Source organism: Paenibacillus sp. FSL K6-1230, from assembly GCF_038002385.1.
GTDB lineage: Bacteria > Bacillota > Bacilli > Paenibacillales > Paenibacillaceae > Paenibacillus > Paenibacillus massiliensis.
The window spans coordinates 361029-418699 of record NZ_JBBOCK010000001.1 but is presented as its reverse complement, the minus strand read 5'-3'; the positions used below and the strand labels follow the sequence as shown (position 1 = coordinate 418699).

The window sequence follows — 57671 nt, the reverse complement described above, 5'->3', positions numbered from 1 at the left end:
GCCCTTTACTAACCTCGGCTATTTTGATATTACCTGTCTTCCAATCCGCATCAGCAGTAACATCGACTCGATCTGTGCCTTTAATCGCGAACACTTTGAGCTGCTTCGTTTCCTGTGCACCCATGATAATTAATTGCGTCTCGGTCTCAAGCTTATCTACCAGACCTACCTCTACATTCATCGTGTACTTCTTGCTGTTGTAGGTAGCTGTAATAACTGCTTTACCCGAGGATTCACCCTTGACGAGACCCGCACCTGTGACCGAAGCGACTGTAGCTGAGCTAGTTGACCATTCCGCATCCGCAGTAACGTCCTCAGTTCTTCCATCGCCATAATCCGCAGTCAGCTTCGCTTGATAAGTTTCATTCAAATCAATGGTCAGCGTCTTCGTAGATAGTGTGACGTCACTCGGTACATCAACAGCTACCTTCACTGTAGCGTTCTTGCCACCGTAGGAGGCAGTAACTGTCGCCTCACCTGATTTGTAGCCTGTAACTTCGCCCTTGCTAACGAAGACTGTGTCACTGTTACTGGAGGTCCAGTTTGCTTTAGCCGTGATATCCTCTGTCTTACCGTCGATATAAGTTGCTTTCAAGGTAAGCTGTTTGCTTTCCTTCGCCTGCAGCGATACCTTCTCTTCGCTCAGATCTAGGTATCTGGCTGTCTCGACATCTACTTGAATGTTGACAGTCTTATCGCCATATTTCGCCGAAATAACAGCCGTACCTGCAGCATTGGCCATAATGTTCCCCTTGTTGACAGAGGCCACTGACGCGTTGCTGGAGGTCCATGTGCTATCATTTGTCACAACTGCTGTGCTGCCATCTGGATATACCGCTGTAATCTCAATCGCTTTTGTAGCATCCAGGTACATGAATACGTCAGATTCACTGGCCTTCAGCTTGCTTGTAGTGTCTACATCTACAGCAACTGTAGCCGACATTGTGCCGTATTTGGCTGTGATAGTAGCCTGTCCTGCGCTATAGGCAGTAATCTCACCCTTCAGTACATCCGCTACAGTCGGATTGCTGGAGCTCCACTCTGCCTCAGCCGTTACATCCTTCTCTGTACCATCAGGGAAGGTTGCCTTGACCGTCACTGACTCCTTATCCTTCAGCAGCAAGGAGAGTTGACTTTGGTCTACATCCAGACGCTTCACGACGTCTACCGATACGGGTACCGTGACCGTCTGCTTGCCATATACTGCTTTAATTGTAGCTGTACCTGCTCCTACGGCTGTTACTTTACCGTTCAGCACGGTAGCTACACCATCATTATCCGTCGTCCAGTCTGCCTTATTAGCTACCTCAGCAGTAGAATTGTCAGTGTAAGTAGCTGTTAGCGCGATATTAGCCGTCTGGCCAGAACGCAGCTCCAGCTTCTGCACATCCTTGGTTAACCCTTTTACCTTTTTGGTAACACTAACGGCTACCGTCTGATGAAGACCTTGATAGCTAGCACTAATCACAGAAGTCCCTTCAGCCTTGGCAGTGATGGTTCCGTTATATACGGTAGCTACTGCTGAGCTTTCGGTACTCCAATCCGTATCCACCGTTACATTCGTGGTCTTTCCTGTGTCATACACCGCTGTAGCTGTCAAAGAGGCGGTATCTCCCGTTTGTAATGTCACTTCATTGGTTGACAGCACCAGTTTTGTCAGAACCGGATCTGCAGCTGAAGCTACACCGGCAAAAGATCCAATACTCGTCATCAGCATCACTAACACCAAAAACGCAGACCATTTTCTTTTCAAAATAAGTGTCCTCCCAATTACGATAAATATCTCGTCTGTTCTTTTTTCGACGAAAGCACAGGAATTATTTAGGTTTTTAATCAAAAAGGACGACATTTTCATCCCTATGAACGCAAAATGATTCTTAGTACCTACGTTCCCGCAGACCCTAAGAACCATACAGAATGACGCCACCTTTGTAACAATATGTATTTTTTACAATAAAGAAGTTATTTTAACAGATCACTCACCGTCTCGGCCCAGCGCTCCACGACATCACCTGGCTCACGCAGCTTAATCTTGAAGCCGGACACCACCTCTGCATATGACGCTTTGTCCGCACGAACGGCTACCACTCTAGCTTCAAAGCGTTCACGCCTGTAGCGTACTCCCTGTAATTCCGGTAGCTGTGTTAGCATCATGCGGACATAGTATACGATTCCGTCTTTACTAATCACCAGCTTGGCTTTACCTGTGCGCAGGATATTGTTCGTAGTGCGTGTCCCGGGCCACAGCGATATCCGCAGTCGCTCCTGATCCAGCGCCACGACCTCACCCACACTAACCATGGAGGTATGAGGCCACTCGTCCGAGCTAATCGTCAGTAACTGGAAAGCCTCTTGCTGCTTGTCACCCAGATCGCGTCCATTCAATAGTTCTACCAACATAGGGGGTAGAGCCGACTCCTTCATGATTCACAACTCCTTTATACGGGGGATATATGCACTAATGGTATTCTCACCCTAGTCTACCACAATTAAATCCCTAGCCCCTAGCGGAGTTTGCTGCTAGCTCTGTACTCGGTAGGGGTCATACCACATTTGCGTCTAAACACCTGTGTGAAATGACGCATGTCGTGGTAGCCGATCTTCTCTGCAATATCTGCGAGCTTAAGCTGTGGTTGGAGCAAGAGGTTCTTCGCCTCCTCCATTCGTAAAGAGATCACATAGTCTTTATACCCCTGCCCTGTCTTCTGCTTGAACAGCTGGCTGAAATAGACCGGATTCAGGAATACGACTGAGGCCACCCGCTCCAATGACAAATCCTCTGTATAGTGAGCTCGGATATATTGCAACGCTACGTCAATGGTGTGAACGCTGTCCTTCAAGCATGCGTTACTGTCTGCCGCTTCCCTCTCCAGTGGTGTACTTCGCAGCTCCCCTACTACATCAGGAAGTCTGGTGAATTCTTCATGGGGACCGGAATGTGCCACCTGAAAGGAGATTTTCAGATAGCGACGCAAATGAGCCCGTAGCTGCTCAGCCACTCGTTGTCCTTCAGAGATATCGTCCAGTCTTGCGATCCCAAGCAAGCTATGTCGATCCAAGCTGACTACGAAGCCATGCCCTGCAGATTCCAGAAGCTCAGACAGGACATTCTCGATAATAAAATGCTCCAGATGAGTCTTGCGCTGAACGGCTTCCATACGAACCATGTAGAGGTGAAAATCAGGGTAATTCTCCACGAAAGGCTGAATATCAAGCTTTCCAGTATCAAGCCCCAGTGCATACCGTTGAAAGACAGCCTCACGGAGATAACCAAGGCTGCTCCGCAGGAGCTTGCCCTCTTTCATCCGAACAGATTCAGCCTGAGCTTCATCGGCCAGACTTTCCACACATTCCAGTAGCTTCTTCTTGCCAATCGGCTTCAGCAAATAATCCTTGGCTCCCAGGCGAACTGCTCGCTGTGCATACTGAAAATCAGAATGCGCCGAAATCACAACCCATTGCAGATGAGGATGCTTGCGCTTTGATATTCTCATGAATTCCAACCCATCCATGCCTGGCATTAGAATATCGGTAAGAACAATATCTACGGGATGCTCCGACAGAATCATCGCCGCCTCCTCCGTTGACGAGGCCGCATAGATTTGGCTAGACGGCCAGGCTTGGCTGAGCGTGCGTCCAATACCCTGTCGAATCATTTGCTCATCATCAGCGATCAAAATATTCATCTACATTCTCCTCCTCATGCGGAAGTGGAAGCTCTACAGTAACGGTAGTTCCTACTCCGGGTTGTCCGGATATCCGAATCCCGTAGTCCGAGCCGAACATATGATGTAGACGAAGCTGCAAATTCTGTAGCCCGATGCCAGCCCCGCCAGCATGGCTATCATATTTTCCAGGCTCCAGCAGCGCCCATCTCACCTGCTCCAGCCGCCTCTCATCCATCCCTACGCCATTGTCCATAATGGTCAGATACAAGCGCCCCTCCCGGCGACTGGCGATCAGCCTCAGCTCTCCTTGTACATTCTCTCCCTGCTGATTGGTATGAAGCGGCTCCAGGCCATGCTTAACGGCATTTTCAATCAGCGGCTGTAGCGTCATCTTGGGTACACGGATATTCAGCCACTGCTCATCAATATGCACCTTGACCCCCAATCGCCCTTGGAGGCGTGCCTTGATGATGGTCAGATAATGACTGATCTGTTCTACCTCCTCGCGCAGCGTCACATTCGCGCCCTCGTGCCAGTGACTGCTGTATCTGAACATATGCGACAGGGAAAGGACAAGCTCTCCTAATTGATCCTCATTCTTCTCATCCAGCATCCAATAAATCATATCCAGTGTGTTATACAGAAAATGCGGATTCACCTGCGTCTGCAGCGCATGAAGCTCGGCATTCTTCTCACTGACAGAGGATATCTTCACGATCTCGATCAACTCGGCTATGCGTCCAACCATATGATTGAAGGAGTCCACAAGCTGGTTCACCTCCTGATACGAGGTTACCTGCAGCGTACCCCTGAAGTTCCCCGTCTCCACTCGCTTCATCTCCCGGATCAGGCGCTTGAGCGGCAGTGAGATTCTTTTGGATATAATAGAAGCAATCAAAGCAGAGAGAATAATCAGTGCAGGTGCTACTATGAGGAGATAACGCTGTGTCTGTGCCAGCTCTACATTCAAGTCCTTGCTTGGCGTGACGCTAACGACGGACCAATCGACAAAAGGGAGCTGGGATGCAATCATAATCTGTTGATCTCTGCGCTCCACCACCACCGCATCTGCCCCTACAGCTTCTGGCCCCTGTATGACAGGTGGTGGTCGGGAGGTAGTGGCTGACACAATTCGGTTATCGTGTCCGATCAAATACACCTCGCTATTGGGACCAAGACGCAAATTATGCAATGCAGCCTGGATTGAACGTGGCTCGGCCTCGAATAATACGATACCAATCGGCTTATGCTCATCCAGATCGTAGAGCTGGCGTCCGAACGCAAAAACTGGCCTCTTCTCCATTTGGTCAATGACCGAATTCGGATAGACGCCAAGCCAGGCTATTTTCCCCTTCGCGCGCTCAATTTCCTGATACCAATCAGTCTGCGCATAGTCCCGATCAATTACATTCATATAGTTCCCGTAGCTGTACACTCTGCCTGAGTTGGTAAGCACATGAATCCCTATTAAGTCTGTTCTGGAATAATAAATGGCCCCGAGCGTATTCGTAATCTTCTGTTCGCTAATATAGGCGGCCTCAGGAGCAAGCTCCGTACTTGTTCCTAGCAGGCGGACCAATTCAAAATTGTTCGTAATCGACTTGGAGAGACTGCTATACGAATCCAGCAACAGGCTGAACAGCCCAGCGGTCTGCGACACATTTTTGCGTGCCAGATCACTGATCTTGTTGTGATATTCTGCCGCTGTGCGGTTGTAGAAGAGCAGACTGATTGCCAGCACAATACCAGCCATACAAAAAAGAAACAGCACGAACAAACGATATTGAATGGATTGAAATCCTTTAAGCAAGCAGATTACGCTCCTTTCTCGCTTGTGCTGTTTCTTCTTCGCTTGTTAGATGATCCACTACCCCTTCACTGCACCAGCAACCATTCCTTTGGTAATTCGCTCTGAGAGCACAAAGTAGATGATGATGACTGGCAGGGCTCCCATGACGAGATAGGCTCCAATATTGCCATAGTTGACGGAAAACTGACTGACGAAGGTGTATATGCCAAAGGGAAGGGTCTTGAGACGCTCCGAGGAGATGAAGGTCGCGGCCAATATATACTCATTCCATATATTAATGAACGTTAGAATACACACCGTCATCACTGGAGGCAAAGAGATGGGTAGAATGATGCTTCGATAGATCCGATAGATGCTGGCACCATCCATGTACGCCGACTCCTCAATTTCATGGGGGATCGAGCGCATGAAGCCACTTAGAATAAATACGGCAATGGGTGTCTGAAAGGCAATATAGGGAAGGATTAATGATAAATGTGTATTGAGAATTTTGATATTCTTGAACATGACCATCAACGGCAGCAGCGTAGCCTGCATCGGAATCATCATGCCTACAAGAAAGACGAGCATAACGATTGAGCCATAGCGCCAGCGGAACCTGGTAATCGCGTAGGCTGTCATGGAGCTGAGCAGAATGACACAGACCATCGTAATGCTGGTTACGAACACACTGTTGGACAAGTATTGCAGATAGCTACCCGATTCATAGGCTTCCTTATAATTCTGCCACTGTGGGACATCAGGAAGCGCGAAGAAGCTACCGCCCAGGATCTCCTCATTCGTCTTGAGTGAATACGTCAAGAGCCAGAATAACGGGTAGATCTGGGTCACGACCAGGACCGCCAGCAAGGCGTAAATGAACGATTTTTTCACTACTCTCATCTGCTGCTCGGCCTCCTTAGCTTACCTTATTTTCGATTCGTTTGAAAACAAAATTAATGATGATGGTGAACACCAGACAGAACACTACGAGAAACGTCGCCAGCGCACTGCCATAGCCGTACTTCATGGACAAGAACGACATGTTATACATATAGGTAGCAACTGTATTTGTAGCATTAGCCGGCCCGCCTCCCGTCATGACCCAGATCAGATCAAAGGATTGCAGTGAACCGATAAATGCCAGTACAATTGATATTTTCAAAATGGGTACAATCAGGGGAAAAGTGATATGATAGTCCGCCTTGAAGCCTTCTGCTCCATCAATCTTCGCCGCCTCGTACAGCTCGCCGGGAACATTCTGTACCCCCGTGAATTGAATCAGCAGATGGTAGCCAAAATACTGCCATAACGCCACAATATAGATTGAATACATCGCAATCGCGGGCTCCGTCAGCCAGTTGCGCACCCAATCCTCCAATCCCAGAGAGATCAGCACACCGTTAATCATGCCGCCCATGGAGGCGGGGTTATAAATAGTCTTCCAGAGCTGACCAATGATGACAACGGACAGGATGACAGGCATAAAATACAGAGTTACGAGTGAGTTAGCCTTGCGTACATATCTATTCAGCAATATCGCAATGAACAGACAGATTGGAATCTCGGCCATAGAGAAGACAGCGAACATCAACGTCCGCTTCACGGCTGGCCAGAACAAAGGATCATCGAACAGAAACTTCTGAAAGTTGTCCAGTCCAATGAATCTGGCTCCGGCAATCCCGTTCCAGTCCAATAACCCGGTATAGATCGATACCAGAATCGGAATGAACACCATGCATACATATAGCAGCAAGCAAGGCAGAACGAATATCGCAATTGTACGGGCACTGACCTTTAGCACATTCATGATTTACCTCCTTGTCTCATCTCTATCCCTAACAAATCTATCTGTAGCCAAGAGAAGGGAAGGACCGGATGGCCCCTCCCCCATTGCAGATGGTCAGGATGGTGATCAGTTCAAGATCCTCAGGATTGCTTATTGTAGCTTTGGTGGGAAGCTGTGAGCAGATTTATTTATTGGCCTCAAAGGCTGCCTGATGCTCCTGAGCTACCTGTGCAGAATCCACCTTTTGTACGAATAGGTTCTGGATGCTGCTGAGATGTACCTGAGTTACTGCAGGATTCATAGTGTTGTCAAATGCAAGGTCGCCACCCTTAATGTTCTTGAACAGATCATTCAGGCTTACGGCCAGATCGGAGTAGCCAGCAGCTTTGAAGTCACCTTCAATTTTATGTCCGCTACCGACAGCATTTTTCAGCTCGAACTGTACCTTCGGCATTTCCGTGGAGAAGTAGTGCAGGAAGTCCTTGGTTTCTTGTAAATGCTCGCTGTTCGCTGAGACTGCGAAGGCACTGCCTGGTGCAAGCATGTATTCATTCAGATCACCTTTTCCGTTCACCGTCGGGAATTGGAAGGCTCCTACTTTACCTGCCACGGATGATGCATCAATCGCGCCTGTCTCCCACGTTCCCATGATATACATAGCAGATTGCCCCGTACGGAAAATGTTTCCGCCCGCATTGTAGTCAATAGAGGTAGCTCCATCCGGGAAGGCTCCGGCTTGCACCAGCTCCTGGAACGCGTCAACGGCTTCAATAAAGGCAGGATCGTTAAAGGTCTTCTTGCCGTCCATGACGTCCTGCAGGAAGCCAGGTCCATTGGTCCGCAGCAGCACATTCATAAAGAGGAACGATCCGGTCCAGGAATCCTTCTCACCAATGGCAATCGGTGTAATGCCCTGAGCCTTGAGTGTCTTCACAACCTCCAGCAGCTCGTCGAAGGTCGTTGGTATTTCTTTGATACCAGCTTTCTCGAAGATCTCCTTGTTATAGAAGACAACCTCAATGTTATTGCCGTCAGGTACAGCATACACATTGCCATCAAAGCTGTAATAGTCCAACAGACCATCCTGATACATGCCGCGCAGGCCATCTTTATCGACCATATCGTTCAGTGGCGCCAACAGGCCCGCCTCGACGAACGGCTTCATCTGTGCCGCCGGATTTACGATAGTAATGTCTGGTACCTCCTTGGAGGCTGCTTGCGTCTTGAGCTTCAGCTTTTGCTGATCTGTATTGAGGGAGTCCAGCTCGATCTTTACGTTGGGGTGATCCTTCTGGTATTGATCCACTAATTGTCTCATCATCTCGTAGGATGGTGTGCTTGGATCGGGATAAATGTTCTGGAATGTGATGGTTACTTCCTTGCTGCCCGAATCCCCTCCTTCGGTAGCAGGACTTTGGGATGGACTGCCTTCCTGACTGCTGCAGGCTGCGAGAATGAAAATCATGACGCTTGTCAATGCGATAGCAAGCGCTTTCATCTTTCTCGTATTCATGACCCTTTCCTCCTCATCGTATTGAGCATTTCGCGACCGACTGTCTGTAGACTTTCTCTCTGCACAAAACACTCATGTGATATATGTATTATCTTCCATCTTTATAATGTGAACAATGTTTGAACTTAGGAAGTCGGGTTTGTTTTTTTAAGGCAGTTCTGTCAGCGAAATAGAAGCACTTGATTCCAGCCTAGAAGCACCTACAATCAGCCCTCTACGAGTATATGATTTGAAATTGCACATACCATCCTTGCCGATTACTATTGCATTTCTGAAATTAAGCATTATAATAAGACTTAAGAATTACTGATAATGATTATCATTATTAAGTTAATAAATACCTGCTGAGGACTACATAGCATTATTGCCTCAAGCATACCTTGATAGGGGGAATAGCCTGGTGAGTGCCGCCACGCGCAAGACTTCTCTTCACATTGATGATTATCTCGACCTGCTCAATCTGGCTATTCAGGTACAGGATAAGAGATGGCAGAGAGAAATTCACCGCAAGCTGCAGACATTGCTCTGCACTCGTGAAGAAGCTGACGTCTAGATTGCATGATGTGATTACTTAAATACCTGCTTGATTACTTGATTATGTGACCTAATGACTTCATCTGTGATCTCATAAGATGGTAAGCGTATGAAGAGTTTTGTTCATATCCTTTCGGGGTCTAGTTCGGCCCATGTGGCCCTTCTTATAGTTTCAAAAAAAACCATCTAGAAAAAGCTAACCTGCGACTACATCGGGTTAGCTTTTTTTAGTGGTTCAGAGATGAAACTGTCGAATCGAGGTCATTTTCATCTATAGGCTGTCTAGCTTATAGAACCGCCCAGCGGCTTGATAGAAAGGGTGTATACATAGTTCTTGTTATAATCGGCAGATTTCGTTAGGGCAATGTCCTTGTTCTGGACAGCCGCACAGGAATCGTAGATCCTCCAGATTGCGGACGACAATTTTGCCTTCCTTCGTTTCCAGAATACCTTGTTCCTTGAACGAATTTAACATCCGGTTCACACTTTCACGGGTTGCCCCAATCATCTCCCCGAGCTCGGTATGATTCAGCTTCATGCTAAGGGTAATTCCGTCCTCATCCTGAGTGCCGCACGTATTGCATGCACGGATCAAGGTCGAAGCCAGTGCACCCGCTTTTCCATACAACAGCAGATCTCTAAAACGCGACTCCATGATGCGCTGCTTGAGATTGTACCATTTTACAAATTGAAGACCCAGATCTCCATGCTTGGCAATTAGCCCCTCCAGCTCCTTAACTTGTATAACGCCAACCTCACAAGCATCCGCTGTCTCCGCAGTACTATTATAATCCTCGCTACCAAAGCCGCCGAAGTCGCCAATTACATCACCTTTGCGCTGAATCGTTAGAATGAGCTCTTTGCCATCCTCCGTCGATTTACGCAGCTTAATCCGTCCCGAACGTATATAGTATAGCTGACCGGCTTCTTCCCCTTCCATGAACAGGGTATTGCCAGCTTTTACTTTCTTCCATGTCATAATGGTCTGCAGCAACGCAAACTGGTCATCATTCAAAAATACGTGTATTCCCTGCCGACCTGTGCCCTGTTTTCCGTCTACACGTTGCATATAAGTTGCTGGCATGTTCACCGTCTCCTTTTGCTTTCCTGATACTTCTATCATAATGGTATAGCCTCAAATCCGTTATCAGGAGAATACCTGATTTTGTCCTTCGCAATTCCCTGATTTGTTGTGACGAAAGTCACTTCCTTGGCTGGAAAAATGTGATACTTCTGCGCTCTTACAGGGATTTTATCAAAACCAGTGTTTCTCTGTAGTAAAATAAGGGTTTTCCCTTAGTCCCTTTTCAGACGCAAAGATTTACAATGGAATAGTGGAAGTGTTCACAAAGTTGAGATATCGGTGACCTGCCTTGAAATTCTATTATCATAACAAAAGGAATCAGACTTAATAATATATATTGCAGTTCGACTTGAAAAAGGAAGTGTTGTGTGATGGTTGATATAACTGTCGAGTTATGCAAGGAGCTTGAACTCCTGCGCGATAGTATATCCAGTGACGTCGTCGCAGTAGCCTGGATAGATCAAGGGGACAGCTATTTTCGTTGGCGATATGTGACAGGCTGCCGCAGTGAGCGATATCGGCGCATATCGTTCAAATCCGGCTACGGTGTGGCTGGTACAGCTATCCGACTCGGTCGCACAGTGACGGCCAATCCCCTTGTACCAGGTGCCTCACGGCTTCGTCAGGAGTGTGCACTGATGCTGGCTGAACAGCTACATTCCGCTGTGGCCATTCCGCTACATGACGACAGTACGCCGCTACCGCAAGGGGTCTTGCTCATCGGCAATCGTAGTGCCCGAATCTTCCTGCCTCAGGAGCTGGCAGTGACTGAAGAGGTTGCACGACAGATCGAATGTATGCGTCATTCGGAGCAAGCAAGATAAGGAACTCTCAAGAGTGCAAATTGGTTATGTGCTCGCGTACTGCTCATCTAAATGTAAGACCAAAGAATCCTTCATTGGTAGGATTCTTTTTTTTTGCTATGATATTGTTAACAGCTTCATCTTTATGAGCTGGCAGGAGGGATAACGTTTGATTCGTATACTTGTAGTGGATGACCATGTCGTTGTCAGATCCGGCCTGATTGCCTTACTGGATGGCAAGCACGATATGAAGGTCATTGGCGATGCCGCAGACGGTGACGAAGCTATACTTAAAGCAGCCGAGTTGTTACCGGATGTGGTTCTAATGGATTTTAGTATGCCTCCGGGTAAAGATGGTCTCACAGCCACGAAGGAACTGAAGAAGCAGCTACCCGATATCGAGGTTCTTATTTTGACAATGCATGATGATGAAGAATATCTGTTCCGCGCCATTCAAGCTGGAGCATCCGGATATGTTCTAAAAAGCGCCCCACATGAAGAGCTGCTATCAGCTATTCAATCGGTCGCTGGTGGAAGTGCCTACCTCTATCCAAGCGCAACCAAACGCCTGATGAGTGAATATCTGGATAAACTTAAGCAGGATGGCGCTTCAGGCCCTTATGATACTCTGTCTGACCGTGAACGTGAGATCTTGTCCTGGATTGCCAAGGGATATTCTAATAAGGAAATTGCCGAACATCTGGTTATTAGTGTGAAGACAGTCGAGACACATAAGAGTAATCTGATGGAAAAATTAAATCTTAGAACCCGGCCTGAGCTGGTGAAGTTCGCCATGAAGAAGGGATTGTTGAACTATGAGTAGTCCGAAGGGGACCCCGAAGCATGTCATTGGTCAACAAGCCTCCTCCTTGCTTCAGGAATTGGATCACTATATACCTGACCCAGTTTTCCGAGAATCCTTGCGATATTCACTACATCAGCTATCAGATCTCAAATTCGCGTTGGATGAGTCTTCTATTGTGGCAGTCACAGATCCCAGGGGTATCATCAAGTATGTAAATGACAAGTTCTGCGAAGTATCTCAATACTCCAGGGAAGAATTAATCGGCCAAGACCATCGACTTATCAACTCAGGGTATCATTCGGTAGATTTCATGAAAAATCTGTGGCGCACCATCTCCTCAGGACAGGTATGGAGAGGCGAGATTCGCAACCGCGCCAAAGACGGCTCCTATTATTGGGTGAACACGACCATTGTGCCTATAAACGACGAGAATGGCCGGCCCTATCAATACCTTGCTATTCGTAATGAGGTCACACAGCTGAAGAAGGTAGAAGGCGAGCTCCAATTCATGATGACCCAGGTCATGCAAATTCAAGAGGAGGAGCGTAAACGCATCTCACGAGAGCTACATGATGGGATCGGACAAAGCTTGTTCTCCTTGATCATTCAGATCGATCAACAGTTGTCAGGTAATGCAGACAGCAAGCTCGCCCAGCTTCGTAAGCAGGTCACCTCCATTATGGAAGACGTACGCGGCCTGGCTTGGGAGCTTCGCCCCTCGGTGTTGGATGACCTGGGGGTCGTGCCTGCTGTTCGTACTTATATTGAGAATTATACCAAGCATTACGGAATTACCGTTCAATTTCAGTGCAATCTGCGTAAACGTCTTGAGATAAAGAAGGAAATTGTTATGTACCGTATTGTGCAAGAGGCACTAACCAACATTGCCCGGTATGCAGACGTGTCAGAGGCTCAGGTAATTCTGGAGGATCGAGGTACTGAAGTGTGGAGCTGTATTCAGGATAAGGGAGCGGGCTTCACACCAGGCACCTCTTCCAGCGGAGTAGGATTGTTCAGCATGGAGGAAAGGGCGAGAAGTGTCGGAGGGCAGTTGATCATTGATTCTCAGCCTGGAAATGGGACACGGGTAGAGCTGACCATGCCAAAGAACCAGGATGATGCGCTTGAGAAAGCCTAGCAGCATGAAGCAAACAAGGAATTATTGATACACATGTTGATACACATATTTGTGGATATAATAAATGAATTAACATACAGAACATACTCCCAATTAGATATAAACAACAAATGATGAACGACAAATCCCCTCACTAATGCAGCGAGGGGATTTGAGCAAAAAAAAGAGAGAGCCTTGTCCGAGACGGGCTCTCTTATCTATAAGGTGTCACAACTGGTGTGACAAGAATCCGCATAAAGAAAAGCGGGTGATGGGAATCGAACCCACGCTACCAGCTTGGAAGGCTGGAGTTCTACCATTGAACTACACCCGCAAATACAATCGGGACGACACGATTTGAACATGCGACCCCCTGGTCCCAAACCAGGTGCTCTACCAAGCTGAGCTACGTCCCGATATCATAAGATTATTCCATAGATAAAAGTATCTTTGAAATAACGATTGTAAGTGAATATGGCGTCCCCTGAGAGATTCGAACTCCCGACCTTTTGATTCGTAGTCAAACGCTCTATCCAGCTGAGCTAAGGGGACATATAGGGCCAAAATAAATTTGGTAAAGGCGCCACCCAGATTTGAACTGGGGAATCAAGCTTTTGCAGAGCTTTGCCTTACCACTTGGCTATGGCGCCGTATGATATGGAGCGGACGACGGGAATCGAACCCGCGACCCTCGCCTTGGCAAGGCGATGCTCTACCGCTGAGCCACGTCCGCATAATAATGGTGCGGTCGAGAGGACTCGAACCTCCACGGGGGGTTAGCCCACACGGACCTGAACCGTGCGCGTCTGCCAATTCCGCCACGACCGCAAATAATACATGGTGAGCCATGAAGGACTCGAACCTTCGACACCCTGATTAAAAGTCAGGTGCTCTACCAACTGAGCTAATGGCTCTCAATAAGAGAGTAAATGGCTGGGGATATAGGATTTGAACCTATGCATGACGGAGTCAAAGTCCGTTGCCTTACCGCTTGGCTAATCCCCAATATTAATTAAATCAAGGGCGACCGATGGGACTTGAACCCACGAATGCCGGATCCACAAACCGGTGCGTTAACCCCTTCGCCACGATCGCCATAATTTAAAAAAACTGGTGGAGGATGATGGATTCGAACCACCGAACCCGTAAGGGAGCAGATTTACAGTCTGATGCGTTTGGCCACTTCGCTAATCCTCCACAGTGGTGCCGGCGAGAGGACTTGAACCCCCAACCTACTGATTACAAGTCAGTTGCTCTACCAGTTGAGCTACACCGGCAAATGTTCACTTCAATAAGTCTAATGGTGGCTCGGGACGGAATCGAACCGCCGACACGAGGATTTTCAGTCCTCTGCTCTACCGACTGAGCTACCGAGCCAAATACTAATATGACTTATCCAAGAACATGGCCTATTCTATTAAAAACACAAATGGCGGAACTGACGGGATTCGAACCCGCGATCTCCTGCGTGACAGGCAGGCATGTTAGGCCTCTACACCACAGTTCCATGAGTTACTTTCAATCGCTTGAAAGATAATTGCGGGGGCAGGATTTGAACCTGCGGCCTTCGGGTTATGAGCCCGACGAGCTACCGAGCTGCTCCACCCCGCGATATTATATTATGGTGGAGGCTGAGGGGATCGAACCCCCGACCCTCTGCTTGTAAGGCAGATGCTCTCCCAGCTGAGCTAAGCCTCCATATTTATGACTCGTATGGGTTGCGTCTTACGATGTGAGCCGACTGCGTGTAATTCTTCCGAAGCTTATGCTCCGACGAACCTCTAGGGGTTCTCATTTTTCATCGGCTATGGGATAGCCTTATGACCCGTAGGGGATTCGAACCCCTGTTACCTCCGTGAAAGGGAGGTGTCTTAACCCCTTGACCAACGGGCCTTGATAACTTGTACTATACACTATGAAATTGAGTTGGCGGAGAGAGAGGGATTCGAACCCTCGCACCGCTTACGCAGTCTAACCCCTTAGCAGAGGGTCCCCTTATAGCCACTTGGGTATCTCTCCGAGTAGCGGCGGAGGGGATCGAACCCCCGACCTCACGGGTATGAACCGTACGCTCTAGCCAGCTGAGCTACACCGCCACCTATATATAGTAATTCAATAGTGTACAAAATGGCTCCCCGAACAGGACTCGAACCTGTGACAACTCGATTAACAGTCGAGTGCTCTACCAACTGAGCTATCAGGGAAAATTTTTGGTGGAGCCAAGGGGGATCGAACCCCTGACCTCCTGCGTGCAAGGCAGGCGCTCTCCCAGCTGAGCTATAGCCCCAAATTATTTAATGGATGATGGTGGGCCCTAGTGGACTCGAACCACTGACCTCACCCTTATCAGAGGTGCGCTCTAACCAGCTGAGCTAAGGGCCCTAATATGTATAATTGCTCCTCATCCAAAAAAGCTTGCTTGGCGGCGTCCTACTCTCCCAGGACCCTTCGGTCCAAGTACCATCGGCGCTGGAGGGCTTAACGGTCGTGTTCGGGATGGGTACGTGTGGAACCCCTCCGCTATCGCCACCAAACGAGTGTTTGTGAAACAAACACGGTATGCGAAACATTTGGTACAGCACATCTGTGCGTATAAATGTTGCAGCATATGATTCAAGGTGTTACACCCTGAAAACTGGAACCGAAACGAATCATTGCATTTTACTTTAGGATAAGCCCTCGACCGATTAGTACTGGTCAGCTCCATGCATTACTGCACTTCCACCCCCAGCCTATCTACCTCGTCGTCTTCAAGGGGTCTTACATACTGGGAAATCTCATCTTGAGGGGGGCTTCACGCTTAGATGCTTTCAGCGCTTATCCCGTCCGTACATAGCTACCCAGCGGTGCTCCTGGCGGAACAACTGGTACACCAGCGGTACGTCCATCCCGGTCCTCTCGTACTAAGGACAGCTCCTCTCAAATTTCCTACGCCCACGACAGATAGGGACCGAACTGTCTCACGACGTTCTGAACCCAGCTCGCGTACCGCTTTAATGGGCGAACAGCCCAACCCTTGGGACCTACTTCAGCCCCAGGATGCGATGAGCCGACATCGAGGTGCCAAACCTCCCCGTCGATGTGGACTCTTGGGGGAGATAAGCCTGTTATCCCCAGGGTAGCTTTTATCCGTTGAGCGATGGCCCTTCCATGCGGTACCACCGGATCACTAAGCCCGACTTTCGTCCCTGCTCGACTTGTAGGTCTCGCAGTCAAGCTCCCTTCTGCCTTTGCACTCTTCGAATGATTTCCAACCATTCTGAGGGAACCTTGGGGCGCCTCCGTTACTCTTTAGGAGGCGACCGCCCCAGTCAAACTGCCCACCTGACACTGTCCCCGCACCGGATTACGGTACCAGGTTAGAACCTAGATACGATCAGGGTGGTATCCCAAGGACGCCTCCACAGAAGCTTGCGCTCCTGCTTCTACGGCTCCCACCTATCCTGTACAGATCGTACCCAAATTCAATATCAAGCTGCAGTAAAGCTCCATGGGGTCTTTCCGTCTTGTCGCGGGTAACCTGCATCTTCACAGGTATTAAAATTTCACCGGATCTCTCGTTGAGACAGCGCCCAAGTCGTTACGCCATTCGTGCGGGTCAGAATTTACCTGACAAGGAATTTCGCTACCTTAGGACCGTTATAGTTACGGCCGCCGTTTACTGGGGCTTCGGTTCATAGCTTCGCCTTGCGGCTAACCACTCCCCTTAACCTTCCAGCACCGGGCAGGCGTCAGCCCGTATACTTCGCCTTGCGGCTTCGCACAGACCTGTGTTTTTGCTAAACAGTCGCTTGGGCCTTTTCACTGCGGCCCCCTCGGGCTATTCACCCTACCGAGGCACCCCTTCTCCCGAAGTTACGGGGTCATTTTGCCGAGTTCCTTAACGAGAGTTCTTCCGCGCGCCTTAGAATTCTCTTCTCGCCTACCTGTGTCGGTTTGCGGTACGGGCACCTTCACCTGACTAGAGGCTTTTCTTGGCAGTGTGAGATCATGACCTTCGCTACTGTAATTTTCACTCCCCATCACAGCCCAGCCTTACGATGTGCGGATTTGCCTACACATCAGCCTCACTGCTTGGACGGACATCCATCAGTCCGCGTCACTACCCTCCTGCGTCCCCCCATCGTTCATAACGGTTTACGGTGGTACAGGAATTTCGACCTGTTGTCCTTCGACTACGCCTTTCGGCCTCGCCTTAGGTCCCGACTTACCCTGAGCGGACGAGCCTTCCTCAGGAACCCTTAGGCTTTCGGCGGATCAGATTCTCACTGATCTTTTCGTTACTCATACCGGCATTCTCACTTGTATGCTGTCCAGCGCTCCTTACGGTACACCTTCAACCTGCATACAACGCTCCCCTACCCCTGATGCAAGCATCAAGCCATAGCTTCGGTGGTGTGTTTAGCCCCGTTACATTTTCGGCGCAGAGTCACTCGACCAGTGAGCTATTACGCACTCTTTCAATGGTGGCTGCTTCTAAGCCAACATCCTGGTTGTCTGTGCAACTCCACATCCTTTCCCACTTAACACACACTTGGGGACCTTAGCTGATGGTCTGGGCTGTTTCCCTTTTGACAATGGATCTTAGCACTCACTGTCTGACTCCCGGAACTAAGTCTATGGCATTCGGAGTTTGACTGAGCTTGGTAACCCTTGCGGGCCCCGCACCCAATCAGTGCTCTACCTCCACGACTCTCTTTTCCGAGGCTAGCCCTAAAGCTATTTCGGGGAGAACCAGCTATCTCCGGGTTCGATTGGAATTTCTCCGCTACCCCCACCTCATCCCCGCACTTTTCAACGTGCGTGGGTTCGGGCCTCCAGTGCGTGTTACCGCACCTTCACCCTGGACAGGGGTAGATCACCCGGTTTCGGGTCTACGTCCACGTACTATAGTCGCCCTATTCAGACTCGCTTTCGCTGCGGCTCCGGCTCTTCACCTTAACCTTGCACGGGAACGTAACTCGCCGGTTCATTCTACAAAAGGCACGCCATCACCCATAGATCGGGCTCTGACTTCTTGTAAGCACACGGTTTCAGGTTCTATTTCACTCCCCTTCCGGGGTGCTTTTCACCTTTCCCTCACGGTACTGCTTCACTATCGGTCGCCAGGGAGTATTTAGCCTTGGCAGATGGTCCTGCCGGATTCATACGGGGTTTCACGTGCCCCGCACTACTCGGGATCCGTCTCGGAGGGTGTACCATTTCGATTACAGGGCTTTTACCTCTATCGCGGGCCTTTCCAGACCTCTTCATCTAGGGTACACCTTTGTAACTCCGTGTGAGACGTCCCACAACCCCAGGAAGCAAGCTTCCTGGTTTGGGCTAATCCGCGTTCGCTCGCCGCTACTGACGGAATCACTATTGTTTTCTCTTCCTCAGGGTACTTAGATGTTTCAGTTCCCCTGGTCTGCCTCTCCTTTGGCTATGTATTCACCAAAGAGTGACTACCTGTTACAGTAGCCGGGTTTCCCCATTCGGACATCCCCGGATCGAAGCTTGCTTACAGCTCCCCGAGGCATTTCGTCGTTCGCCACGTCCTTCGTCGGCTCCTGGCGCCTAGGCATCCTCCGTGTGCTCTTATTAGCTTAACCATGATTTTTGCCATAGGCAAAAGATCAAACCGCTAATAACTTTCACTTGCTTACACAAGTTCAGCTAAAAGATGTTCTAAAACGCAATGTTTCGTTTCGGTATCCAGTTTTCAAGGTGCAATGCTGTTGTGAAACAACAGCCCCTGTGTGAAATTCGGTCCATCTCGCTTGAGCGGATGAATTTCATACAGATGAGTTTGAGAGTTGAACTCTCAAAACTGAGCAACGAGTGAGCTGTGAAGAGGATTTCATACGCGCAGAGCGCAGTACCGAATATCCTCTTCGGTGGCAGATGTTCCATCTGCCTATTTGAATGCTTCCGTTGCAGGAAGCGATTCTCCATAGAAAGGAGGTGATCCAGCCGCACCTTCCGATACGGCTACCTTGTTACGACTTCACCCCAATCATCTACCCCACCTTCGGCGGCTGGCTCCTTGCGGTTACCCCACCGACTTCGGGTGTTGTAAACTCTCGTGGTGTGACGGGCGGTGTGTACAAGACCCGGGAACGTATTCACCGCGGCATGCTGATCCGCGATTACTAGCAATTCCGACTTCATGCAGGCGAGTTGCAGCCTGCAATCCGAACTGAGACTGGCTTTTTAGGATTGGCTCCACCTCGCGGCTTCGCTTCCCGTTGTACCAGCCATTGTAGTACGTGTGTAGCCCAGGTCATAAGGGGCATGATGATTTGACGTCATCCCCACCTTCCTCCGGTTTGTCACCGGCAGTCACCCTAGAGTGCCCACCCGAAGTGCTGGCAACTAAGGTCAAGGGTTGCGCTCGTTGCGGGACTTAACCCAACATCTCACGACACGAGCTGACGACAACCATGCACCACCTGTCTTGAATGTCCCGAAGGAAAGGACCATCTCTGATCCGGTCATTCAGATGTCAAGACCTGGTAAGGTTCTTCGCGTTGCTTCGAATTAAACCACATACTCCACTGCTTGTGCGGGTCCCCGTCAATTCCTTTGAGTTTCAGTCTTGCGACCGTACTCCCCAGGCGGAGTGCTTAATGTGTTAACTTCGGCACCAAGGGTATCGAAACCCCTAACACCTAGCACTCATCGTTTACGGCGTGGACTACCAGGGTATCTAATCCTGTTTGCTCCCCACGCTTTCGCGCCTCAGCGTCAGTTACAGCCCAGAGAGTCGCCTTCGCCACTGGTGTTCCTCCACATCTCTACGCATTTCACCGCTACACGTGGAATTCCACTCTCCTCTTCTGCACTCAAGTCATCCAGTTTCCCGTGCGATCCGGGGTTGAGCCCCGGGCTTAAACACCAGACTTAAATGACCGCCTGCGCGCGCTTTACGCCCAATAATTCCGGACAACGCTTGCCCCCTACGTATTACCGCGGCTGCTGGCACGTAGTTAGCCGGGGCTTTCTTCTCAAGTACCGTCACTCCTTAAGCAGTTACTCTTAAGGACGTTCTTCCTTGGCAACAGAGCTTTACGATCCGAAAACCTTCATCACTCACGCGGCGTTGCTCCGTCAGGCTTTCGCCCATTGCGGAAGATTCCCTACTGCTGCCTCCCGTAGGAGTCTGGGCCGTGTCTCAGTCCCAGTGTGGCCGATCACCCTCTCAGGTCGGCTACGCATCGTCGCCTTGGGGAGCCGTTACCTCTCCAACTAGCTAATGCGCCGCAGGCCCATCCTCCGGTGACAGATTGCTCCGTCTTTCCTCACTTCTCCATGCGAAGAAGTGAATTATCTGGTATTAGCTACCGTTTCCGGTAGTTATCCCAGTCCAAAGGGCAGGTTGCCTACGTGTTACTCACCCGTCCGCCGCTAACCATCAGGAGAGCAAGCTCTCCATCAAGTCCGCTCGACTTGCATGTATTAGGCACGCCGCCAGCGTTCGTCCTGAGCCAGGATCAAACTCTCCAATAAAGTTATTGAAAAGAGCGATTGCTCATTTTGAATCTGACGAGATTCATATCTCATTGTTTGAATTTCACTTGCGTGAAATTCGCTCACTCGTTGTTCAGTTTTCAAAGATCAACTTTGTTTTTCTTTCCTGTCGTTTTTGCGACAGCTATAATATCATATCACGTCCCCGAGAGAAGTGCAAGCTTTTTTTTCAAAAACTTTTTTTTCAACTTCAATCTCGAATGCTGAATCAGTGTCAGCCGTAATAATATATCACGAACTTCACTTTATTATCAACCCCAAAATAAATCTTTTTCCGCACCATGTTTTTACATGTCGAAATCAGGTGTAAATTCCACTCCTAATGGCCAGTGTAGCTCAACGCCCCGAGCAAGCAACCATTCTTGATAACGACTGAGATGACTATTCGATTCTCTAATCTGTGCCGGATAGATCTGGTGCTGTATAGCATACGCAGCCAGTACTCCTGCTACCTCGCCAATATTCCATTCTGTCGGATGAAGTCGGTAGCAGCCGTTCGCTACTTGCGTCATACCTATATTTTTGCAGGCCGCGATCAGGTTCTTCATGCGAATCGGAATCAAAGAACCCAAAGGAATCTCATATGGGTAATTAGGGATATAATACGTTCGTTGAGTTATCGTGGTAGGGTGTATATCTAGATGATAGCTTCCGACGCCCACGCTATCCGCGTAGCGGCGGATCCCCTTTTCTCCACGAAGCTGCTTGCTGACATCATGCTCTGTAATCGTCTGCATCGCTTTGAGCCGACGGGATTCTCTTATATATGGAGCTTTCGCAAGCCCGTCTACAGTCCCAAGCACATCCCCTCTCAAACGGACGCCCGGGAATCCAATTCCCCCATCCAGACGCGGCGCCTCTGTCTGAAGCCAATACACGAGTGACAAAGTCAGCTGCACCGCTGCCTCCAGATGACTTGCACGATCTTTATCAGCAATATCCATTATCGTTCCTATAAAATAATCATTCATTGGCCAATTCAGGAGCGTAACCTCACCTTCAAATAAAGGAGTACGCCACAGCTTCGGGTCCACAATCCGTCGATAATCCCACAGGGATGTAACTCCGTGCTCATTGGGAAACATCGTAAATTCCTTGAGTCGGGTAGTATCATTTGCATCAGCGGCATACCAGCTTAGCAGAGGAACTGTTGAGAATCGAGGCATAAAACCTTTCCAGAACTCATAGTCAGCAGGCCTCTCTATAGTACACTGCCAGCCCCCTGTATAATCTACTGCGGCTACATGTGTAATCCCTTGCACATCCTGCTGATCCGCATGTTCCGGCGCATGAGGCTCGTGAGTATCTTGGCGCGACTCTGCACCAACTACATACTCCGCACCAGCTAGTGGCAATAGATCCCCGCAATCTGTGGCATCCAGGTAGTAAGAGGCTTGCAGATAGTGACGAGTCTGATCCTTAAGATGCAGGACTTCGATTCCAGTGATCATATCTTCAACAGTATCGGCCGCTACTGGCACAGTATGATATAGGATCTTCACCCTCCCGCTATTTACATATGGAGCCAGCATATCCTGCAATACGCTTAGAGCCACACGCGGCTCATGTGAGAGCCGGCTTACCCACCCATTTCCCGGATTCAGAAGTGGGTCGTCAAGGGCATCCTTGGTGAGGGGATAATTACTCTTGTAGTAGGATCTAATCCGTTCACGGAGCTTTCGATAGGAAAGAGTGCATCCGAACTGTTCGATCCACCGATGCTCATCAGGGGGTACAGCCTGTGATGTCAGCTGCCCACCGATCCAGTCCGTCGCCTCCGTCATAATGACCTTCATGCCACATTCCGCTGCAGACAGCGCAGCAGCCGTCCCACCCAGACTACCGCCAACAACGACGACATCCACTTGCATTCTCCGCTGTTCCATGATAGCTCCTCCCGAGTATTATTTGATCAACCTGGTAATCTTCATCTTTCAGGACATCTGCAGGAAATACTCAGATACAGGAATTACTCACATCCAACGCTAAATTTGCTGCACCAAGGTAACCCGCTCTGTTGCCAAGTGCAGCTCGGCGAATCTCCAATGTAGCATCCCATTGACCCATTTGCCGCTCCAGCAAAGGCCACCAGACATCGCTGGAGTCGATGAGTCCCCCTCCCACAATGACGGCATCCGGGTCCAGGGTAATCCCAATATTGACAATGACAACGGCGAGATCTGACACAAATTCCTCCAGTACCCTCAGGGCCTCCTCCTCACCCGCCTCGGCACCTTTAATCAAATCATGAGCTGATGGATAGATTTTATCTACTGATTCTCGACCCCGCCGATGAAGCGCCGTTCCTGAGATGTATTGCTCTGCACAGCCCTTCTTACCGCAATTACATGGCATTCCTCCTGGTACCAGAATACTGTGCCCCCACTCTCCGCCGTACCAGCGCTTCCCTCTTACAGGACGCCCATGCAAGGAATAGGCGCCTCCCACTCCTGTGCCAAGAGTGAGCATCACAAGCTCCTCCTGGGGGGAACCGCTCCCTAGCCAGATTTCACCAAGCAATGCGGCATTGGCATCATTGTCAACAATCGTCGGCAGGCCGAACACAGACTCAGCCCACTGCTTCAGTTGAACTCCCTGCCAGCCCGGCAGGTTCTCCGTAGCATATACAACCTCACCATTCCCGAAGTTCACACGACCAGCCGAAGCAATTCCAATCGCGTCTACCGTCCCATCAGCCTGCTCACTCAGCAGCCTATACACCATCACTTCCATCCGCTGAAGCAGCAACTCTCGCCCCTCTTCCGGCTTGGTTAGACAGCTGGCTGTCTCGAAAATCGTTCCGTCCCTACCCACGATTGCTCCTTTTACCGAAGTACCTCCAATATCCAGCCCGATGACTCTATCCATGGAATGCTCCTTTTGTTAGGTTTGAGTTGAACGGTTCGGTTTGCGTTCGGTTATAAGGCTACAAATTGCACCTGAATCAATAGCTGCGTTCAATGACGGCTCTCGCAGTCTTCTCCTTCATCTGCTTGGTGCGGTCCAGATTCTTCCGCGCGAGGCCCTCACAGATCAGATCAATGATGAAGAGCTGAGAGATCTTCGCCCCAATCGATCCCCCTTCAAGCGGAGCCTCCTTACCAGCGGTAAGGAGTACAATATCAGCGATAGAGGTTATCGGTGATTTGGCATAATTCGTAATTGCGACGATAGTAGCCCCGTTCTGCTTGGCTTTATGCAGCATATCATTCGTATCGAGTGTACTTCCCGACACACTAATCCCGAAGGCGACATCCCCAGGCCCCATAGTTACCGCCATCATAGATTGGATGTGGCTGTCAGCTACTGCCTCCGCTCTGCGGCCCATGCGTAGAAGGCGGTTCTTGGCTTCAAGGGCCGTAATCCCCGAGGACCCCACTCCAAAAAACTGAATATAGTCGGCCTGATCAAGCACTTCCACGGCTAGCTCCAGTTGATCCCGATCGAGCAAGCCCACACTGGAGTTCAATATATTCACCATAGCCTCATACACAGTCTGAATCATATCAGGCTCCTGATCAGGCTGGCCTTCCTGAGGCTGTAGCTCATATGGTCTGCGTGCGGTCTGATCCTGAGCCAGAGCCAGCTTGAAATCCTGATATCCCTTGAAGCCAATCTTCCGGCAAAAGCGCATCACCGTGGTCTCCCCGGTACCAGCAAATTCAGCCAACTCCGTCACGGATAAATAAATCAGATCATGGGAGCGCTCCAACACACAGGAGGCCACCTTGCTTTCAGATTTGGTCAAAGAGGGATAATACGTCCGAATTCGATCGTTCATGTCCATTGATACATGCTCACTGCCTTTCTAATGTCACTACCTTAGCGGCCGCTTCGGCGAATCTCGCTGTAATCCACTGCGGACGAGTAATTGCGCTACCTACCACAACTGCATAGGCTCCCAGTCGCAGTGCCTGCTCTACCTGAGCTGGCTCGCTAATCCTCCCCTCTGCCATAAGAGGAATACCGACGGCCTGCGCCGCCTCCCTTACCAACTCCAGATGAGGGCCATTCATCTTCGGAGAGTAGGAGGTATAGCCTGATAACGTCGTAGAAATACACGCAGCTCCCAGCGCCTCAGCCTGAACAGCCTCCTCCAATGTAGAGATGTCTGCCATACAAGGCAAATTCAGCCCTGCCGCATGTTGTAATAGTCCTGCCAATGTGCACCCTTGTGGCCGAGGCCGGTTCGTAGCATCCAGCGCTATCATGTCCGCCCCCGCTTCGTGAAGCTCATCCACCTCCTGCAGCGTAGGGGTGATGTAGACTTCGGAATCAGGATAGTCGCGCTTGATTAGCCCAATCACTGGAATAGACACAGTCCGCTTGATCACCCGAACGTCCTCTGCACCATTTGCACGAATCGCGACGGCACCACCTCTCTCGGCAGCATCGGCTACTCTGGCCATGATGTCTGAACCATGCAGGGACTCTCCGGGCAACGCTTGGCACGATACGATAAGTCCTGGGCGAATACCGTAGATAACAGGGGTCATTCGTACACCCTCTCTCTTTATATAGAAAATAATCACACTAATCATGTGCATCAGTAATAGTATGGCTCCATGAATGAGCAGGCTCTCCTAACGGAAATGACTGATTTATTGAGAGCAACTGAATTGAGCAGTACTATTAATCAGCAAGTAATCAGCCAGATTGCTGCGATACTGCAGCCATACCTTCATAACTCACACGCAAGCCCACCTCAAATGTCCGGTTCCAAGGCATGTAGCAATCATGAATATGAATATGCTCATCGGGACCAAGCAGTATTTGACGAACCACAAGCTCCAATTGTTCCCGCACGATCGTTGCTGCACGTCCTCGCGGACCGTCCAGTTCGAACTTGCTCAATCCCATCCCGTCCACAATACGTTCATTCATGACCATACGCACTACAGCGCAATAGCAGGCATCCTCGGTATAACGAAGAGCCAGAAAATCAAGATGCTCCTGAGTTGCCCCGTAATGAGCGTACACCACGGACTGTGCAATGACGGTGCCAAGCGTGTTAGAGCTCGTGTTCCATCCTGCGTACCCTGCAAGCTTAAATAGTAGCCCCCGGCGGCGCAACAATCTCAAAAGCTTGAGATCCGCACCGTTGGCATAGCCTACATCTGCGATGGCTACTGGCTTGCCCCAGTGCCGCTGCACATAGGCCGCATATTCAATTAGCTCGATTATATTGCGCTGTACATCGTACCCTACTGAAGCCTGCTGCTGATCTACAGCTTCGACCATTGTATCTCCCGGAGTATTCGCAAGCAGGATGACGTCAGCCTCTGCGGCTGAGCTGACCATCAAGCCTCCAGCAGCGAGAATCTGATATTTCAGAGATTCGCTGAAATGTCGGTCCTCAAACAAAGGTGTAACCAGTGCCCCCAGATCAGAGGACATTCGCGGATAGAGCAGCGGAGTAACCCCTTTGACCCGGTTCAGCATTCTGGCGAGCAACGTACAGGCTACTTCATCTGCTCCAGGATACATATACACCTGTAGCTCCAGATCAAGCTCCGCAATACGCTCTCGGACCTTCTGCTGATCTCTTGCCGTCCATCCATAAGACGCGGAATCATCCTGAGGAATGATGAGAAAGTCAATAACTTCTGAGCTTACCAGCTCCAGAGCCGCCCGATTCAGTAGCGCGTTCACCTCGCGCCGATCCAGATAATCCTTAAGGACCTCGGCAGGCAGGACAGTATCAATATGCTTAAGCTCTATCAGCTCTTCATCTGTGGCTAGCCCCGAGAGATGACGGTGTTCAATATATCCCTTTCGGAAAATCTCCCGTCCCCAGTTCGCGTAATAGTCCGGCTCCTCATCTGCCAGCGAATACTGCGGACAGCGCATAATCAACTGAAAAGCATAAATATGCTGCAGGTTCGGACAACGCTCCCTAAGCATTCGTAATCTTTCCAATTGCTCTGCAAGCTCCGCCGGGCTCTGATCATGCAGACGTGAAGGCACGATTCCACCGTAGAGCAGTGTATCCAGTGCGAGGATCGCTCCATGAGCATTAGCCGCTTCTTGCTCCAACCACCTCCATAACCGGGGCAGATCTGCTGGAAGCTTCTTGTTGCCCAGCATTTCTTTTGGCGGACGCACCAGTTCCAGCTCGGTGCCCTGACTGAGCAAGAATGGAAATTCGTAATTGCACGGACGTTCGTCTAGCGGAATGAACAAGATTCGCTGTCGTGACTCCATACGGTTGCCACCTGCCTTTTTTTTGCTGAAGTATCATCATTCGAATGATCCGGCTTAAAACGGCCAACGAGAACTGAAGATATCACCCCTTTACAGCCCCGGCCAGACCCTCCATGTAATATCGCTGCGTGAGCAGAAATACAATAATGATCGGCAATACCGAAATCATCGTACCCGCAGCAATCCAGCCGAAGTTATAAGAGAACTGCCCATTCAGATAGGTCAGAGCAGCGGCCAGAGGATAATCCTGCGGATCATCCATAATGACAATCGGCCACAAGAAGTTATTCCAGAAAGCCATCACCTCCAGCAACGAGATGACTGCAATGGCAGGCTTCACCAGCGGAAGTACCAGCTGCCACCAGATTCGGAGCTCGGAGGCACCATCCATTTTGCCCGAATCACGAACATCTGGTGGGATGTTGAGGAAGGTCTGCCTCATAAGAAATACATTGAAAACCGAGATCGCCGCAGGCAACACCACATCCATGAAGCTATTATTGAAAGGCAACACCTGATTCATGGCTCGGATCGTTAAATAGTGCACAATAATTGCTGTAGAGGAAGGTATAATCATGGTCGCAATCAGCAGCCCGAAGATAAGATTCCTGCCCCGGAAGCGAAAGACTGCAAGTGGATAGCCCGTCAGGCTGGCCAACACTACATTCGTAACTACACCCAGTGCGGTTATGATTACGGTGTTGTAGATATATTTTGGAAAATCCATGAACTGCCACACCTGTACGTAATTGCTGAAGTCCACGAATGTCGGAAAAATGGCAGGTGGCGTGGAAAAGACATTTCGCCCGGGCATCACGGACACACTCAGTAACCACAGGAATGGGCCCATCATGAATAACGCCAGCAAGATCAACAATGCATAGACTACCAGTCGCCCCACCGTTCGCCTGAAGAAGCGCATCCCTCGGGACTCGGCAAGAGGACGAATTGGTGTATCTATTTTCCTGTTCAGCATCAGTAGGAGTTGATACCTCCTTTGCGGTTCAGCCAGAATACAAGCACACTAAGTGCCCCAACGAGTAGGCTCACAATGAGTCCAAGCGCTGACGTATAGCCGAATTCGAACTGCTCCATACCCTTCTGGAAAATATACAGACTTGAGGTCAATGTCGAGGTACCCGGCCCGCCCTTAGTCAAAATGTACACCTCATCAAATACGCGGATGGCCGACATGACAGAGAACAATGTACAGAAGAGCACATACGGTCTTAGCATCGGTATGGTGATATGAAGCATCAGACGTAGACGCCCCGCTCCATCGACTCTAGCCGCCTCATACAGATCAGAAGGAATGTTCTGCAGACCAGCCAAATACAGCATCATATAATAGCCCAGACCCTTCCACATCGTAATGAACATCAGTACATACAGAGCCGTAGCACTGCCTGACAGCCAAGCTATCTGTTCAGAGAGCACACCCGCTTGCATGAGCAAATAGTTCACCACACCGTTATTGCTTAGCAGCCAGCTCCAGATCAAGGCTACAGCAACCATAGATGTCACTACTGGCGTATAATAAGCGGCACGGAAGGCTCGAATCCCTGGAATTCTTCCATTAACCAACACCGCCATTAGGATAGAGAAAATCTGAATGAAGGGCACCACAAGCACGTACACTAGAGAGTTCCATAGGGAGATCAGAAAATTACGGTCCTTGAGTGCCCGCACAAAATTATCGAAGCCCACATAGCTGGCATCTGTAAGCCCCGAGTAATTCGTTAATGCAAGCGGAATGCTGTACAGGATGGGCCAGAATACAAAGACTGCCAATAAAGCTAATCCCGGTGTCATGAACGCCCAGGCAGCAAAAGCCTCTGACCGCAGCCACCGCTTCATAAGCATCACCACCTTGTATGTCTTTTTTTAAAGTCCACTAAATTGCTGCATGAGCTCCAGCTTAGGTTGCATCCTTGGGGACTATTGCTGCAAAATTCCGTTTACCTCCTGTTCCAGATCATTCAGCGTCTTGGTCATATCCGCTCCGTTCAGAAGAATATTCTGTAATGCCCGTGTGATCGCAGAGTTGATATCTTTGGCATTCGGGACACCTACCATATAGTCCGTAGCTTTATCAAGGCTCTGAGCAGATACGATTTTGGCCTCGGCCTCAAGAGACTGATCCGATTCAGTGAAGAATGGGTCCTCTATCGAAGCCTTGGTAGAAGGAAGGGTGTTGGCCACCTTCGAGAACGCCGTTTGACTATCTGCATTGGTCAGGAACACGGCGAATCGGACTGCTTCCTCGGGATGTGCCGACTTGGCAGGGACGACCAGGTTCATGGAATTGGACATCCGCACTCCCCCTTTGCCCGTAGGCAATGGAACTGCAATCGTATTGCTATACACCTCAGGCGCTGCCGTCTTGATAAAGTTAATGAAGGTTGGTCCAGCAAGCTCGAAGGCGACCTGCTCGCCTGCATAATATTGAACCTGCTTAGCGAAATCCGCATCCTCCTTGATGACTATGCCTTCATCCATGAGCTGCTGTATATTCCGAATCATCGCTTCTGTATCGGGATTGTTGAATGCAGCAGCACTCTTGTCTTCATTCAGAATCGGAATTCCATCAATCGGGAATAGCTTCGATACGAGCTGCATGGCATAGCCGGCCTTACCTGTCTTCTCTTTAATCTGGCGTGCCCATTCAATAAGCTCCTCACGCGTCTGTGGTGGCGCTGCAGGATCAAGACCAGCCTGCTCAACCAGCTTTTTGTTCATGAACAACACCTCGGTTCCGGTGTACCATGGCAACGCATATGCCTTGTCACCGATGACCGTGGATTCGAAAATCCCCTCGAAATAAGCAGACTTCTCGTCAGGGGTCAGGTACTCATTCATATCAAGCACGGCACCCTTCGTACCCATCTGACTGGCAAATTCCGTATTCAGATTCACCACATCAGGGCTGTCCCCACCGGAAATACTGGTCAACAGCTTGTTGGTGATTGCATCATACGGGTAGTCCTTCCACTCAATACGGACATTCGGATGGGCCTGCTCATAATCGGCGATGACCTGATTGAAATAATCCGTAAACGTTGGCTGCAGCGCAATAGTCCAGAATTCCAGCGTCACCTGACCGCTACCATCATTCTGGCCTGAAGACTTCGTTGCCCCTCCACTGCAGCCGCTGATGACGAACACCAGAAGCAGGCAGCACAGCGTAAGCAGCAAGCCTTTATTAGGACCCTTCATACCATTACCCCCTTGTTTCGAATATAGAAAATACACAATTGCATAATGAATTAACCAAATTATAGCAGTGTTATCTCACAAAAAGAATAATTTCTCCACAAAAATATAATTTAGCGGTATATTTTTTCTTTTATAGGTAACAAGAGGCTGACACCAAAGACATTCACCTCACGGAATGCCTTAGTGACCTCACTGCTTAGAACAACACCTCGGGCCTAGCACCTTGAACGAATATGATTTCAGAATGACGATCCGGGAAGCATAGTCGTTAGCAGACAACAAGTCTGTCCTCACACCTCCTCCCTTCAAGGCGCTAGAACAAGGATAAGATACTAGAACAACGATAGGATAAGCGTTACTTGTATGATGTTACCTGTATGGTGGCACTCCGAAGGCTCAGGCTGACTCTTTCGTATGCAAGCGCGACTTAGGTGTAATAGCAGTAAATCGACGCAGCAGCAGACCCAATAATGGAGATACCACGAAGAAAATGAAAAATAATCTGAACATCTGGTAGCCTGATACCATCGGCAGATTAGCACCGACCTCATGGGCCATTACCGCCATCTGATCCATCCCGCCGGGAGCCATGCTAAGAAAAGCCGTCGCTGTAGATGTCCCTAGCCAATGCTCGAACAGCCATGTCAGTCCCAAGGAGCCGATAATCAGCAGCGTACCACTACCAAGCGCCAGCGCAGCTGTCTTGGCCAAATTACCTGAAGCCTGTTTTTTGAATGATAAGCCTACGTGAGTGCCAATCAAAAATTGCGAAGCATTCAGGAGCGCGTCTGGCAGAACAGGTGCTTCCAACATGAACAAATGTAGAATCGTGGTGACAAGCATCGGTCCTAGCAGAAAAGCTGTAGGTACACGAAGCCTCTGCCCCAAGAGTGCACCCAGCACACACAACGGCGCATAGACCAATAGTTCCGGGAGCAAATCCGACCATGCCCCCTCCGTTGTAGCTACGGCAGCAGAAGCTACAGTTACACCTTCAGAAGAAACACTTCCACCTCCAAGCCAAGGGCTGTAGAGCAGAAGCGGCACGCAAAATACAATCATAATCAGCCTGGTTACCTGCATCATCGTGACTACGTTAATATTTACTCCCCGGATCTCCTCAGCCAGTGTCACCATCTGCGATAGTCCACCCGGTACACTTCCAATCATAAGCGTGGGTAGGTCGTACTCGGTACAACGGCTGAAAACATAGGCAAGGATCATCGTCATGAGCAACAGTAATGTAGTGAACAGCAGCATCAACGGAAGCTGAATCATCATCTGTCGCAAAGATTCGAGGGTGAGCGTTATCCCTATCGAATATCCCACCACACCAATTCCTACATCGCGAAGCTGAGACGACCACCGTAAAGGCTGTCTCAGCACATTGGATACGATCAATACAGCAGTCATTGGCCCCAGTAGCCAGGGCACCGGTACACCTAGCCATGCGAACAGCGTCCCTCCTGCAAGTCCGGTCACACCTGCATAAATGAAGAAGCGCCAGGCCCCTTCACTCCATTCCTTCTGCATAACAGTCTCCCTCCACTTATGCGAATCAAGTAGGCAAGCCTTCTCTTCTCCGCAATTTCTCTATCCGTCCTCTCTCTATATGTACATTATAGCATTGTGCTGAAGGTGCCCCTGAGGCTGTTCATGGAATTAAGGCATCATCCAAATGAAATATCCACTTGAATTGTCCAAATTTTTACATAAAATAGTAAATGTAAGCGCTTTGATTTCTTGTGAATATTAGGGAGGTGTATGAAGATGAGGAAAAGGAACAAGGTCTGGATTCTTGTACTCGTATTCACGCTTATGGTATTGGCTGGCCCACCTGAGAGGACACAAGCAGCAAGTACCCCCATCACAAATGGAACAGATTGGTTCGACACGGCTGGCAATCCCATTCAGGCGAACAGCGGCAATATCCTGCAGGTAGGAAACACATATTATTGGTACGGTGAGCATGCAGTGAACGGCAAGTTCGACAGTGTGAATGTCTACACATCTACGGATCTGAAGAACTGGACCTTCAACAATGCAATTCTGACCAAGCATTCGGCAGACGAGCTGGGCTCCAGCAAGATCGAACGTCCGAAGGTCATTTATAATGCCTCAACTGAACAATATGTACTTTGGGCACATTACGAGAATGGCACGGATTACAACCTTGGACGGGTCGCAGTCGCAACCAGCAGTACACCAGACGGCCCCTTCACTTATGTAGGTAGCTTCCGTCCCCTGAACTACGAATCTCGTGATATGACGGTGTTCGTAGATACGGATGGGACAGGCTATCTAGTGACGGCCTCTCGCAAGAATGGCGGGGCCAATGACACCATGGCCATCTTCAAAATGAATGCGGACTATACAAACGTGGAATCCTTCGAGGGCTGGCTCTTCGAGAACGCCTACCGTGAGGCTCCTGCCATTGTCAAAAAGGGGACTCGCTACTACCTCTTCACCTCACAAGCTTCGGGATGGTATCCGAATCAAGGTGCGTATGCCACAGCTACGTCCATGACTGGGCCTTGGTCAGCGCTGAAGCCATTCGGTAACTCATCGGCCTTTGCCTCACAGATTCACGATATCGCTACAATCACTGGCGAGAGCACTACCTCCTATATCTATATGGGCGATCGCTGGAATCCGATGAAGCTGGGCGAGCACAAGCATATTTGGCTTCCACTTTCCCTGAATGATGCAGACGGTACCGCCTCCCTGGATTGGTACAAGGAATGGGACATCGACGCCACTACCGGTACAATAACCCTCCCTGAACTGGTCAATCATGCTCAAGGCCAACCAGCAACCGCCATCTCGACTGCCTCAGGCTCCTCACCCTCCCATGTCAATGATGGCAATTATCAGACCTCATGGGTGGCTTCATCCAACACCTGGCCTGCCTGGTGGCAGGTAGACCTCGGCTCGGCTCAGACCATCACGGAGGTCGACATTTCGTGGTTCATGTACAAAGGCTCTGAGGGCTATTATAAGTATAAAATTGAAGTCAGTAACGATGGGGTTAATTACTCCACCATCGACCGTACTAACAATCTCACCTACGGCTTCACTACGGATGCCGTCCATTTCACTGCACGCTATGTACGCATTCAGATGGTGAATGCGGTACTATGGAACAACCCTGGCAACTGGTATACCCCTACACTCCATGAGGTGAAATTACTCGGACCTGCTGAGCCTGAATTCTTAACTCACAGCCGCTTCAGCTCACACAATTATCCAGAGCGCTATATTCGCCATGCGAACTTTGCCGCACGGATTGATACCAACGTCTCCCCTGAGCTTGACTCACACTTTCGCGTAATACCTGGCCTCGCCAATACAGATGGTGTATCTCTGGAATCTATTAATTTTCCCGGTTACTTTCTAAAGCGTGATTCAGGTGATTCGAGCAACAAAATCATATTGGGGGCTTATAGTAACACCGACAGCTATAAAGGTGATGCCACCTTCCGGATTGTTCCTGGTTGGGCAGAGAGCAATAAGCTCTCCTTCGAGTCCTATAACCAGCCCGGGAGCTACATCCGTCATTATGATTATGCGCTGCGGCTTGACACGGTGAATGAATCCAGCAGCAGTACGTTGAAGAGTGATGCCACCTTTGGGAGAGTAGATTTATAGCGGCAGATCTATATAAATATGGAGACAGTGCAAGCGGATCTTAGTAATTGGATCTTAAGCAATTGGATCTTGGCAATTGGATCTTGGCAAGTGGATCTTAGCAGATGGATTTTCGCAAGTGGAAGTATAGCAAGCAGATCTAAGAGAATCGGGTTATAGTAAAGCAAATTATAATAAGTTACAGTATAAGTTACAGAAAATGGAGGACAGAGCGCACCCTGCTTTGTCCTTTTTATTTTCTAAATTGTTGATTTAAAAACTGGCACGATTATACGATTCAGCCCACTATCTGCAATTATGATATATTAAACTAATAATAATCTAGTTATTACCAGTAATCTCCCTATAAAATGACAATCACTCACTTGAAGGAACTCACTTGAAGGGTAGGTAGATCTTATGGATGTTGTCCATCAGCTATGGCTGTTGAAGCAAATCTATCATCAGAGCACAATTTGGGATGAGGAGTTTAAAACTTCGCGGCATCCCATTCCGGCAGAGATATCAGAGGTGGATTTAGAAGCACTTCAGATCAGCGGCCATCCTCCTAACCACTTTGTAAGTCCGCAGCATGAACAGACATTGACCGAATTAAGACAGCTCGCCGAGCCCTGGACATTGAATCAGTCAGCGCAAGCCTTTGTCGCCTCATTATGGTCAGCGCCGATGATTTGGCGTTCATTGCTTACTGGCAAGCTGATTGCAGAGGCTGTTCCTGATCACGAGTTCGCTCCTTACCCTTCCTCTAGTACTTGCCAAATCTGTGGCTTGAGCGTCTCAAGGGCAACGGATACGAGTCTGGAGTGGTATTGGAGAATGACTAGTGGGACTCCACTGGACGGCAACCTTTTTGGACATGCGCTGGCACTTCAGGAAATGACGGGACAAGAGCTCCCCACCCCTAACGAATATGATCGTTGGACACTCCGTGCCATATTGACGGTGCTTCGCTCGCTACCAGCCAATACACGGTATAGTAAGGCAGCCTTGGCACTCAAAAAAGAACGGCTGCTGCCCACACGTAGCGAGTACGCCTACCGCAATCTATTAGAGACTTTGGGGCTAATTGGCATTTTGGATACGACGGATTATCCCGGAATGGCAACCGAATTCACATCGTACCAGAAGCGTGACCAGCGTCCCAACATTCGGGTTGAGGTGCAGGCACCGCTGGCGTGGTGGGATTCCTCCATTGGTATTAATGAGACAACCTTGGCTCGGATTTTTGGGGATTACGATCTCTCCAACGTATCACTGGACGACAGACCTCAGCAGCTCCCGGATATAAAGGAAACGATATTAGGCGCTTGGGAGCATAAAAAAAAGCCACGGGCAAAAGTACCAAAGGCTTCACCCGACGCAGGAACCGGTAAGGTGCAGGCAGGCGATGTATATGCCGTTCGCGTCAGAGATGGGGTATGGATTACAGTGTATTGCCATGAGCTCATGGATCAGCGGGTTAAGGTCGAATATCTTGACGGAGTCTATCAGGAAATGCCGGCCAAGACGGATCTGACGATGACCTTTCGCCCAAGGAAGGACGGACGCTGGCAATGCTCGGTGATTGCCATTGATTCCACGAGCTGGGTCAGAAGAGTGGCACGGGAGCTGCCTTGTCCAGCTTCACAACTGCCGGAGCCTGATCGCATACCGTTTCATAACGCCAAGGATTTGAAGCATATGGCCAGCTGGTGTTTCCCCGAAATCTAGTCAAGGGATAAGAGCAGGGTATGGCACTTGAACACGCTATTCCAGCAAGATTTCCAGTCTATTGGCTGCCAAAATAGTAAAAGGGCTGTCCCTTGTCATCTCAATGACAATAGGACAACCCTTTTTTTGTGTGAGAAGTCTAGGTCAGGCACCTGCTCCAGACTACATTGAACTCGAGAGCATAACTCCGAGAGCATTATGAGGTATGAAGCTAGCTTAAGGACTGTACATCCATTAATAATACGGAGCCATGAACAGGTACACCACTACTCCTGTGAAGCTGACATACAGCCAGATCGGCATCGTCCAACGGGCAATTTTGCGGTGCTTCTCCACCTGCATCGTCCATCCCCATACAACAGAGAACAGTGCCAGTGGCACAATAATGGCTGCCAGGAAGCTATGTGTAATCAGAATAAAGAAATAAATCGGCCGAACGATTCCTTCGCCACCGAACTTCGCTGTCCCAGGGGACATGTAGTGGAAGGTCAGGTAGGTGACAAGAAATAAGAGTGTACTTGTGAATGCCGCCATAATAAATCTTTTGTGAATCGTGACATTCTTCTTGATGATAGCAAACAAAGCCGCTAGCAAAAAGATAAAGGTGAAGCTGTTGAAAATAGCGTTCATGCGTGGCAAGAGGGACAGATCAAAGTGTACCTCGCCCTGATATCCCAGCGGAGTAAAGAACAACGCGAGAATGATAGCATTGGCTACCAGAGATACCGTGACAATCAGTCCGGTAAAATTCCGGTTGGTCGTAGGCTGCTGGAGCTTGTCCTTGGACGCTTTGCTCATGAGAATGGATTCTCCTTTAGTTATTTTAAAATTGTAATAATTCTATTATATTGAACGCCATCCATCACTGTGAAGTGACAACACTATGAACAATGTGGCTTCCATTAGTCATCTTGATAAGTCATCTTGCTATTCTAACCCATTCCCCCTCAAAACACACCTACTCTCATCACACCCTGTTTGTATTCTTGTCTATTATCTTTTATACATAATGTCGATAAATTAATGCTATTTTGTCGAATCATACTTCATTTGTTGTTAGAATTTGTCGAGATACATATATATGTGCAACAAAATACTACTTAAGACTCATTTAAAAAGGAGATCACGATTATGAAATGGTTCAATAATCTCAAGACTGCTGTGAAAATCCTTACTTCATTCCTAGTCATATGTGTTATCCTTGGGGTGATGGGTATTTATTCGATCAAAAACCTTGAATCCATGAACAGCAGCATGAATGAGTTGTATGACAACAACCTCACCTCCGTACGATTGGTATCCAACGTCGAGAGCTTGTACCAACGTATGCGCGTGAACATTGTGGATCTCACTGCTGCACAGACTGATGCTGACGAGCAGAGAATTATGGACCGCATGAATGAGCGGGCCCGTGATGTCCAGTCGGCTATTGATCAATACCGTCCATTAGCCACTACACAAGAAGAGATGGAAGAGCTCGCTAATTTCGAAAAGATATATGCACAATATGTAGACAGATACGAGACCGCGAAGCAGCTTGCTGCAAGCGACGATATCGCTGCCTTCAACCAATTCAATAATGAGACTCTCCTCGCCATTGGAGATGAGGTCAGCGCAAGTCTGGATCATCTAATTAAGCTTAATGTCGAAGCCGCACAAGATACCAACGATCTGGCTGACCGAGATTACGGCACTGCGATGACGCTTACGATCACCTTGATTATCGGAGCCGTAGTAGTGAGCATCCTGATTGGACTTATTGTAGCGAACTCCATCACCAAGCCGCTGAATTATATGGTCGCCTTGATCGAAAAGGTGTCAAAGGGCGATCTGACCGAGAAATCCGTACTGGATTCCAAAGAGGAGATCGGACAGGTATCCAGATCCCTGAATCAAATGATCGATAATTTCCGTAATTTGATCGGAGGCATCATCATTACATCTCAAAATGTCGGAGCCTCTTCGCAGCAGATTGCAGCCAGCAGCGAGGAAATCGCCGGAAGCAGCTCCAGTCAGGCGGATGCAGCCTCCTCCATATCTGATTTGTTCAAGGAATTGACTGAAGCGGTCAATTCAGTAGCAAGCAGCGCTGAGGAAGCGGCCGAGCTATCCAACCAGACCCTGAGTGTAGCCCAGGAAGGCGAGAAGGTCGTCCAAGCTTCGAAGCAAGGGATGAATGAGATTCGCCAGACGATGAATTTGCTCGAAGGCGATTCCGATAAGATCGGTGAGATTATTGAAGTTATCGATGATATTGCAGCCCAGACGAACCTATTAGCTCTTAACGCTGCTATTGAGGCGGCAAGAGCAGGCGATCAAGGCAAAGGCTTCGCCGTTGTCGCTAATGAAGTTCGTAAGCTGGCAGAGCGCAGTGGTAGTGCGACCAAGGAGATTACCAGCATTATTAAAACCATGCAATCAAATACTAAGCGGAGCGCTTCCATTGTAGGAGAAAATGTCGTACAATCTAACCGTACCGAGGAAGTATTCCAGACTATTATGGATATGGTAAGCAGTTCTTCCCTGAAGGTAAATGAGATTGCTGCTGCATGCGAGGAGCAAGCGGCGCAAGCCTCCGATGTCATGCTGTCTGTGGAGACCATTGCTTCAGCAAGCGAGGAATCCGCTGCAGCCTCCGAGGAGACCGCATCCACTAGCCAAGCTTTGGCCCATTTGGCCGAGGAGCTTAATGAATCAGTATCTGTATTTCAAATCCCAAAATCTACAGGACGTGACTTATGACATCTCCCACACACACATCGCAGTATATTGTAATATCCATTGATGATCAGCTGTATGGCATGGCTATGACCTCTGCGCATGAGATTATGACCGTTCCTGCCCTTACTAGGCCCGCAGGTGCACCTTACGAGGTGATGGGATTAATCGAGCTGCAGAACAAGATTGTACCCGTGATCAGCCTGCGGCATCTGTTCGACCTGGGCGGAGCAGAGCTTGATGATCGCGCACGCATTATTATCGTGTCCATAGACGGGAACTATGCCGCACTGTTGGTGGATGAGGTCGTACAGATCTCAGAGTATCGTGAACTGCTCCCGACCCGCTCCGGCTGGAACAACAGTGGCTACATTATGGGCTATGCCAAGCAAGAGGAACAAGAAGAGACCTCCCTTGTAGGAATTCTTCATATGGATCGCATCTTGAGCTTTATATACAATTAGTTAATTAGTTAGTCACGCATACAAACAAGACCATCTCGTTCCCTTGAACGCGGATGGTCTTGTTTGATTCACGACTCTGGTTCACGGTTGATGCTTGTGCACAGCACCCCCACCCTGATATCGGGTCTCGTCATGCTTCAACGGCTCTCCGCGTCTAGCTGCCTCCCTTAACCAGTATGCACCGTTATCAACCGGCTCATATCCAATGAGGTCCTTCAAATAGGAAATATCATAATAGTTATGTTCATTGGCTGATGTACCATACATCGAGATGAAGCGCGTGCTATCCTCGGCCTCAATACAGCGATGCACCAACTGTACCATGTCCCGGTGTGATATCCAGATATGCGCCGAGCGCTCACTATGCGGACGATTATCCGCTGTGAAATTGCCAATTCTCAGATTGATAGAGGACAAGCCGTGCTTATCAGCGTACAGTTGCCCCAATAGCTCAATATAACACTTGCTCAGTCCATAAAAGCTGTCAGGACGATAGGGATCTGTAGGCTCGACCTCCTCATGAAGCTTGTAGTAGCCCGTAGCATGGTTTGAACTGGCAAAAATAATCCTTCTTACGCCTTGTTCGCGAGCCGCTTCGTATAGCAAATAAGCCCCGGTGACATTGACAGGCAAAATTTTGCCCAGAAAATCCTCCTCATCCTTCGCCCAGGCACAGTGCACAATCGTATCCATCCCCCGGGCCAGCTCCTTGAGGCGCTCTCCATCGGTTATGTTCAAAGCTGTGATTCCCCGTTCAAGGTCCTCATTCAGATCTGCTCCGACAATATCGTAGGACTCTACCTGCCGCAGGCCTTCCAGCAGACAATAACCAATGCTGCCAGCCGCACCAGTAATCAGAATTTTCCGTCTCATTCATCATCCCTCCACGATATCAGGATATGATTCACGAATCCTTCTTCCATATGTCATGATACGCTGGTGTTCGCTTGAACAAAGCCTCGGCATACGGACACGATGGGACAATCTTCTTCCCTTCCTCTCGGGCCATCTGCACTACACGCTCGATCAACTCCTTACCGACATGCTGTCCGCGCAGCTCTTCAGCCACAAAGGTATGATCGATCACAATAGAGTGTTCATCTACAGGCGCAAAGGTCACTTCGGCAACAATCTCTTCGCCGTCAATGATTACGAAGGCATGATCTTCTTTTCGAATGTCGTGCATATACCCGCTTCAGCTCCTCTTCTCTATAATTTAACGACTCGTTCATTAGTTTCCCCGATTATGGGCGAGACGAAACGTCATATGACGAGAGAGGTGACGAGCTCTTACACTAACTCCTATACGTACTTTTATCCGGACTCTTATTATGGACTCTTATATAGGCTCTTCCACTAGCTATCTTCAAGCCTTCTAAATTAGTGCCTCCGTCTTGAGCTAGCCTACCTGGAACCTCACACGATCATGGGATGCCGCGTTCTTCCGGTCCTCTACAGCACCTTGGACAAGAAGCTCTGTGTTCGCTCATGTCTAGGCTGTTCAAAGAGCATGCCGGGCGGGCCTTCTTCCAGAATGATGCCTTCCTCCATGAAGATTACCCTGTCTCCTACCTCGCGGGCAAAGCCCATTTCATGCGTCACAATCACCATCGTCATACCCTCTGCCGCCAATTCCTTCATCACGCCAAGCACCTCTCCCACCATCTCTGGATCAAGTGCAGAGGTCGGCTCATCGAACAGCATGACCTTGGGCTCCATAGCAAGAGCTCTCGCTATTGCCACACGCTGGGATTGACCACCTGATAGCGAGGAGGGATATGCATCTGCCTTGTCTGCCAATCCCACCTTGCTGAGCAGTTCCATTCCCTTCTCACGAGCCTGCTCGGCAGACCATTGACGCACCTTGAGAGGAGCGAGCGTAATGTTATCTATTACTTTCATATGTGGAAATAGATTAAAGGACTGAAATACCATTCCCATATCAGCACGAATGCTGGAAATTGAAATGCCAGGGTCCATCAATGAATGACCTTCTACCACTATCTCTCCGCAATCCGGGACCTCCAACATATTAATACAGCGAAGAAAGGTGGATTTCCCTGAGCCAGAGGGCCCGATCACGACCACAACCTCCTTGCGATGGATCACTGTATGAATGTCCTTTAGTACAACATGAGCTCCGTACGATTTTCCCAATCCAGACACACGAATGATAGGCTCCACGTCACTTCACCCTCTTCTCGATATATTCAAGCAGCTTGCTTAAGGAGTATGTGAGGACAAAATAAATGAGCGATGCTGTGAGATACGGCTCCCATACTCTGTAGTACTGAGACTTCATGACGTTACTATAGAACATTAGCTCGTGCGCAGAGATGACCGCAACCAAGGAAGAGTCCTTGATCAGCACAATGAATTCATTGCCGAAAGCAGGAATCATACGCTTGATCGCTTGTGGCAGTATCACATATCGCATAGCCTGTCGCTGGGTCAGTCCGAGAGACAATGCCGCTTCACGCTGTCCTTTGTCAATGGATTGAATGCCGGCTCTGTAGATCTCAGCTGTATAAGCAGCCGAATTCAGAGTCAGGGCCAGAACTGCCGCCACTGCGGCATTCGTAGTTCCTATGAGCATGGGCACAATCCCAAAGTGAACGAGCAGGATCTGCACATATAGCGGCGTACCGCGAAAAAAATTAATGTAACAGGCCATGGGCAGCCGTATATATGCCTTGGGCGACATTTTCCCAAAGCCAATTCCCAGACCCAGCACAGCACCCATAAGAATTGAGGCCAAGGATATGCCAATCGTCAGAAGCGTTCCTTTCATTAGTAGCGGAAAATAGTACACGATGATATCCCATCTAAAATCCATGTCGTTCTTCCTTTCCTGTTCCTTAAGTAGCTACCTTGCATCAGCACACCTGTACTTATCACTTAGGCCTTCGGCTGATCCCGTCAGACACTGACAAAGAAGGCATGCGCCTGCCAGAGCAAACACATGCCTTCTCTTGAGAGATTCAATACTAGATCCCGTGCGCCTGCGCAATCTCCTGCCCACAATTCTGCATAGCGCAGACGCATACGAACCAGTGAGAAGCCTTCCATTCACGCTCCAGCTCAATTCCGCACTTCGTGGCCGCTGAACCTACGATTGTTATTTGGCCATCTCAGCTTTAAGACTGGATAGATCCGGCTTTTTGCCGAACCACTTCTCATAGATCTCCTCATAGGTTCCATTATCAATTACAGCCTTCACTGCAGGATCAAGCTTCGCCTTCAACTCACTGCCCTTCGGCATCAGGAAAGCATAATACTCAGGCTGGAACGCTTCACTATCTGTAATGCCTACAAGCTTGCTATCTGGATTGTTCTTAATATACTCCTGAATGATGGCATTGTCGGCTACTACTGCGTCGGCCCCACCTTTATCAAGCTCCATGAACGCCAATGTATTACTATCGAATTTCTTGAGCTTAGGATTACTGGCTCCCATCAGCTCTGACATGATTGTGTCGGCAGTCGTAGCCGCCTGAACAGCAACCTGCTTGTCTGTCAGGTCTGCTGCGCTCTGAATATCACTGCCTTCCTTCACAACAATCATATTGGCTGATTCGTAATAGGGAAGGGAGAAATCATAGCTCTCCTTCCGCTCTTCGGTGACAGAAATCGCCGAAATCCCTGCCTGATATTCACTACCCTGCTTGACGCTCAGTAGCATCGTGTCCCAGCCGACATTTTCGACCTCATAGTCAATACCGGCTTCCTTCATCACAGCGTCCAGAAAATCAATATCGAAGCCTGTAACCTGGTCCCGATCCATGAATTCCATAGGCGCATAGGATGCATCTGTAGCGATTTTGATCGGCCCATTTCCCCCAGAAGCTGTCTCTCCACCTGTAGCTGGTGTCGGCTCACTCACTGCTGGTGGCTGCCCACATGCAGCTAATAGAACCATAATAAATGTCATTAAACTTAACAAATAAATCTTTTTCATACCAAAACCCCCCTACTGATACATTAGTATATGTCTCGAAAAGTAACAATTTACTGTGATTCTATCAGGATTTTAAACAAACCTCAATGATTTTTATGATTTTATGTAAGAATATATAACACAATTTTGTATTGAAAATCAGTCGATGACAGTATGCGCACCATTTGTCACGCGTCGGTTCATAAGGACTTGTTATTGCACAGCTAATTGGGAATCCTAATGATATTGCTGTATAAGCTAATCTACGGCGGACTATATGAAAGACAGGAGAAATGCAAATTTGAAGCCTATTATTCCTTTTGAACCCGTCAGAATTGATCAGATCCCTGTCGGGCCCTCATGGATTGCCCAGGTCAAGTGGGACGGGGTACGAATGTTGAGCTATTATGACGGGACCATGGTAAGGCTGGTGAATCGGCGGTTGCATGATCGAACTGCACGATACCCCGAGCTCCAGCACTTGAACGAACATTGCCATGCAACTTCCTTCATACTTGATGGTGAACTGGTTGCTTTCCAGGATGGCAAGCCATCCTTCTATGAAATTATGAAACGCGACAGCCTCCGCAGTAGCCGCTCCATTCAGCACGCTGCCACACAGATTCCAATCGTATATATGGTCTTCGACATTCTTTTCGCTAATGACCAATGGGTGACCGAGCTCCCGCTAATAGAACGCCAGCAGCTTCTATCAGATCTAATTAGACCACAGCCGTATCTACACCTGGTCGAGAACTTTCCGGATGGACAAGCCTTATTCAGGGCTATATCCAATCAGGGAATGGAGGGTGTCATCCTGAAGAGAGTGGATAGCAAATATCTGATTCAGGGGAAGGACAATCGTTGGCAAAAGCATAAGATAAGCCGAGATATATATGCACTGATTGGCGGGGTCACCTACCGGGATAAGATGGTAAATTCCTTATTGCTCGGGCTGATGAATACGGATGGAACTCTGGAGTATATCGGTCACGCAGGTACAGGAAAATGGGGGGCGGCTGATTGGCGCAGCCTCACAGCAGAGGTCCAGAAGTCAGTGGTGGAAGCGTGTCCATTCCGCGCGACTCCCCCACTGCTGCGTGATACCCAGTGGCTGCACCCTCAGTACGTCGTGAAGGTAAGCTTCCTGGAATGGACACCAGGAGGGACAATGCGCCATCCTGTCATAGAGGGCTTGGCACCTCATGTTCCTGCCCAGGATTGTACTTTACAGCAAGAGTGAGAGGTAAGCGGAAGGACGGGTTGATAGCGATAGGAAGGGAGGCCAAAAGAGCGAAACAGAGTGCCGGACCAGCAAATTAGAATATATGTTCCCAAAATTGATTGACATATATACCAAAAGAAGGTATAGTTAACTACAAATTCATAGGTGATGCGGGCGAAGCACCCCGCAAGTGAGGCTATCAGCCATACTTGCGGGGTGCTTCTTTTATTTGTTGTACGAGAGAGCGGAGTGTACTCAAATAACATAATTCCTCATCCCGGACACCTATACTAATTCAGACAGGAGTGTTGTTCATGAGACCTATTTCGAACAAGAAGAACGTTCACCCATTATCTTCGGCATTCATCCATACACTATGGAAGCCCTTTATCGTGCTCTTGTGCTGCACAGCTCTGCTCCTAGTACCAGGTCAATCTCAGGCCAGTGAGGCCGCCAGCTCAATTGGGGCAGTCTATGATCAAATGACCACGCTTGAATCCGTCATCACATTGGAGGGTCAACGCATCCGTAGCCTCAGCAAGAGCAACAACGATAAGATGAAGTCCATCAAGAGCAGAATTAGTGCGATAGATGCTGCCTTGTTGAAGTCACTTAAGCTGAAGGTTGACCAGACACAGAAGAAGCACACTCCTTTGCTGACGCAATATTCAGAGGTGAATAAGCAACTTTCCGACGCCCGCAAGCGCAAGGACAAGAAGAATGTGGATCTGTTGGTATTGAAGCAAGGCTCGCTTAAGCCTTCTGTTACGGCAGCTCGTGCGGACATTACTTCTCAGAAGAAGGCACTTGCAGACGCCAAAAAAACGGCCACTGCGAAGGCAGCGGCCGTCAAGGAAGCCCTTGTTCCTGTACAAGCTATCAAGAAGCAAATTACAGCGGAGAACAAACAAGTGGCCTCCGTGAAGAAGAGCCGCACAGCAGCACACAAACGGTATAGAGCAAGTATCAAAAACGGAAATTCCATCCTTGCGCTCGCTGAGCTTACCCGCGTCTACCAATTGCTCGGCAATATACATGCTTCTCAGCAAAAGGTAGAAGAATGGGAGCGTCAAATATCTCTGGCCCTGCAGCGCGCAGAAGCCAAGCTCCCCAAATAACAGTGCTTACAGTGCGTTAAATGTGTCTGTCAGTACAGGTACGATTTGTGATTTTCTGGATACTACACCCTTCAATAGCGCCTTGTTGCCATCCAGCTTGACATTGTATGCCTGTTCAACCGCCTGAGCCTTGTTGCCGAGTGCAATACCCACAGAATCGCTATTAACAATATCGGTTACAACAAACAGGAACAGATCCAGGCCCTTATCCGCAATCGTCTTATTCAGTGCAACTTCAAGTTCAGCCTGACGGGACAGCACATCATTCACATCAACTGCATTGACCTGGGCAATTTCAACCTTGCTACCGTTCAGTTGGAATTCCTTTGCATCGAGACTGATCAGTTGCTCGATGGTGTGCTGACTCAGATCAGCTCCTGCTTTCAGCATGTCGAAGCCATAGCTCTCAGCATCTACGCCAGCAATCTCAGCCAGCTCACGCGCTGCAGCTACATCTTCTTCTGTGCAGGTAGGAGATTTGAATAGCAGGGAATCCGAAATAATTGCAGACAGCATGAGTCCAGCGATATCTTTAGGAATCTCTACCCCATTCTCCTTATAGATCTTCTTAAGGATCGTCGCTGTGCAGCCTACTGGCTCAGCGCGATAATACAACGGATAGCTCGTCTCAAAATTCGCAATACGATGATGGTCGATAACCTCAACCACGCGCACCTCTTGAATATCATCAGCACTTTGCTGGCGTTCATTATGATCTACTAGAATAACTGTCTCGGCCTCAGCAGCCACCTTCTCAACGTAACGTGGTGCCGGGGTCTTGAAATAATCCAAAGCAAATTGAGTCTCTCCGCTTACTTCACCCAGACGAACTGCCTCAGCATCTACACCAAGCTTTTGTTTCAAAAAAGCATATGCAATCGCAGAAGTAATCGTATCCGTATCCGGGTTTTTATGACCAAAGACCAGTGTTTTTGCCATCGTAATCGACTCCTTAATCAAGGTTGATTTTACTATAGTCAACAATTCCAATGCGATTATATCATTAATCTCCCATGCTGTGCATCCGCAATCTTGCATAACTATCATTTTGTGAGTGCAGTGACTAAGGTAGATTCTCTGTAAAAAGCCTGACAAAACCTGATGAATCATGGGTTTATTTGTTATTGACAGCCTTTATTTTCTAAAAATATTAAATTCATATAGAAAAATCTGCTAGTCATATGGTAACATATCCCTCAAAACTACATACTCAACCATTCTACGAATCATATTCCAATATGAGAGGGGGCCTGCAGGCAACGAAGAATGTTGTAAAGCCAAATCTGATAGACAAATCAATAGACTATAATCTTGTGAAAAGAGGGGAAGCTTTGAAAACACGTACATTGCTGCATAAAGTAACTACTGTTTCTTCCATCTTCGCTCTGGCAGCGAGCTTACTAGCTCCTTCAGCCAGTCTAGCTTCGCCTGATATCAGCCAACAGATTCTTTCTGAGCTGACCAACGAGGTGTTGCAGGAGCCTACCTACATCTCTCCTAATCTGGACACTTCCTCTTCCAAGGATGTTCGAGTCATTGTCCAACTCAGCAGCGACCCTGTAGCTGTTGAGAGATTTAGCGCAGGCAGCCTCCGTGCCTTCTCGACGCGCTCTGCAGAATCCTCCATCAAGAGCGAGCAGACATCTTTCGAAGAGCTTGCCAGAAAACAAGGCATTTCTCTCCAGGTTAATTACCGCTACAACACGGTTCTGAATGGCATGGAGGTTACGGTTGCAGCCGACAAAATACCAGCTCTCGCCAAGCTTCCTGGCGTTAAATCCGTTCATGAGAACCAGACCTATTTTACAATCCCAGTTCAAGATCCTTCCACAGTGGCGGATGATACCTATGAAGTGAAATTCGATAACGCCCCACTGGATCTGATTGGCGCTCCCGAGGCCTGGAGCAAAGGCTTCACAGGCAAAGGACTCAAAGTAGGCGTCATTGATACCGGTGTCGATTACAATCACCCTGACCTGAAGGATGCTTATAAAGGCGGCTACGATTCCTTTGAGCAGGACAATGATCCTTATGAGGAGCCTCCTGTCAGCATTGATGAAGACCCATACGGAACAGGCTTTGCCGGAACATCTCACGGAACGCATGTAGCAGGCACTATTGTTGGTCAAGCCAAAAATACGACCTCTGATATCGTTCAAAAAGGGGTCGCCTATGATGCAGATCTGTATGCCTATAAGGTGCTCGGGCGGAATCCTGCAACCGGGCGCTCATCCGGCTCATCTGCACAGGTCATTGATGGAATCGAGCGTGCGGTCAAGGATGGCATGGATGTAATTAACCTGTCCCTGGGCTCCGATCAGGAGAAGGACCCGAATTCACCAGACTCCATTGCAATCAATAATGCAGTACTGTCTGGTGTTGTGGCAGTTATCGCGAGCGGTAACGCTGCTGATTCTGGCCCTTACTACTACTCAATGGGCTCACCAGCTTCTGCACAATTAGCGATCTCCGTCGGAGCGACAACGATCCCGGGTCGCCTGTACACAGCTGCGGGTACCGTATCCCAAGCCACATACGAGTCTGTCGACCCTAATGGTAGCGTTACTGCGGATACTTACGACCTTTATGATTACCAGCTAATGGGCTGGAGAACAGGCGATGATGACTTTGCCTCTATCCTTGGCACACACCCCATCGAGGTTGTCTATGCTGATCTTGGTCAAGTAGATGATTATGTGGGTAAAGATGTGACTGGAAAGATCGTACTGCTCTCCCGAGGAAGTCTTGCATTCGTAGATAAGATCGAGATTGCCAAAGAGCAAGGGGCACTCGCTGCCATCATTTTCAACGGCAATACCAGCCCTAGCGACCCTAACAGTGCCGATCTGTCCGATAGTGTGGCACAGCGTGACGGCTACATCAACACCAGTCTCGGCGATAGCCTTGGCTTCATTCCGACATTTGACATGAAAGGTAGAGAAGGACGAGCATGGGCTCGCAATATTGTCGAAAATCCTGACAAGCTCCACTTCATTACATTTGACCAGGAGTATCCTCAAATTGATGTTCCCGGTGATCGTATGGCATCCTTCAGTTCTCGCGGACCAAATAGCGATGATCTGCTGGGTATCAAGCCGGATGTATCCGCTCCAGGTGTCAACATCATGTCCACTTGGCCGAAATACGGAAAGTTCGATCCGGATGCCTCCTATGCCGAAGCTTACAATCGCAGCAACGGTACAAGTATGGCGTCCCCGCATGTAGCAGGTCTGGCTCTGCTCTTGAAGCAGCAGCACCCGGATTGGACACCATTTGACGTCAGAGCAGCTCTTGCCAATACTGCAGACTCTCTGTTCAACGAATCAGGTAAGCTTTATGATGCTTACTCCCAAGGGGCGGGCAGAGTCAATGTGGATCATGCCACAGATACTCCAGCTCTGCTGCAAACTGTAGAGCAACTGACTATTTTGGACAAGGACCTGACCTATCGAGATGTGATCAATTATGGCTCATCGGCCAGCTTCGGCGTCCTGCCGGCTGGAAGTGAAGCGAAGCAAATTCAGCTTCAGCTGAAAAACGTATCCTCCAGCTCCGTACGCTATCAAGCTAGCGTAGAATTGCATGCTGATGTGACCTCCGATCCTACAAATCCGACCTCTACACCGAGCCCTAGCAATCTTCGTGTAGAATTACAGGGTGTCGGCGATGGCGGTGCTATCAGTGCTGATGCAGGAAAAAGCCAACCATTCTTCCTGTCAGTACAGCCTGTTGAAGGTGCTGTAGACGGAGTCTATGAGGGTAAAGTTGTACTGGAAAGCACAGGACGCCCAACACTCCACCTGCCATTCACTGTGCATGTCGGCGAGAAGGCTCCTGCTACCGGATTCGGTCTGCAAGAGATGCAACTATCCAATCCAATTATTACACCTAACCGGGGCGGCATTAAGGCCACGACGGATGTAACATTCCGTCTGACAGCTGAGAATACAAACTACATCGAGCTTCAAGTATATGGTGTGAATGACCAACTCATTGGTATTGTTGATAATATTTATACCGAGGAAGGCTTCCTGGAGCCAGGGGACTATGCATTCGAGAACTACCGCGGAACTTACTTCGCTGTTGACGAAGCAGGGAGCCCTCAAAGGGATGCGAACGGCAATCTGATTACACGCCAGTTGACTGCCGGAACCTACAAGCTAACCTTGATTGCTCCACAGCTTGATGCGAATGGCAACTTTAAGTACAACGCTGATGGACTCATGACATACTATGCCTCCAAGGCTCTGCGAGTTGATACATCACGTAAGAGTAGCAGCAATGATGATACTACTGGCGGCAACAACGGAAACAGCAGCACTGGCGGGGGTGGAGGTGGAACTCCAACAACAACTCCAGCTACAGATACTCCAGCCACTCCTGCAGATGGAACTACACCGAGTGCACCTAGCATTCAAAGTGTGGTAAAACAAGGGCAATCAGTTCAGCCTGTACAAGCCTCTGTAGTCGTAAGTAATGGAATTCAGGCACTGAGCATTACCAATGAAGCACTTCAGGCTGCCCTCAACGAAGCAGAATCCAAACCAGTTGCCATTGTTGTCTCAATTAACACTAGTGAGGCTCCTACAACCAAACTGATTCTGTCCGCTGATCAGCTTGGCTTGCTCGCCAAGTCAACCGTAGATAGCAGTATTATTTTGAACTTTGGGACATCATCCCTGTCCTTGCCAACGTCGGCACTTAGCTCTGTTCCAGCCGGATCTTCCCTGGAGCTCAACATTGCTGATCAGGACCAGGACCTGGAGATCTTCACCAAAGGCTTCCCAGGCGCTACGATTATTGGCACACCTGTCAGCTTCGAAGTTAATGTACTGTCAGGCAACCTCAGTACACCATTGAACGTACCAGCTAAAGAACGCATCCTGCGCTCCTTTACCGTACCTGGACAAATTGAGGGTAACACTGCTGGTGTATTGTATACTAGCGGAAGCAAGGTATCACCGACTCCATCCGTATTCAACAAGCAGGATGATGGCACAACCGTAGTCGTAGTCAATCGTCCAGGGCTGTCCACTTATGCAGTCGCAACGAGAACCGTGTATTTCGAGGATATCTCCTCTTCGTTCGCACAATCTCAGATTCAATCGCTTGCACACAAGCTGTTGATTAACGGCACTTCGGAGCAGACCTTCGCACCAAAAGAGCGTGTAACCCGCGCCGAGTTCGCAGCCATGCTGACAAGATCTCTGGGCCTACAAGCTGCAAACACTGCTCCATTCACTGATGTTCAAGCAGGTGGCTGGTATGCAGGTGATGTAGCAGCAGCTTATAATGCTGGTCTGATTACAGGCCGCAATGATGGAAAGTTCGATCCTAATGCACATATTACGCGTCAGGAAATGTCCGTTATGCTGTCAAAAGCTATGGATCTGCTACAGATCACTCCAGCTGTACAAGGTTCCCCTCGTGGACCTTATGCAGATGCTTCCTCCTTCGGGAACTTTGCTGAGCTCAGCATTGATAAAGTAACCCAAGCAGGTATCATGAGTGGAGAGACTGTAAACGGAACTTCCTATTTCCGTCCAGAAGCAGCTACAACGCGTGAAGCAGCCGCGAAAGTACTGTATGAGCTGCTGCAGCAGGGTGAGCTGATTAACTAAGGATTTCACCAGCAAAACGACATCATTCATGGTTCACATCCTTCGCCAGTATCCAGCGAGGCTACGGACCTGCATCAAGTGAAGAAGCCTCCGTCCCACGTATGTACTGTGGAACGGAGGCTTCTGTATTCAAGGCTACATTAAGGGCAGACGCACCGTAAAAATACTCCCCTCGCCAGGCTCGCTTTTCACTCCAATGTGCCCCTGATGTGCATGTACAATGGATTCAGTAATAGACAGCCCCAGTCCTGCACCGCCAGATCTTCTAGTACGTGAGGTATCCCCACGATAAAAGCGCTCAAAGATTCGATCCAGTTGCTCCTTCTCCATTCCTGGGCCATTATCGCCTACATCAAGCACTGCCATTCCCTCCTCCACGCTCAGGCCCACCTTAATGATACCTAGCGACCTATCGGTATGCTGCACTGCATTACTGAACAAGTTAAGCACCACCTGCTTCATCGCATCCACGTCAATTGGAGCATGTACCTCTGCGGTAATATCGTAGATCACCTTACGTTCCCCAGCAAGCATCTGTAATTGAGGCTTCATGGAAATGAGCATATCGTCTAACGAGGTCGGCTTCAATAACATCTCAGGAGCCCGATCCATCTTTGCCAATAGCAATAGATCCTCTACGAGCTTCTTGATTCGCTTGGATTCGCCATACATACTCTCCAGTGCTACCTGTAGCTGCTGGGGGTTGGAGGCCGCCCCACGGAGCAGCACCTCCAGAAAGCCATGAATCGAGGTAAGCGGGGTTCGCAGCTCATGGGATGCATCTGCCACAAAGCGCCTCATTTGTAGCTGCGCTTCTTTTTCCGTAGCAAACGAAGCCTCCAACCGTTCCAGCATACCGTTAAATGATACGGCAAGCCTGTCTATCTCTTGCTGCCCTTGGTCGGTAGCCACACGCTCCGTCAGATTACCAGCGTCAATACACCCCACGGTCTTGACCATCTGGGAGAGCGGAATAAGCGTCCGCCGCAGGATGGGTAGCATTAACGCCACACCGATAGCAAGCCCTAACAACGATAAAGAAAGGAACGTCAATTGTTGGCGCATTAGGAGTGCCTTGAGCGGAGCTGTTGAGGTACCCATCTGCAGCAGCTCACCTGATGAGCCCTTTGGGCCTGGTGCACGCACCACGACCAGCTGCTCATTCCCCTGACGATCCTCCACGAGATAATAATCGCTCATTCGTCGCCGTGATTCGGCATTTGCACGCAGCTTATCATAGATATCCTCCGATAGTCTGGGAGCGGATAGCCCATCCTCACGCGAGATATCCCGCAAGGTTCCATCCTTCTGGATAATCGCCAGTGTCATATCCGAGAAAAAAAGATACCGATCGGGCGGTCCCTGCGGTGGAATTCCTTCCCGTCCACTCGACTTGGCCTCTCGGGTCAACAGGTCCACGGGCATAGAGCGCAGCTGCGCTTCCATGACTTCAGCACGGTTGCGATAGACGAAATCCTTCATGAATACATACTGCAAAAATCCTATTAGCACAAGCAGCACAGCCACGATCAGTAACGTTCGCGTAAGCAACTGAGCGCGCAGTGAGTTCATATTCATCCAGTCTCTCCACCGCTCCTTGTTCCACCTCATGGCAGATCGATCCGGTAGCCCACCCCACGCAGCGTGCGAATGAGCTTATGTTCCTTATCCTGAAGCTTATCGCGCAGGGAGCGAATATACACCTCGACAATATTATCTTCTCCGCCAAAATCATAACCCCACACTCGGTCCAGAATACGCGCCTTGCTGAGCACCAGACCATGATTGAGCACCATAAATTTCAGAAGCTCATATTCGGTAGGTGACAGCTCCAGCACCCGATCAGCATGTTTAATCTCCTTGCGACGATCATCTACACGGAACGGCCCATAGGTCACTTCTCCAAGCAGATCAGGGAACTGATTGCGGAGCCTTGCTCCGATCCGGGCTAGCAGTTCTTCGAAATTAAAGGGCTTGGCCAAATAATCATCAGCACCCAGCTTAAGCCCCTTGACCCGATCATCCACCTCATCCTTCGCCGTCAGCATAATTACTGCAATGTTATCCCCTGTCTCCTTCAGGCTACGGCACAGCTCAAAGCCATTCATCTCTGGCATCATGACATCGAGAATAGCTACATGCGGTCGATATTCCCGTGCCAGTTCCAGCCCTTCACTTCCATTAGAAGCTGTCCTCACCTCATAGCCTTCATTTATCAGGCCGAATTCCAGAAATTGCAGAATATGTGGCTCATCATCTACAAGCAATATCTTGATTCCATTCATGGTAGTCATACGTGCGACATCCTCTCTATATCTCAAATCCTCAGCTAGTCCATGGCACACTGCTGAAGCCATTGTATTGCTACAGCATCCACTTCAAACGGCTGCATTTAGCCATTCCCTCTACAATTTAATATTTCCATTATGACGCAACTCGGCTAACGATGGCACTGAATTTTCACTGAAAAAATTGATGGTCGCCGCATCACCAGACATTTCAGCTAATTTTCAGCGCAGCCTCATGAGTACTTCAGGTATTCGGTCCACTATATAAATAAATTCATACAAGAGTCGGGAGTGAACGGATATGTGGCGCAGGCTTACAACATTATTGAACAAAATAGACATCCCACTGCTGTGCATCCTGCTATTCTCAGCCTTCCTCGGTGGTTATAACATCTGGCAGGATCACTACGTGAACACATATTACACGACAGCGGTCGCAAGTATGCTCCAAAGCTGGCACAACTTCTTCTTCGTGTCACTTGACTCAGCTGGTTCGGTCTCCATCGACAAGCCTCCTGTTACGTTCTGGGTGCAGGCAGCTAGCGCCTATCTCTTTGGCTTGCATGGTTGGAGCGTCATCCTTCCACAAGTCCTGGCTCAGATCGGTTCTGTACTCTTGGTGTACGCGTTGCTAAAGCCTACGTTTGGCCTGACGGCAGCACGGCTAGGTGCATTTGCTATGGCATGCACACCCGTAGCTGTATCCGTAAGTCGGACGAACAATATCGACAGCATGCTGGTCTTCACCTTGCTTTTGGCGGCATGGCTTCTATTTCGTGGCATTCGCCGCAGCTCCGGTAGCTCTATCATCGCTTCCTTTGCCTTAATCGGTGTCGGCTTCAATATGAAGATGCTGCAAGCCTACATGGTTATTCCTGCCTTCATCCTTTTCTATGTTCTCGCGGCGAGTGTACCTTGGAAGCGAAAAGTAGCTACTCTTGCTGGGAGCGCTGCAGCCCTGTTGATCATCTCCCTCTCCTGGCCGCTAGCAGTGGATTCCACTCCGGCTGATCAGCGACCTTACGTAGGAAGCAGCGGGACGAATTCCGTCATGAATCTGGCCTTTGGCTATAATGGCATTGCTCGTCTTACGGGAGATCGTGGGCAAGGGGGCACAGGGCAGAGCGATGGTAGAGAGAATACACGTCCTGGTAATCTCTCGAATCAGACGAACTACAACAATCAAGACAAGCGTGAGATGGCACAAGATCAGATCAACGGTAATGGTGGTGCTCGAGCGAGTTATGGTCCTGGCGCTGGAGGTGCAACCGGTGGGGGTCCTGGCACAGGAGGTCCAACTGGTGGAGGCCCAACCAGCGGAGGTCCTGGTGGCGACAGGCTGAATAGTGGCGGGATGTTCGGAACAGGGACCCCTGGCCCACTCCGTCTATTCCAGAGCGAGCTGTCCGGTCAAGCGAGCTGGCTAATTCCATTCGCTGTGCTCGCAGCGATTAGCATTCTTTCTCGTCGTCGCATACGGAGCTGGTCGCTCCAGCAGAAAGAGGTCCTATTCTGGCTGGCCTGGCTCATACCGATTGCGGGATTCTTCAGTATTGCAGGATTCTTTCATCATTACTATCTCATTATGCTCGCACCTCCACTTGCTGCGCTGCTCGGGGCAGGCTGGGTGAGCATGTGGGAGCAATACCGCTCCAGAGGGAGCAGTTGGACAGCTTGGCTATTGCCAGCATCCATACTCCTTACAGGCGTGTTCGCTTGGTATATCATGAAGGGCTACACCGAGAGCATCGGTAGCTTCTGGCCCCATACCGCCTGGGTCACAGGTGTGATCGGTGCAACCCTGCTTCTATGGATTCGAGCTACCGGCGGCACCGATGGACAACACGCCACCTCGGACCGTCGCTATATGATTTGGGGCAGACGACTAGCTGTCATAACTGGCTTGATGGCCCTCTTCATCGGACCTATATACTGGGCGGCTACTCCCATTACTTATGGGCAGAATAGCATGACTCCGCAAGCAGGTCCAAGTCAAGTAGGTGATCGCGGAGGAAGGGGCGGTCCTGACGGTGAGCGGGGTGACGGAACCCAGTCTGCCATGAACCGAACTACACCCCCCGGGATGCTTAGTTCCTCAGCAGATGCAAGTGATGAAGCAGCTAGTGCAGATGAAGCACCTGGTACGATGACCAGATTCCCTGGAGCAGTCAGCCTCCCGACAAGGGGATTTGGTATGGGCGGTACACCACAGGCAGATGAGAAGCTGCTTCAATATCTTCGCCAGCATAATACGGACGAGACTTACTTATTAGCAACCCTGAACTATACAGCTGCTGCCCCTTATCTGATTGATTACGGGGAGAAGGTCATCATTTTACACGGCTTTGTGCAATCTGATCCTGTATATGATACCGATAAGCTGCAGGCGCTCGTGGAGAGCGGTCAGGTAAAATACTTTCTCGTGACGAGCGGCATGGGCAGTGATCGCTCTGAGCTCGTCAACTGGATCAAGGAGCATGGCCGAGAAATCCCTGCGGCCGAGTGGCAATCGACAGCGTCTGCCTCTGCTCAGCTGTACGAAGTATCCTGGTAAGGAGGACACGACAATGACCCACACCAAGCAACTGACAACCATCCGTTATTCGGTAATAGTGCCAATGTATAATGAAGAAGCTGTCATTCAGGAAACCTATCGCAGAATAAAACACGTCATGCGAGAGCTAAGCGAGCCTTACGAGCTAATCTTTGTAAATGATGGCAGCAGCGATCGTAGCGCAGATATGATCAAGGATTATAGCTCTACTGATGAGTCCGTTATCCTGGTTGATTTGTCCCGTAATTTCGGTCATCAGCTAGCTATTACAGCAGGAATGGATTATGCCATAGGTGATGCGGTCATTATTCTGGATGCAGATTTACAGGACCCACCTGAGCTGATCCCGGACATGGTCGCTAGATGGCAGGAAGGCTATGAGGTCGTCTATGCCCAGCGCGTCAAGCGTCACGGCGAATCCTGGTTCAAAAAGCAGTCCGCACGAGTATTCTATCGGCTCCTGCGCGCATCCACAGACATCTCAATCCCCGTCGACACAGGCGACTTCCGGTTAATGGACCGTAGGGTCGTGGATGAACTGAAGCGTCTGCCTGAGAACAATCGCTTCGTGCGAGGTCTGGTCAGTTGGGTGGGCTTTCGCCAGATTGCTGTGGAATATGAGCGGGATGAGCGATTTGCGGGGGAGACGAAATATCCGCTAAAACGGATGCTCAAGTTGTGTCTGGACGGCATGACTTCCTTCTCTTACAAGCCGCTGAAGCTGGCTGGATACCTCGGTGCTCTTCTCTCCCTCTCTGGCTTTCTGTATATGATCTATGTACTGTGTGTCCGTCTGTTCACGGATAATGCCGTTAGAGGCTGGTCTTCACTAATCAGCCTACAGCTGATATTTGACGGCATGATTCTCGTCATCCTGGGGATTATCGGGGAATACGTAGGGCGGATCTATGATGAGACCAAGGCACGTCCGCTCTACATTGTCCGGGAATGTGTCGGGCTCGAACGTGGACAACAGCTCCACTCTTCTGAGCAAGCTGCCCGTGCCCAGCACAATGAAGATACCTATGATGCTAACGGTCCAACGGTGAGCCCTACAGCAAGCCCCGCGACAGCAAAGATGGTGTATACGCACGGAAGTCTGGATTCATCACGCCCGAGAAGAGGAGCTTGAACGAATGAAGCGAATAAGGTCAACTGAACCGACACCACGGCAGACACGCGACCGCATTCTGCAAGTCCGCCTTACTTCCTTCTTTCGCTTCGCAATTGTAGGCGTGTTGAACACGGCGATAGATTTCACTATTTTCCTATGGTTATCGTGGGTAGGGGTATCCATTGTGCTTGCCCAGGCTCTGTCCTATTCTGCAGGAACACTTAACAGCTATGTATTGAATCGAAATTGGACGTTCCGTGAGCGGAATCTCTCTGGTACATGGAAGTCCTTCGTCTCCTTCATCGTGCTCAACCTGATTACACTAGGCTGCACTACGATGCTACTTAGTCTACTGGATCAGCTCACCGACTGGACATTGCCAATCTGCAAGCTGCTCGCTACATTTGCCGGTCTCATGATCAACTACACAGGGAGCCGGTTATGGGTCTTCGTTCCACGAAGTGCAGAGACAGAACAGACCTAGAGTGGCATTGTAAACAAAAGAAGACTTGGAACTTTTTGCCGGATGTCTCCTGGACGTGTACAATAAGTGTTGAACGATGCCAATGCTCACCATCTAACAGTCTGTTATGGGAGCACGTATCGGTTCAATATGCAGAACAAGGGGGAGACAGCTTGATTCCCGAAGGAAATTTGCTGAGCAACATTGACCGTTTCACCGGATTCGCCGATGGCTATGATCGCAATCGTCCGCAGGCGCCTCAATTTGTCACTCGCATTCTTAGAGACTATCTGGGACACCGACCTGCACGAGTAGCCGATGTCGGCTGCGGCACCGGTTTGTCTACTTTTATATGGAAGGATGCTGCAGATCAGATCATCGGGGTTGAGCCCAGCCCGGATATGCTTACCTTAGCCAAGCACAAGCTGGCATTGTATACAGATGCCCCGCACATCAGCTTTGAACAGGGCTATTCCAATACCCTTCCACTACCTTCTTCCTCCGTGGATATCATCACATGCTCGCAGTCCTTCCACTGGATGGAGCCGACAAGCACGCTGAAGGAAGCAGGACGTGTGCTTCGTGAGGGCGGAATATTTGCAGCCTATGACTGTGAATGGCCTCCTTGTGCGAATTGGCACATTGAGACAGCCTATATGGACATTCTGGACCACGCCAGTGATATTATTCATCGGCTGGCAGATCCCCAGAACCGTCCGCTTAAGCTGGATAAGTCTGCTCATCTGCGACGTCTGGAGGAGAGCCATGTCTTCCGTTACA

General features: G+C 49.4%; 41 protein-coding genes, 21 tRNA genes and 3 rRNA genes (2 of these 65 cut by a window edge). 15 read left to right on the top strand and 50 right to left on the bottom strand.

Annotated features, from left to right (window positions below; genetic code table 11):
* The 7 genes from MKX74_RS01905 to MKX74_RS01875 form a co-directional block, all read right to left on the bottom strand.
* Positions 1–1753, bottom strand: partial view of an Ig-like domain-containing protein gene (locus MKX74_RS01905; protein WP_341177306.1) — the 5' portion only. It extends 584 nt beyond the left edge of the window; only the first 1753 of its 2337 coding nucleotides appear in the window; its start codon is at positions 1751–1753; the stop codon falls past the left edge of the window.
* Between the two features lie 209 nt (positions 1754–1962).
* Positions 1963–2424, bottom strand: coding sequence for a pyridoxamine 5'-phosphate oxidase family protein (locus tag MKX74_RS01900; protein ID WP_341177305.1), 462 nt, complete (start codon positions 2422–2424; stop codon positions 1963–1965).
* A gap of 80 nt (positions 2425–2504) precedes the next feature.
* A complete protein-coding gene (locus tag MKX74_RS01895; RefSeq protein WP_018888261.1) occupies positions 2505–3686 on the bottom strand; it encodes a response regulator in 1182 nt (393 codons plus the stop codon).
* Entirely contained in the window at positions 3667–5478 is a 1812-nt protein-coding gene (locus tag MKX74_RS01890; protein WP_341177304.1) for a sensor histidine kinase, read from the bottom strand. Before MKX74_RS01890 ends, MKX74_RS01895 begins: the two co-directional genes overlap by 20 nt.
* A gap of 57 nt (positions 5479–5535) precedes the next feature.
* Positions 5536–6360 (bottom strand): carbohydrate ABC transporter permease, encoded by an 825-nt coding sequence (locus tag MKX74_RS01885; RefSeq protein WP_341177303.1) that lies wholly within the window; start codon positions 6358–6360, stop codon positions 5536–5538.
* A gap of 16 nt (positions 6361–6376) precedes the next feature.
* Positions 6377–7267: a carbohydrate ABC transporter permease gene (locus MKX74_RS01880; RefSeq protein WP_018888258.1), complete on the bottom strand. Its 891-nt coding sequence runs from the start codon at positions 7265–7267 to the stop codon at positions 6377–6379.
* A 163-nt stretch (positions 7268–7430) separates the two neighbouring features.
* Entirely contained in the window at positions 7431–8759 is a 1329-nt protein-coding gene (locus MKX74_RS01875) for an extracellular solute-binding protein (RefSeq protein WP_341177302.1), read from the bottom strand.
* 400 nt (positions 8760–9159) lie between these two features.
* Here MKX74_RS01875 and MKX74_RS01870 point away from each other — a divergent pair, with 400 nt between their 5' ends.
* A complete protein-coding gene (locus tag MKX74_RS01870; protein WP_018888256.1) occupies positions 9160–9312 on the top strand; it encodes a hypothetical protein in 153 nt (50 codons plus the stop codon).
* 318 nt (positions 9313–9630) lie between these two features.
* Here MKX74_RS01870 and MKX74_RS01865 read toward each other — a convergent pair whose 3' ends face one another.
* Complete coding sequence (locus MKX74_RS01865; RefSeq protein WP_018888255.1) at positions 9631–10377, bottom strand: Crp/Fnr family transcriptional regulator; 747 nt, start codon at positions 10375–10377, stop codon at positions 9631–9633.
* Positions 10378–10748: 371 nt separating this feature from the next.
* Here MKX74_RS01865 and MKX74_RS01860 point away from each other — a divergent pair, with 371 nt between their 5' ends.
* From MKX74_RS01860 to MKX74_RS01850, 3 genes are all read left to right on the top strand, one after another.
* Positions 10749–11201, top strand: a complete 453-nt coding sequence (locus tag MKX74_RS01860; RefSeq protein WP_018888254.1) for a GAF domain-containing protein — start codon at positions 10749–10751, stop codon at positions 11199–11201.
* A gap of 148 nt (positions 11202–11349) precedes the next feature.
* Positions 11350–12003 (top strand): response regulator, encoded by a 654-nt coding sequence (locus tag MKX74_RS01855; RefSeq protein ID WP_018888253.1) that lies wholly within the window; start codon positions 11350–11352, stop codon positions 12001–12003.
* Positions 11996–13123 carry a sensor histidine kinase gene (locus MKX74_RS01850; protein ID WP_341177301.1) on the top strand — a complete coding sequence of 376 codons (1128 nt, stop codon included), beginning with the start codon at positions 11996–11998 and terminating at the stop codon, positions 13121–13123. Before MKX74_RS01855 ends, MKX74_RS01850 begins: the two co-directional genes overlap by 8 nt.
* A gap of 242 nt (positions 13124–13365) precedes the next feature.
* Here MKX74_RS01850 and MKX74_RS01845 read toward each other — a convergent pair.
* The 33 genes from MKX74_RS01845 to MKX74_RS01685 all read right to left on the bottom strand — a co-directional run bounded on the left by MKX74_RS01845 (position 13366) and on the right by MKX74_RS01685 (position 31564).
* Positions 13366–13436: transfer RNA gene (locus tag MKX74_RS01845), tRNA-Gly, on the bottom strand.
* Positions 13437–13444: 8 nt separating this feature from the next.
* Positions 13445–13518, bottom strand: a tRNA-Pro gene (locus MKX74_RS01840).
* Between the two features lie 59 nt (positions 13519–13577).
* Positions 13578–13654, bottom strand: a tRNA-Arg gene (locus tag MKX74_RS01835).
* Positions 13655–13680: 26 nt separating this feature from the next.
* Positions 13681–13752 (bottom strand) — tRNA-Cys (locus tag MKX74_RS01830).
* Positions 13753–13760: 8 nt separating this feature from the next.
* Positions 13761–13835, bottom strand: a tRNA-Gly gene (locus MKX74_RS01825).
* Positions 13836–13842: 7 nt separating this feature from the next.
* Positions 13843–13930: transfer RNA gene (locus MKX74_RS01820), tRNA-Leu, on the bottom strand.
* A 10-nt stretch (positions 13931–13940) separates the two neighbouring features.
* Positions 13941–14016: transfer RNA gene (locus tag MKX74_RS01815), tRNA-Lys, on the bottom strand.
* Positions 14017–14032: 16 nt separating this feature from the next.
* Positions 14033–14107: transfer RNA gene (locus MKX74_RS01810), tRNA-Gln, on the bottom strand.
* A gap of 17 nt (positions 14108–14124) precedes the next feature.
* A tRNA-His gene (locus tag MKX74_RS01805) sits at positions 14125–14197 on the bottom strand.
* Positions 14198–14213: 16 nt separating this feature from the next.
* Positions 14214–14299: transfer RNA gene (locus tag MKX74_RS01800), tRNA-Tyr, on the bottom strand.
* Positions 14300–14303: 4 nt separating this feature from the next.
* A tRNA-Thr gene (locus MKX74_RS01795) sits at positions 14304–14379 on the bottom strand.
* Positions 14380–14403: 24 nt separating this feature from the next.
* Positions 14404–14479: transfer RNA gene (locus MKX74_RS01790), tRNA-Phe, on the bottom strand.
* A gap of 53 nt (positions 14480–14532) precedes the next feature.
* Positions 14533–14609: transfer RNA gene (locus MKX74_RS01785), tRNA-Asp, on the bottom strand.
* A 30-nt stretch (positions 14610–14639) separates the two neighbouring features.
* Positions 14640–14713 (bottom strand) — tRNA-Met (locus tag MKX74_RS01780).
* Between the two features lie 11 nt (positions 14714–14724).
* Positions 14725–14800, bottom strand: a tRNA-Val gene (locus MKX74_RS01775).
* A gap of 123 nt (positions 14801–14923) precedes the next feature.
* Positions 14924–14995 (bottom strand) — tRNA-Glu (locus MKX74_RS01770).
* 34 nt (positions 14996–15029) lie between these two features.
* Positions 15030–15121 (bottom strand) — tRNA-Ser (locus MKX74_RS01765).
* A gap of 3 nt (positions 15122–15124) precedes the next feature.
* Positions 15125–15198, bottom strand: a tRNA-Met gene (locus MKX74_RS01760).
* A 32-nt stretch (positions 15199–15230) separates the two neighbouring features.
* Positions 15231–15306, bottom strand: a tRNA-Asn gene (locus tag MKX74_RS01755).
* 7 nt (positions 15307–15313) lie between these two features.
* A tRNA-Ala gene (locus tag MKX74_RS01750) sits at positions 15314–15389 on the bottom strand.
* Between the two features lie 18 nt (positions 15390–15407).
* Positions 15408–15484: transfer RNA gene (locus tag MKX74_RS01745), tRNA-Ile, on the bottom strand.
* Between the two features lie 35 nt (positions 15485–15519).
* Positions 15520–15636 (bottom strand): 5S ribosomal RNA (gene rrf / locus MKX74_RS01740).
* 133 nt (positions 15637–15769) lie between these two features.
* Positions 15770–18693: ribosomal RNA gene (locus MKX74_RS01735) — 23S ribosomal RNA — on the bottom strand.
* Between the two features lie 345 nt (positions 18694–19038).
* Positions 19039–20590 (bottom strand): 16S ribosomal RNA (locus MKX74_RS01730).
* The 16S, 23S and 5S rRNA genes sit together here with 21 tRNA genes alongside, the layout of an rRNA operon.
* Before the next feature lie 308 nt (positions 20591–20898).
* Positions 20899–22497: an FAD-dependent oxidoreductase gene (locus MKX74_RS01725; protein WP_341177300.1), complete on the bottom strand. Its 1599-nt coding sequence runs from the start codon at positions 22495–22497 to the stop codon at positions 20899–20901.
* A gap of 70 nt (positions 22498–22567) precedes the next feature.
* Entirely contained in the window at positions 22568–23479 is a 912-nt protein-coding gene (locus tag MKX74_RS01720) for an ROK family protein (RefSeq protein WP_341177299.1), read from the bottom strand.
* 76 nt (positions 23480–23555) lie between these two features.
* Entirely contained in the window at positions 23556–24398 is an 843-nt protein-coding gene (locus MKX74_RS01715) for a MurR/RpiR family transcriptional regulator (protein WP_341177298.1), read from the bottom strand.
* A gap of 10 nt (positions 24399–24408) precedes the next feature.
* Complete coding sequence (locus MKX74_RS01710) at positions 24409–25107, bottom strand: N-acetylmannosamine-6-phosphate 2-epimerase (RefSeq protein WP_341180500.1); 699 nt, start codon at positions 25105–25107, stop codon at positions 24409–24411.
* 151 nt (positions 25108–25258) lie between these two features.
* Positions 25259–26815: a DUF4127 family protein gene (locus MKX74_RS01705; protein ID WP_341177297.1), complete on the bottom strand. Its 1557-nt coding sequence runs from the start codon at positions 26813–26815 to the stop codon at positions 25259–25261.
* An 82-nt stretch (positions 26816–26897) separates the two neighbouring features.
* Positions 26898–27737 (bottom strand): carbohydrate ABC transporter permease, encoded by an 840-nt coding sequence (locus MKX74_RS01700; protein WP_226383715.1) that lies wholly within the window; start codon positions 27735–27737, stop codon positions 26898–26900.
* Between the two features lie 53 nt (positions 27738–27790).
* Complete coding sequence (locus tag MKX74_RS01695) at positions 27791–28672, bottom strand: carbohydrate ABC transporter permease (protein ID WP_025680644.1); 882 nt, start codon at positions 28670–28672, stop codon at positions 27791–27793.
* Between the two features lie 81 nt (positions 28673–28753).
* Entirely contained in the window at positions 28754–30031 is a 1278-nt protein-coding gene (locus tag MKX74_RS01690; RefSeq protein WP_341177296.1) for an ABC transporter substrate-binding protein, read from the bottom strand.
* A 396-nt stretch (positions 30032–30427) separates the two neighbouring features.
* Complete coding sequence (locus tag MKX74_RS01685) at positions 30428–31564, bottom strand: AbrB family transcriptional regulator (RefSeq protein ID WP_341177295.1); 1137 nt, start codon at positions 31562–31564, stop codon at positions 30428–30430.
* Positions 31565–31849: 285 nt separating this feature from the next.
* On the opposite strand from MKX74_RS01685, the gene MKX74_RS01680 reads away from it, so the two are divergent.
* Together MKX74_RS01680 and MKX74_RS01675 are read left to right on the top strand one after the other, a co-directional pair.
* The gene (locus MKX74_RS01680) at positions 31850–33679 is read left to right on the top strand and encodes an AbfB domain-containing protein (RefSeq protein WP_341180499.1); all 1830 of its coding nucleotides are present in this window, start codon (positions 31850–31852) and stop codon (positions 33677–33679) included.
* Positions 33680–34078: 399 nt separating this feature from the next.
* A complete protein-coding gene (locus tag MKX74_RS01675; RefSeq protein WP_341177294.1) occupies positions 34079–35389 on the top strand; it encodes a hypothetical protein in 1311 nt (436 codons plus the stop codon).
* Between the two features lie 234 nt (positions 35390–35623).
* On the opposite strand, the gene MKX74_RS01670 is transcribed toward MKX74_RS01675, so the two are convergent.
* Positions 35624–36187 carry a DUF420 domain-containing protein gene (locus tag MKX74_RS01670; RefSeq protein WP_018886902.1) on the bottom strand — a complete coding sequence of 188 codons (564 nt, stop codon included), beginning with the start codon at positions 36185–36187 and terminating at the stop codon, positions 35624–35626.
* Positions 36188–36520: 333 nt separating this feature from the next.
* Here MKX74_RS01670 and MKX74_RS01665 point away from each other — a divergent pair, with 333 nt between their 5' ends.
* Together MKX74_RS01665 and MKX74_RS01660 are read left to right on the top strand one after the other, a co-directional pair.
* Entirely contained in the window at positions 36521–38131 is a 1611-nt protein-coding gene (locus MKX74_RS01665) for a methyl-accepting chemotaxis protein (protein ID WP_341177293.1), read from the top strand.
* On the top strand, positions 38128–38571 hold the full coding sequence (locus tag MKX74_RS01660; RefSeq protein ID WP_341177292.1) for a chemotaxis protein CheW: 444 nt from the start codon (positions 38128–38130) through the stop codon (positions 38569–38571). Before MKX74_RS01665 ends, MKX74_RS01660 begins: the two co-directional genes overlap by 4 nt.
* Before the next feature lie 81 nt (positions 38572–38652).
* On the opposite strand, the gene MKX74_RS01655 is transcribed toward MKX74_RS01660, so the two are convergent.
* The 5 genes from MKX74_RS01655 to MKX74_RS01635 all read right to left on the bottom strand — a co-directional run bounded on the left by MKX74_RS01655 (position 38653) and on the right by MKX74_RS01635 (position 42529).
* Complete coding sequence (locus MKX74_RS01655) at positions 38653–39444, bottom strand: NAD-dependent epimerase/dehydratase family protein (protein WP_341177291.1); 792 nt, start codon at positions 39442–39444, stop codon at positions 38653–38655.
* Between the two features lie 31 nt (positions 39445–39475).
* Positions 39476–39757, bottom strand: coding sequence for a GNAT family N-acetyltransferase (locus MKX74_RS01650; protein ID WP_018886906.1), 282 nt, complete (start codon positions 39755–39757; stop codon positions 39476–39478).
* A 266-nt stretch (positions 39758–40023) separates the two neighbouring features.
* Positions 40024–40746, bottom strand: coding sequence for an amino acid ABC transporter ATP-binding protein (locus MKX74_RS01645; RefSeq protein ID WP_341180498.1), 723 nt, complete (start codon positions 40744–40746; stop codon positions 40024–40026).
* 10 nt (positions 40747–40756) lie between these two features.
* Positions 40757–41407 carry an amino acid ABC transporter permease gene (locus MKX74_RS01640; protein ID WP_341177290.1) on the bottom strand — a complete coding sequence of 217 codons (651 nt, stop codon included), beginning with the start codon at positions 41405–41407 and terminating at the stop codon, positions 40757–40759.
* Positions 41408–41689: 282 nt separating this feature from the next.
* A complete protein-coding gene (locus tag MKX74_RS01635) occupies positions 41690–42529 on the bottom strand; it encodes a basic amino acid ABC transporter substrate-binding protein (protein ID WP_341177289.1) in 840 nt (279 codons plus the stop codon).
* Positions 42530–42809: 280 nt separating this feature from the next.
* Between MKX74_RS01635 and MKX74_RS01630 the strand changes: the two genes are divergently transcribed.
* On the top strand, positions 42810–43751 hold the full coding sequence (locus MKX74_RS01630) for an ATP-dependent DNA ligase (RefSeq protein ID WP_341177288.1): 942 nt from the start codon (positions 42810–42812) through the stop codon (positions 43749–43751).
* Positions 43752–44047: 296 nt separating this feature from the next.
* A complete protein-coding gene (locus MKX74_RS01625) occupies positions 44048–44851 on the top strand; it encodes a hypothetical protein (protein WP_341177287.1) in 804 nt (267 codons plus the stop codon).
* Positions 44852–44857: 6 nt separating this feature from the next.
* Here MKX74_RS01625 and MKX74_RS01620 read toward each other — a convergent pair whose 3' ends face one another.
* A complete protein-coding gene (locus MKX74_RS01620) occupies positions 44858–45790 on the bottom strand; it encodes a manganese-dependent inorganic pyrophosphatase (RefSeq protein ID WP_018886913.1) in 933 nt (310 codons plus the stop codon).
* A gap of 392 nt (positions 45791–46182) precedes the next feature.
* Between MKX74_RS01620 and MKX74_RS01615 the strand changes: the two genes are divergently transcribed.
* Positions 46183–50472, top strand: coding sequence for a S8 family serine peptidase (locus MKX74_RS01615; RefSeq protein ID WP_341177286.1), 4290 nt, complete (start codon positions 46183–46185; stop codon positions 50470–50472).
* Positions 50473–50607: 135 nt separating this feature from the next.
* On the opposite strand, the gene MKX74_RS01610 is transcribed toward MKX74_RS01615, so the two are convergent.
* Positions 50608–52044 carry a sensor histidine kinase gene (locus MKX74_RS01610; protein WP_341180497.1) on the bottom strand — a complete coding sequence of 479 codons (1437 nt, stop codon included), beginning with the start codon at positions 52042–52044 and terminating at the stop codon, positions 50608–50610.
* Positions 52045–52079: 35 nt separating this feature from the next.
* Positions 52080–52766 (bottom strand): response regulator transcription factor, encoded by a 687-nt coding sequence (locus tag MKX74_RS01605; RefSeq protein WP_018886916.1) that lies wholly within the window; start codon positions 52764–52766, stop codon positions 52080–52082.
* A 295-nt stretch (positions 52767–53061) separates the two neighbouring features.
* Here MKX74_RS01605 and MKX74_RS01600 point away from each other — a divergent pair, with 295 nt between their 5' ends.
* The 4 genes from MKX74_RS01600 to MKX74_RS01585 form a co-directional block, all read left to right on the top strand.
* Entirely contained in the window at positions 53062–55314 is a 2253-nt protein-coding gene (locus MKX74_RS01600; RefSeq protein ID WP_341177285.1) for an ArnT family glycosyltransferase, read from the top strand.
* Between the two features lie 13 nt (positions 55315–55327).
* On the top strand, positions 55328–56446 hold the full coding sequence (locus MKX74_RS01595; protein WP_341177284.1) for a glycosyltransferase family 2 protein: 1119 nt from the start codon (positions 55328–55330) through the stop codon (positions 56444–56446).
* Positions 56447–56450: 4 nt separating this feature from the next.
* On the top strand, positions 56451–56912 hold the full coding sequence (locus MKX74_RS01590) for a GtrA family protein (RefSeq protein ID WP_341177283.1): 462 nt from the start codon (positions 56451–56453) through the stop codon (positions 56910–56912).
* 152 nt (positions 56913–57064) lie between these two features.
* Positions 57065–57671, top strand: partial view of a methyltransferase domain-containing protein gene (locus MKX74_RS01585; RefSeq protein WP_133570013.1) — the 5' portion only. Its footprint extends 215 nt past the window's final position; the window shows 607 of its 822 coding nt (coding positions 1–607); the start codon lies at positions 57065–57067; the stop codon falls past the right edge of the window.

Coding starts and splice junctions, on each gene's coding strand:
- MKX74_RS01860 (WP_018888254.1), top strand. CDS start 10,749: ATGGTTGATATAACTGTCGAGTTATGCAAGGAGCTTGAACTCCTGCGC.
- MKX74_RS01705 (WP_341177297.1), bottom strand. CDS start 26,815: ATGGAGTCACGACAGCGAATCTTGTTCATTCCGCTAGACGAACGTCCG.
- MKX74_RS01850 (WP_341177301.1), top strand. CDS start 11,996: ATGAGTAGTCCGAAGGGGACCCCGAAGCATGTCATTGGTCAACAAGCC.
- MKX74_RS01590 (WP_341177283.1), top strand. CDS start 56,451: ATGAAGCGAATAAGGTCAACTGAACCGACACCACGGCAGACACGCGAC.
- MKX74_RS01670 (WP_018886902.1), bottom strand. CDS start 36,187: ATGAGCAAAGCGTCCAAGGACAAGCTCCAGCAGCCTACGACCAACCGG.
- MKX74_RS01720 (WP_341177299.1), bottom strand. CDS start 23,479: ATGGATAGAGTCATCGGGCTGGATATTGGAGGTACTTCGGTAAAAGGA.
- MKX74_RS01605 (WP_018886916.1), bottom strand. CDS start 52,766: ATGACTACCATGAATGGAATCAAGATATTGCTTGTAGATGATGAGCCA.
- MKX74_RS01640 (WP_341177290.1), bottom strand. CDS start 41,407: ATGGATTTTAGATGGGATATCATCGTGTACTATTTTCCGCTACTAATG.
- MKX74_RS01880 (WP_018888258.1), bottom strand. CDS start 7,267: ATGAATGTGCTAAAGGTCAGTGCCCGTACAATTGCGATATTCGTTCTG.
- MKX74_RS01660 (WP_341177292.1), top strand. CDS start 38,128: ATGACATCTCCCACACACACATCGCAGTATATTGTAATATCCATTGAT.
- MKX74_RS01665 (WP_341177293.1), top strand. CDS start 36,521: ATGAAATGGTTCAATAATCTCAAGACTGCTGTGAAAATCCTTACTTCA.
- MKX74_RS01875 (WP_341177302.1), bottom strand. CDS start 8,759: ATGAATACGAGAAAGATGAAAGCGCTTGCTATCGCATTGACAAGCGTC.
- MKX74_RS01695 (WP_025680644.1), bottom strand. CDS start 28,672: ATGAAGCGGTGGCTGCGGTCAGAGGCTTTTGCTGCCTGGGCGTTCATG.
- MKX74_RS01895 (WP_018888261.1), bottom strand. CDS start 3,686: ATGAATATTTTGATCGCTGATGATGAGCAAATGATTCGACAGGGTATT.
- MKX74_RS01620 (WP_018886913.1), bottom strand. CDS start 45,790: ATGGCAAAAACACTGGTCTTTGGTCATAAAAACCCGGATACGGATACG.
- MKX74_RS01625 (WP_341177287.1), top strand. CDS start 44,048: ATGAGACCTATTTCGAACAAGAAGAACGTTCACCCATTATCTTCGGCA.
- MKX74_RS01610 (WP_341180497.1), bottom strand. CDS start 52,044: ATGAACTCACTGCGCGCTCAGTTGCTTACGCGAACGTTACTGATCGTG.
- MKX74_RS01710 (WP_341180500.1), bottom strand. CDS start 25,107: ATGACCCCTGTTATCTACGGTATTCGCCCAGGACTTATCGTATCGTGC.
- MKX74_RS01685 (WP_341177295.1), bottom strand. CDS start 31,564: ATGCAGAAGGAATGGAGTGAAGGGGCCTGGCGCTTCTTCATTTATGCA.
- MKX74_RS01675 (WP_341177294.1), top strand. CDS start 34,079: ATGGATGTTGTCCATCAGCTATGGCTGTTGAAGCAAATCTATCATCAG.
- MKX74_RS01725 (WP_341177300.1), bottom strand. CDS start 22,497: ATGGAACAGCGGAGAATGCAAGTGGATGTCGTCGTTGTTGGCGGTAGT.
- MKX74_RS01650 (WP_018886906.1), bottom strand. CDS start 39,757: ATGCACGACATTCGAAAAGAAGATCATGCCTTCGTAATCATTGACGGC.
- MKX74_RS01700 (WP_226383715.1), bottom strand. CDS start 27,737: ATGCGCTTCTTCAGGCGAACGGTGGGGCGACTGGTAGTCTATGCATTG.
- MKX74_RS01600 (WP_341177285.1), top strand. CDS start 53,062: ATGTGGCGCAGGCTTACAACATTATTGAACAAAATAGACATCCCACTG.
- MKX74_RS01885 (WP_341177303.1), bottom strand. CDS start 6,360: ATGAGAGTAGTGAAAAAATCGTTCATTTACGCCTTGCTGGCGGTCCTG.
- MKX74_RS01655 (WP_341177291.1), bottom strand. CDS start 39,444: ATGAGACGGAAAATTCTGATTACTGGTGCGGCTGGCAGCATTGGTTAT.
- MKX74_RS01635 (WP_341177289.1), bottom strand. CDS start 42,529: ATGAAAAAGATTTATTTGTTAAGTTTAATGACATTTATTATGGTTCTA.
- MKX74_RS01900 (WP_341177305.1), bottom strand. CDS start 2,424: ATGAAGGAGTCGGCTCTACCCCCTATGTTGGTAGAACTATTGAATGGA.
- MKX74_RS01865 (WP_018888255.1), bottom strand. CDS start 10,377: ATGCCAGCAACTTATATGCAACGTGTAGACGGAAAACAGGGCACAGGT.
- MKX74_RS01690 (WP_341177296.1), bottom strand. CDS start 30,031: ATGAAGGGTCCTAATAAAGGCTTGCTGCTTACGCTGTGCTGCCTGCTT.
- MKX74_RS01680 (WP_341180499.1), top strand. CDS start 31,850: ATGGTATTGGCTGGCCCACCTGAGAGGACACAAGCAGCAAGTACCCCC.
- MKX74_RS01715 (WP_341177298.1), bottom strand. CDS start 24,398: ATGGACATGAACGATCGAATTCGGACGTATTATCCCTCTTTGACCAAA.
- MKX74_RS01595 (WP_341177284.1), top strand. CDS start 55,328: ATGACCCACACCAAGCAACTGACAACCATCCGTTATTCGGTAATAGTG.